Here is a 57671-nt window from a genome sequence, read left to right on the forward strand (position 1 = left end):
GTATCGTCAACTAAATAAAGCTTGACTTTATTTAACGTTATGAAATATGATGAGTACAGGTTAAACAACCCGTTCCAACTAAAACTACATATTCCTGTTAAAGGGGAGTAGCTTTTACAGTAAAGTCGTCAATTCGGGATCATATCCCCGGCTTTATTGGCAGCAATTTTGTTGTTAGCGAGACCTTTACCAAGTTTTCATGCTCGGTAAAGGTCTCTTTTTGTGGATATAAAAGGACCTTACCAGTGATGGTAAAGGTCCTTTTTTTTGTACATCATAAGAATATTAAGGAGGAGTCAATTTTGGATGTTTCATTATTATTAGAATATGGGTGGGTGCTTGCTGTCTTAGTAGTCCTTGAAGGATTACTCGCAGCAGATAATGCATTGGTACTCGCAATCATGGTTAAACACTTGCCTGAAGATAAGCGCAAAAAAGCGTTGTTCTATGGTCTGATGGGTGCATTTGTTTTCCGTTTAGGTTCATTGTTCCTGATCTCTTTCCTCGTCGATGTATGGCAAGTACAAGCGATCGGTGCCCTGTATCTCCTGTATATTTCGATTAACCACATCGTTAAAAAGATACTGGGTAGTCGCAATAAAACAGATGAAGCAGCTGATTCAACCCCTAAGAAACCGAAAAAACAATCCGGTTTCTGGATGACCGTTTTCAAGGTCGAAGTAGCGGATATCGCATTTGCAGTTGATTCCATTCTGGCTGCTGTTGCTTTGGCCGTGGCGTTGCCACCAAGTGGATTGCCTCCAATTGGCGGACTCGACGGTGGACAGTTTATCGTTATCTTCCTCGGTGGATTCATCGGGCTTGTGATCATGCGTTTTGCAGCCTCATACTTTGTGAAATTGCTTCATTCCCGTCCAGGACTTGAAGTTGCAGCCTTTGTCATCGTAGGTTGGGTAGGGGTTAAGCTGGCGGTTATTACACTCGCTCACCCTTCATTGGGTGTTCTGGATGAGCATTTCCCGGAAAATAAAATTTGGAAATTCGGATTCTATATTGTACTGATCACCATTGCGGTATGTGGTTGGTTCCTGTCTTCCAAAGTTCCTGAAAAAGAAGACGAAAATCCGGTTGAAGAGTTGGAAAAACAAGCAGGACTGTAATAATCATGTTACGCTAACAACATCATTATTATTTGGGAAACAGGAGATTGTCCTAGGACAATCTCCTGTTTTTGTTTACATATGCAATCTACACCATGGACCAATTTCCAAGAAAAGGGTTGACACATGAATTCTAGTCCCCTTAATATAAGACTAACATTAACGAAGGGAGGCCGAGAGACATGATGCTTGGTTATGATTTGATTCAAACAGGGCGCAACGTAGACACAATAGCATATCCGGCTCATCGTTTCATTGGCCTCATACGGTCGACATAGGGGATAGGCATATCGTTTAGCAGGTTTTATAATCGATATGCGTTCTTCGCTTATATTATAGCGATGGATGACAGACACACAGCATGTTTATGCTGTTCTGTTCTCCGTTATTGTCATTCAGTAGAAGTCATGGGCGACTAGCCTATGGCTTTTTTTAATATTTATTTTACAGATGAATCAGCAAACCGAATTTGCTGAACGTACAGGAAGGAATAATACACTTTTATGAATACAGAATTTAATTTATTTACTAATCCAAACGAATTAACAGGTGCCTACCGGCATGAAGTAAAATTGCCTGCAGGTGATCTAACCGTATATGCGGCGCAACAACTCTTCTCCTCGCTCGATTACAAGGTGTTTGAGATGGCAAACAATAATCTGCAGATTCCTGGAATTTCTTATATGAGTTACACGCCAGACGTACACGTCGGTGTAGGTACGTGCATCGGAACGACAGCCGTGTGGGATGCGCAGAGCGGATACGTTTCTCCCTCCATCGTGGGCAGTGACATCGGCTGTGGCATGCGAGTGCATATGACAAACTTGCACAAGGACGAATTGAAAGACATCAAGCTCCGCCGCAAACTCGTCAAGGCCATTGAGAAAGTATTGCCGATGGAGGCGAACCAGCGAGGTCATTACTCGGATATCAGACTGGAGCATATTGTTCGTAAAGGCCTGCATGGTTTACCCAAAAAGTATATTCCAGACAGCTATACACCGAAAAAATCAACCGCGATGACACATGTGGAAAGCAGCAAGTTCAGTTACGATGAGGATGTGTTAAACCACGTTCCTGATATGACATGGCACCGTTCGCATCGTCAGCTCGGAACACTGGGTGGGGGGAATCATTTTGCCGAGATCCAGGCGATTGAGATCGCTGAAGAGAATCGTGAAATCGCCGAAGCTTGGGGATTGTATGATGGACAGGTCGTGGTCATGATTCATTCCGGCTTTCGTGCATGGGGTGGGTATGTAAGCCAGACGAGTTCGTCAGCGATTGCCAAAGTCATGCAGCGGCTTAACCTGGGTACATCCGATCCGAGACTGGTATTTGCTCCACTTGAGCATGCGGAAGGTCGTCATTATGTGAACATGATGTATTCTGCATTGAATTACGCTGTTGTCAATCGTCACCTGATTGCGTATGCTATTCGCGAAGCATTCCGGGATGTGTTTGGCTCCAAATGTGAATTTCGTACGTTATACGATCTGATGCACAACTATGCCTGGGAGGAATCTCACGCAGACCAAGGTTCCGTTTTTGTGCATCGCAAAGGGGCGACACGTGCGTTGCCAGCAGGTCACCCGGACAATCCAAAGCCTTATCTGGCAACTGGACATCCGGCACTTATTCCGGGTTCCATGGGAACTGCTTCATATATCATGGTAGGTCAGCCTCAGGGTGCTGATAATTATTATTCAATATGTCACGGTGCGGGTCGAATCCGTTCACGGACGGCAACAAAACGATTGATTAGCGTGGAGGATTTTGCTACGGCACTGGGTGTGGGTACAGAAGATGAGATCGTGGTAAATCAACGCTCACTTGAATCCATTATTGATGAATCACCTCAGGCTTATAAAAATGTAGATGAAATTATAGACAGTGTTACCGGCGCAGGCCTGGCTCAAGTTGTAGCCAAATGCAAACCGCTTGTAGCGGTAAAGGGAGCGAAATAATGACAATAAACGAAAAACAAACAGATCCAACCCAGGCGATCTATACTTATGACGAACAACATGATACCCGAATTCGAGTGGAGGGGTACGCCATCTATTCAAGGCTGATTCGTGGAATCAGTGAGGCACTTCATCAGCGCTATGGAGTTGAGTACAAGCTGTATGCCAGTTCCGACCCGAACAATGAATACTGGGAGTTACTCCGGGAAGACCTGCAAAATGGCAGTGACGAAGTGGAATTGGTCGCCCGTATATTCGAAGATCTGGAGCTTCAGACCTTGCATTACGACGATGATGGAGATGTGCCTACTTATGGTGTGCATTACTCCATTCGCAACAACGTATTTGCTTATCCGAAATGGGGCGTAGCACTTGTGCGGGTTCCATTTTTCAGAGAGAACGGGATCTACAGTGAAGACTTTGTCTTTGCCATCGGTGATGAGGAGATGAAGCAATTTCTGGGAAGTGTCCGGGAACGGGAACGTCAGCAAAATATGAAAAAAGTAACGGTCTACACCGATGCCCGTAATGGCAGCGATCGTCACGTCGAATCCATCACTCGCTCCGTGGGAAGAGAGGATGTTGTTCTCTCGGCACAGATCAAGCAGGATATTTTCCGCTCGCTGGATCAGTTCTTCGAAGCGGATCGTTCTTTTTACAGAGATTATGATATCCCGTACAAACGGGGCATTCTATTGTATGGGCATCCGGGAAACGGCAAGACCACGTTGGTAAAATCCATTGCTGGAAGTATTCCGGGACCGGCTGCGTATTGGCAGATTACGGAGTATACCAACAGTGAATCGGTGCGTGAAGTGTTCGAGGCTGCCAAGCGGTTGGCACCGATGGTACTGATCATTGAGGACATCGATTCGATGCCGGATGAAGTCCGTTCCTTTTTCCTGAATACACTGGATGGAGCTACGTCAAAAGAAGGCATTTTCCTGATCGGGACAACGAATTATCCGGAGAAAATAGATCCTGGCCTCATGAACCGTGCTGGGCGGTTTGACCGGGCTTACGAAATTCCGTTGCCAGATGAAGCGCTGCGCTTGCAATACTTGCGTCAACGAGGCTTCACTGTATTTGCGGGTGAAGAAGGCGCGGTAGAAGCAGCTCGTCTGACCGACACGTTCTCTCTTGCACAGCTAGGTGAGTTATATGTGAGCGCTGCGCTGGAATGGCATCAGAATGGACAGACAGACATTGTGAAAGTCATTCAGTCGATGCGTGGCGAGCTGGACAAGAGCCATAAACATACTTGGCTGGCGCAGCCAGGTAAGGGCCGTGCAGGCTTTTATTGATCAGACCTGACCCATCCATCCTATAATATGACGCAATTTTATAAATAATCCTACCTCAATTGGTGATACTAACCTTGTCTGCTCTAACATACAATGACTTTCGGGAGGTACATAACGCAGCCCTGAGCTGGTGAGATGCCGGAAAGTAACGCGATCTGTTCCATACCTGACTAAGGCTTGTTTTGCAGAGGAAGATGCATGGGGACAAAAGGTAATATGCAAAAATTTTTATGCCAATTGTTTAAATGCTTCTGTAGCGGTTAATAGTAGACAGACAACAACAAAAACTTTAATTAGAGGTGAATGATATGGGTTGGTTATGGTCATTAATTATCGGTGGTATCATTGGATGGTTGGCAGGTTTGATCGTTGGTCGTGACATTCCAGGTGGTGTTATTGGTAACATCATTGCTGGTTTTATCGGTGGATGGTTAGGTGGAGTAATCTTGGGCGATATGGGTCCTGAGATGGGCGGATTCCACATTGTACCTGCATTGATCGGTGCGATCGTTCTTGTAGCCATCGTAAGCTTGATCTTCCGTTCGATGGGACGTAGTCGCGGGTAACTTAATCAAGATAATTTCTTGAATTAGTTGTCAGCCAAATGTTTTACCAATGAAGAGGTTGATTGAGAGCCATAACCATGGCTTTCAATCAACCTCTTGTTGTTTTAAAATATATAAAGATAAGCGTATTAAGCTATCTATATAAATTGGACTAAACATTTACACGAGAACGTAGAGGACAGAAATAACCTGAAGAAGCGGAGCTAAAAGCTTTCTGTAAGAAAGCTGCTTCGAAAGCATACACTCGCCTTTATCACCAGATTTTCTCCTTGTAAAGCCAAATGTAAAAAATCTGGGGATGACAGCGATCAGAAGGTTGTTCTGTCATCGGAGTGGTAAGTGTAAAAGGTAGTTTAGATAAGAGGGGATGAACGGAATGGAAAAAGCTACATTCGCCGGCGGATGTTTCTGGTGTATGGTTACACCGTTTGAAGAACAACCGGGCATTCATGGCATTATATCGGGTTATGCCGGCGGTCACGTCGAGAATCCAACATATGAGCAGGTCAAAACCGGGGAGACTGGTCATGTCGAAGTGGTTGAAATTACATTTGATCCAGATGTATTCCCTTATGAACGACTGCTGGAGCTATACTGGCCGCAGATTGATCCGACGGATGACGGAGGTCAGTTCCAGGATCGGGGGACACAGTATCGTACGGCGATCTTTGTGCATAATGAACGTCAACGTGAGTTTGCTGAACAGTCCAAACAGGAACTTGCTGCCAGCGGACGATTCAATCAACCCATTGTTACGGAAATTCGGGATGCAGCTGTATTCAATCCGGCTGAAGACTATCATCAGGATTACCACAAGAAAAACGAGAAACATTATAAGGAAGACCGTGCGTTATCCGGACGGGACGAATTTATAGACGAGAATTGGAAATAATGCATCAGATCACATGAAAAGCCGGGAAAGTTCCAGTTGGAACTCGCCCGGCTTTTTGGCTGTATGGCGGCTGAAATCAGCCATAATGGTTATCTGATTGTTCCTACCAGTATTTCTACGTCAATGGTAATCTTCGACAAGGAAGCTTGAATGCTCACCAGGGATGATCCCGACTGATGCCAGGAAAGTGGTGTCATATGAACGAGTGAATCCAGCATGTTTTCGGTGACGGGCAGCGTGTAGGTCAGCGGAATGCTGGCGATGAGATGATGATGTTTGCGGAATCGGTCCAGCGTAAGTTCCCGGCCGTCTGCTCGATCAGGTCGATTCAGGAACAGCATTTCTCTCAGTTCAATTAAATATCGTTCACGGGGGATGACTTTGATGATCCATCCCCCATCCTTCAGAATTCGTCCAAACTCTTCATAGTTGGAAGGAGAAAATATATTCAGGATGATGTCCAGCTGACCTTCTGCAAACGGACTGCATGCCAGATCGCCGACAAACCAGATTTGCTGGTTGTAGGCAGAGGAAGCCATGGCAATGCCTTCTTTGGCAATATCGATGCCCCAGCCAACGGCTGGAGTATTCTGCGTAATCTGCTGCAGAAATGTTCCCTCTCCTGTGCCTGCATCCAGAATATGCACGGGATAGTTGATGTCAACGGAATAACGTGTGATCCACCTGCGTAGTACTTCGGTCAAAGGAGCATAAATACCGGTTCCCGATAAGATATTCCTTTTGGCTGTAAATAAACGTTTGTCATAGTTGCCCTTGAAAAAACGTGTCATGAAATTGATATAGCCTTGTTTTGCAAAATCAAAGCTATGCCTGGACACACATTGAATGCTCCCTGAGTTAATGGTTGCCATAGGGCTATGACAGATGGGACAGTTCAACATATGGATGTATGGATTAATAAGCGCAGCGCTGCGTTCTCTGCGATGGACTGACATGGAATAACACCCCATTCATTCAGATTTGGATAACTGAAGAAAAGGGCATAACAAATAAACCTCTGCACGAAATTCAAAAAAAGAGGTTTATGGCTATGCCCCAAGTTATCTGTATCGAATGAACTGAATAATCATAGGAAGGTTAAGCTCCTTTTGCCTATCAAGATTAGGGTGAAGCAAGAGAACGTTACCAGTATAACAGGATGAGAAGAAATGACAAGTAAGGGGAGCCAGGCGAATGTGAAATAAAAGAGCGCCCTGTCAACCGTTTAGACGGTCATACAGAAGCGCTCCGTTCATTATTTTGCAGTAGCCTTTAATACATATTTGGACAATGTCTCATCGTTCATGGAATAGATGACATCATCCACATAAGTTGAAACACCTTCTAATGAAGGAACCGAGGCACTGGTCGTGTAGATATGCACGTCTTCCAGCGTCTGTGGATCAAGAATGTATCCTGTTTTGGCAAAATCAAGCTGATACTGACCATCCTGTGTCTGGTCAACACGCATAAGTGCAGGCTGTGCGTCCTTGAATGTACGCTCAGTCACTTTGCCTTTCATCGTGTACAGTTCCAGCTTCTGCCCTGTAAAGACTGTATAACCGTTGCCAGCCGTCTGAATGTAGGCATCACCAGCAATGGCACGTCCCCAAGCAAGCTTGCCATCGATGCCAAAGCCCATCAGTCTGTTACCGGTGTTCTCAAAATTGGCGCGCATAATGATGGAACCATCGTCGAGAATGGCCAGCGATTCACCGCCGCCATCTCCTAATGTATTTGCATTGGCAGGGAATTGGTAGAAGGACAGACGATTCAACGTACGATCATAGATCTCTACTTTGGGATTAGCTGCTTGCTGCCAGAAGTTTCCTACCTTCGTTTGTTTACTGGCATCCACTACAATTCGACCATGATCAGCTTTAAGCACGTTACCGTTGATGGTCTTTTCAGTAATCAGCTTGCCCTTTTTGTCATATAACGAGATGGCGGAGCGAACCGAACCATTCGATTGCACGCCCTGACTTGAAGCAACCATCAGCGTATCGTTATCCAATAGGGATATGCTTGCAGGTGAATTCACCGTTTTGACCCAGTTGGTTTTACCGGATGTATTGAATGAGTACAATTTTTTGGTTTTGTCTGAATATTCCATATACACATAAGCTGTACCGTTGCTGGCATATACCGAATCGGAGTAGGTGGTATAAGGACCACTTTTCTCATGGAATATCGTATTCCACTTCAATTGTCCAGTTGTAACATCGAATGCTTGGAGAGAGTCCAGTTGCCAGTCGAGTGTTGTTTTGCTACTTGTTTTGGTCACGGGTTGGGAGGCATGTACATATACAAGATTTTTGGATGGCACGGCATGAATTCCCTTGATCAGGACATCTTTCTCTGTATTAGCCTCAGATAACATCAGGGACGATGACGTCCACGCCGGTTTGGGCATGGATTCGGTTGAAGCAGCGGCGTAACCTGTTGTATTCATGGTGAAGAGGAGCATGCCGCTGAGAATGAGGGCAGCCCATGTTTTGGACTTGTGTTTGGTCAATGTATGCAAGTGATAAACCACCTTTCTTCTTCGGTTCAAAATAGAACCGATTGTTGAATTTTACCATTAAAGTCAAGCTGAATTCAACCGAACGCACTGTAACCTTTTATCATTGGTTTGTCGAAATAACTATGTTTGGAGAAGTGTAACGGTTACAGGGAATTCATCTTCTTTCGATGAAGGTGGAAGTCTGATATATTTAGTGCGGTGACAGCCGTATCTGCGTAAGACGTTGGATAGAACATAGGAAATGAAACAAGGAGAATAGCTATGAACTGGAGCGAAAATGTGACCCTATGGGTCATTGGATGTATCATCATATTGTTGCTGCTGGCCTGGATTATTCGGCGTGTTATCGGGCGCGGGCAGCGGATCCGAAGTGAAGCCAATCCTCGTAAGATCACAATAAAGGACATCGACAAGATGGAGGATGGTTCGGAATTTGAATTATATCTCTATCATTTATTCGAAGAGCTCGGGTACGATGAGGTGCATAAGACAACGAGTAGCCGGGATTTTGGGGCAGATCTGGTGTTTGTTGATAGACTCGGCAGACGAAGTGTGATACAAGCGAAGCGATATGGTGCGAACCATCCCGTAGGGTTGAGTGCTGTGCAGGAGATATATACATCGATGCGTTATTATGAAGCCGACCGGTCGATTGTATTAACGTCCGCCCGTTACACCGAGGCCTGTCGGACGCTTGCAGCGGTTAATGGAGTGAAGCTGCTGGACCGGGAAGACCTGATAGAATTAATTCTGTTATTCAAAGCCAGAAGAGTGGAAGAAGCACTGGAACTGATCGAAGAAGATGACCACGAACCAATCGAGACGTGGCAGTCCCGACGAAAGCGGCAATCCCGCTAGGTTGCATTGTGTTACTGTGCTAGATTTTTTAAATATAATCGAAAGTAGTAATGTAGTCAGGATTAACGTTTTAAAAACAATTATAACCAATCGCTAGGTAAATATAGGCGACTGGTTATTTTTCTGGATAGATATTTAGAGCTGGTTTGTTCATCTGTTGGTTGTAGCATTCCGAATATTTGATTCAACCCCCCGGTTATCGACAATGTTCACCTCAAGGCCGTGACATTTAAAATTGTGGTTAGGATTTTTCCTAACCTCATCTTTTTGAAGTTCATACATAGCTAATTTATAATTTATTTCTTCCATATGTTTCAAACTCTCTTCGATTTTCTGCTGTAATTCAATTTTATGTTTCTTTAACATTTCCTCTCTTTCTAAATAGGTGGAGTTCCCCATCTCATAAGATTCCTTGTAGTCTTTAATTTTAGAAAGTGGCATTCCTGTTTCTTTGAGACAAAGAATAAAAGAAATCCAATCGATTTGTTGTTCGGTATAAACTCTATTCCCTTTTTCGTCGCGTGAAATATTCGGTAATATCCCTTGCTCTTCATAAAATCGAAGTGTCTTTGCAGTTATATTATAATTCTCCACCACATATTTCATTGAAAAAAACATCTGATCGCCTCCACAGTTACAGTTACTGTAACTGTTATTTTATCACAATAGAAAATTATTAAAAGTAAATCGTCCGAAATTACGTGTCAAATTCCTGCTTTACTTCCCCTTAGGTTAACCTGATATTCTTGAGTAGAACTTGTGTTTGGGATGAATGAGCGTAGGGTTACCTTCATCTGTTCCATAAATAAGCACTTAGAAATCAAAATACAAAGGAGAACGTACAATGAGTAAATTTAATAACTTGTTTGAACCTTTTACATTCAATAAAGGGATTACCTTAAAGAATAGAGTGGTTATGTCTCCGATGACGACATGGTCAAGTAATGATGATTACACGATTTCCGATGAGGAAGTTGCATATTATAAAAAAAGAGTGAATGGTGTAGGTTTAGTTATCACGGGCTGTACTCATGTCCTACCCAATGGGATTGGATTTACACATGAATTCGCCGCATATAATGATTCATTTATCCCTAGTCTAAAAAAATTGGCTGATGCTGCTAAGAGTGGAGGAGCTCCAGCAATTCTTCAATTGTTCCATGCTGGAGATAAAGCGATTGCTGAATTAGTTCCTAATGGCGACGTGGTAAGTCCAAGCGGTGTTGCTCTGACTGAAGCAGTGTCCCCTAGAGAGCTTACCCATGAAGAAATTCTGGAAATTATTCATGCGTTCGGTGAAACTACAAGACGTGCAATTGAAGCTGGTTTTGACGGTGTTGAACTCCATGGAGCCCACGGTTTTTTACTTCAAAGCTTTTTATCTCCATTCTTCAACAAACGTCAAGACCAATGGGGTGGATCACTGGAAAAACGTCTGAGTTTTCCAATAGCTGTTATTCGAGAGGTGAAAAAAGCTATTGAGAGATATTCGACAAAACCATTTATTTTAGGTTACCGCATTTCCCCAGAGGAACATCAACAAGATGCCCTTAGAATGAAAGATACTTACGCACTGATTGATAAACTGATTGAAGAAAATGTTGATTATGTTCATGGTTCCTTGGTACAAGCCCTTACGTCAAAACCAAAATATAACCAAGATAACAAAAAAACGTATCTTGAGCTGATTGTTGAACATGCAAACAATCGGATTTTTGTAATTGCAGCGGGTGCCTTGGAAAGCCCAGAGGATGTCTCTGAAAGTATGGAGAGAGGACTCTCTTTAGCGGTAATTGGACGTGTATTAATCTCCGATCCAGCGTGGGTTGAAAAAGTTCAACAAGGAAGGGAGGCGGAAATTCAAAACGTGATTAAATCATCTAACGTTAGAGATCTTGTGTTGCCAGCGAAACTATGGGGTGTCATACAAAATGCAGGTCCATGGTTTAAAGTTGAACAATAAAGAAGATGAAATATCAAAAAAGGACGCTAATAATAGCGGCCTTTTTTGATTTCAAGAACTTTTATATTAATTTATATATTGCAACAGGTTTTATTCACTCTTCTTGAGGAAAAAGGGCAATTTACGTTGCAGTTTCCCTTTGCCATAGCTTAAATAATTATAATTTGGATGACATAGTTTATTTATCCGCTTCAACAAAAAAGCTTCACCTTCACTTGCGTAGCTGCACATGATATATTGAGTGTATATCAACCAAAGGAGTGTGTGATCCATTATGGCACGTACACAAACACAAAAAGCATTACGTAAAGCAGAGCGGTCAGGTCAATGGTGCTCAGAACAGAGCCGAAGAGTTAACGGGGATTATAGCGCGTTATCCCAGCATGTACGACTCATGCCTACCAAGCAGGAAAAATTGCAAAAGGTCAAACACAAGAAGCAGATCATCCAGGATGGTGGTGCTTCTTTTTATTTTTTCTATGAGGCGCCGATTGCTGGATAAGTAAGACGATAGAATTTTGTACACTAAATGAAGGGAAGAACCTATACATATGACAACAGCGCTGCACTTGAATAAAAAAATCGTTCGGCGTTTTTTGCTGCAAACGCAAGCTTTACTTGGACGTTGGCCCGCAGTTTCCTTACCTTCGGGACCTGACCAAGTTTTGAGTTTAATTCGTTCCCTTGGTTGCGTACAGATCGATCCTGTGGCTGCTGTAACTGGAAACCAGCATTTGGTGCTGGGGGCTCGTGACCCTGGTTATACTGCTGACAGCTTAAATACGCTGCTGAGTGATCACAAGGTGTTTGAATATTTTGCAAATGCTGCTTGTGTCATTCCAATGGAAGACTATGCTCTCTTTGAACCTGTGCGTGCTCGATTAAGGGAGCGTCTGGCTCCGTCCTTGCAAGGTCTGGAGAAAACAGTGCAGCATGTGTTACAGCGTTTGAAGGAAGAAGGACCTTTACCTTCACGAGCTTTTCGTGCTGTTGAAAGGGTAAGTGGTTATTGGGACAGTGCGGATGTGCCAAAGACAAAGGATACAACACTTGCTCTGAATTTACTGTTGGACTCCGCTGTCATTCGTGTGGTGGCGAGGCAGGGGAATGAACGTTATTTTCATATTACCGAATCCGAATTGCAACAACAGGGACTTCCGATGAAAGATGACATCGATGTGTTGGCCCAGAGACAGGCTCTGCTGGATAAATACATTCATGCGTATCGTGTCGTAGATGCCCGTGATCCCCGTCTGGGTTGGTTAAAATCTACAGCGGCTGAACGACGCGCCGATATTGCTGCCCGTGTGTCAGATGGGCGAATGATCCCGCTTAAGGTGGAGGACGTGGACACGCCTTATTATATTCGTGCTGAAGATGAGGATTTGCTGCTACGCATGGAAAGGGAAGAGCCACACTATGATCCTTCTGGCCCGGTACGTTTCCTGCCGCCGCTGGACAACCTGTTATGGAGAAGAGAACGTATTGTTGATTTATTTGATTTTCATTATAAATGGGAGATTTATACGCCAGAGGTGAAAAGAACCTACGGTTATTATGCCATGCCTATTCTTCACGGTGATCGGTTGATTGGACGTATGGACCCACGACTTGATCGCAAAACTGGAGTACTTACCGTTCGTTTGTTATCGATGGAAGAGACTGCTCCACCTGTGGAGGAATGGATTACGGATTTTCGGGAGGGGCTTCAATTCTTTGCGTCCATGCATGGAGCACGTTCCATTACTATCGAGAAGACGGTACCAAAAGAGTTGAAAAAGCAGCTTAAATCGATTTGATTAGGGGATACATGAAAGAGTGTATGGACACGGAAATTGGAATTGTTGAGGGGGTAAAGGATCTAAAAGGACAAAGAAGGAGGAGCCAGAGGACCCCTCCTTCTTCATTTGATTTTAATATCATATCTCTAGCATTACATTAGAAGTGCTAACGAAAACAAAAACCTAGGTTCACGTCCACGCCAAAACTTCTTTAGTTCACCAGATGAGGCATTTCAACGTTGGGATCAACATCTGCTTCATAATCCACACCATCGGTTTCAAAACCAAACAGCTGGAAGAATTCGCGACGGTAACCTTCCAGATCGGACAGATCGTAGATGTTCTCTGTGGTCAACTCATTCCAGAGCTTCGCCACTTCTTCCTGAACGTCAGCTCTCATCTCCCAATCGTCAATGCGAATACGGCCTTCGGCATCGGTTGGAACTTCTCCTCCCGCATACAAGCGATCAGCGAACAGACGTTGCAATTGCTCGATGCATCCTTCATGCAAGCCTTTTTCTTTCATGACTTTGTACAATGCTGAGATGTACAGCGGCACGACTGGAATCGCAGAACTGGATTGAGTCACCAGCGCCTTGGCTACAGTTAAGTACGCACGTCCACCTTTGGCACTTAGGCGATCATTCAGCTTGTGTGCAGTCGCTTCCAGATGATTCTTGGCTTGACCGATGGAACCATCACGATAAATGGCATGCGTAAGTTCAGGACCGATATAAGAGAAAGCGATGGTTGTTGCATCATCGGCAAGCACGCCGCCTTGTTGCAGGGCATCCATCCACAGTTCCCAATCATCTCCACCCATTACGGTTACCGTCTGACGAATTTCCTCTTCGTTTGCCGGTTCAAGGGTAACGGAGCTGATTTCGCCTGTGTGGAAGTTTACCGTTTTGTTCGTGTAGGATTGTCCGATAGGCTTCAGCACAGAGTTAAATACTTCACCCGTGTTCGGATCGGTACGGCGTGCCGAGGCTACGCTGTATACAACCAGATCGACTTGACCGAGTTCACTGCGAATCAGTTCAACGGCTTTGTCTCGTGTTTCGTTTGCGAATGCATCACCTGTAACGCTGTACGATTTCAGGCCTGCTTCCTCAGCGGCTTTTTCGAATGCAGCGGAGTTGTACCAGCCTGCGGAAGCCGTACGTTTCTCTGTGGAACTGCTTGGACGATAAATGCCGACTGTATTCGCTCTAGCTCCAAAGGCAGAAACAACGCGTGACGCCAGACCGTATCCGGTGGAAGCACCGATCACGAGTACATTACGCGGTCCTTTCAGCTCAGGCTGGGATTTCACATAATCAATCTGTTCCTGCACTTGCGCAGCGCAACCTACAGGATGGGAAGTGGTACAAATAAAACCACGTGTTCTTGGTTTAATAATCATTTATTTGCATCCTTTCATATTCAGCTCATGTTTCAGCATTTCAATAAAATGCTCGTACACATACCTCCTTATTGTAAAACAATTACCTTGGAAACGGAAACCGTTTCGTTGATTTCGCCGGAAGGGTGGCGTTATATCTCTAATTTTGCGATGATGTGAATAGAATGTACTCGCTTGTTAGGATAGAAAGGACAGGGATACCATGCTGAAGGAACGCATTGAACTGCTAAGCAAAAGAAAACAAATTTCCCGTAAAGACCTTGTGGAAGGTCTGGTCACGCAGGCCCACTTTGCCAATATCCTGGCGGATCGTTATCCTCTCCCTGAGGACTTGGCAGAAGCCATCGCCGGGCGTCTTGGGGTATCCCCTTCCTATATTCTAAAGGCTGCGGCTCAGGACGAGGAAACACTTGAACGGGCAGAGGTTATTTTCGAACAAATGTCTGTTCCAGCGTCGGCGATATCCGAAGATACGGTGCATGCACTGGCAGATCGGGATGACACGATGACCGTAGAGTTGACAACGGCCTTGATGAAGGCGGTCTATTATCAGCAATTAAACGATGCAACGGCTCATGAGTATATACATACGTCCTACCTCAATTTTTACCTGGAGAAATACGGTCGTCCAGACGATATTGATCTGCCACGTCCGTTAGTCAAGGCACTTTTATTCTATAAAATACAATATTATCGTTCCAAAATGGCTTTTGTGGATGTATTAACTCATGCAACTAGGCTCAGTGAGCTGGCGCTTCCTGGCAGTGAATTCTGGTTGTCTGTGCAAAATATCAAGATGGAAGCCTACATCCAGGTCAAACAGTACGAAGAGGCAAAACAGGTATTTGAGCTTACAATGCGTCATGTCTATGATCAGCGGATGTTCCATCGGTTGTCCGGGTTATATGTAGCATATAGTGGGTATTGCTTCGCAATGGGGCTGGTTCAGGAGGCACTCTCGGCATTAACGATGGCGGAGGCAAACCTCGTGTATGCGGGCAACCAGGGAGATCTGGTAACGGCGATTGCCAACAATCGCATTGTCATGTTAACAATGACAGGTGAACTGGATCAGGCACAGACGGAGATTGAACGATTTGAATCACTATTGCAGCAGGAAACGGAAGAAACACAGCAGGCCATGCAGCCGCTCGTCAGTGTGTATCGATGCGAAGTGGCTCTGGCACGGAAGAACTGGGGCGTGCTCGCGCAGAGTGTAGATCAACTTTTGAAATGTGCAACAACACAGGACCAGCAGATGAGCGCAACCTTCTACCAGAGCCATCTGGCTCTTGCACATGGAGATCGCGAAGTTTTCATGGAGCGGGCGCTTACGTGTCTGCCCTATTTTGAATCCGCGCAGCATGTCATGCGGCTTGAACCGTTATATGAGGGGATGGCCGTAGTATCGGAGGATCAGCGGAAATACAAAGAAGCAACGATGTATTATCGGAAGCTGGTCTATCTGTTACGCAAAAAATAGAGTGAGAATCGGCTTGCAATAGCCTGATTATGGCATGATTTTGTGCATTGCCAAAGCTCTTGGCACAAAATATGGCCGCCAATCGTGAAATGAAGATTGGATTAGCAGATCTTTTTTTGTGGAATTAGCATCATTCCTTACCCAAGAAACGATTATCCCGTAATTCAATTGCCGGATTTTTCGTTTTTTTTGTATGCCGCCAGAAGGGTATTCAAGGACAAGCCGCGGTGTTTATAATTTAACTATAAATACGTGTTCAAAAAGTCTGGTTTTCAGTACCGAGAAGATGGAATGAAGCTAGAAATGGAGTAGCGGAGCGTAGGAGACCTACGTGAGCAACGGACATTTCGGCTGAATTTCATATTCGATGCTGATGATGCCGCTAGGCATGATTCGTAATCAAAAGTGGACTTTTTGAACAACTTCTAAAAACAAATAAAACAAATGAGGTGCTGGATATGGGATGGTTCGGTAAAAAGAACAAACAGGAAGATACGATTGCTAAAGCGGATAAAATGATGAATAAAGGACTCACTGGCATGATGATGAAAGGTTTTGTATCAAAGGAACATCGTGAGGCCATCAACCAAAGTCTGGATTCGGCAAAGCAGGCACAGTTGGCGGCGAGTGGTTCTCTGCCTTTAACAGCTACGGCTACGGTGGTGACAATCACCGATACAGGCAAACTGATCAACTTTGATCCGATTGTTGTGCTTGTGTTGGATGTGACAGAAACGAATGGCAACCAGTATCAGCGAACATTAGAGACACTGGTGTCCAAAATGCAGATTCCACGAGTAGGCGATCGAGTGGGACTGGGCCAGAATCCAGCGAATCCCTCCGAACTGATCTACATGGGGCTAATGTCCATCTAGAAGGTATTTGGTTATAAGACAATCATAATCTATTTATATAATGCTTATAACAACGCTAAATAGATATATTGATAGAGATATTAAGAGAAGGATTAAGAAAGGGTGGATCATATGATAGGTTTCCTGAGATTCATTGGCGTATTAACGGTATTCGGGGTGGGGTTCTCCCCATTTCTGGCACAGCAGCTGTGGAATGATCCGTTTATGATTATGCAGGCATGGTGGTACACTCCGGCGATCTTTGCCGGGTTTGCACTGATCTTTGTTCCTGCGATTTTGAGCAATATTTTTGGCGTAGGTCGAGTGAAGACAGGTTTACCAGCAGTTGGGGTCATTAAGACTATACAACAGACGGGGACGTATATTAATGAACAGCCTGAGGTTCGATTGGGTCTGACGGTGTCGCGTAAGGGGCGCGAGAAATACGATACCGAGATGAAAGCCGTCATTCCGCTGACCTCCATGGCACAGTTTCAGCCGGGCAGTTTCATTCCGTTAGTAGTCTCCGTAAAGGATGAGCGCAAGGTAGGGTTTGATATGAAGGGGCAATTATCACAGGAAGATATGCAGCAATTGCTGGATGAAAAGATGGTACAGCAAGGGGTATCACCTGAAATGATGGATATTGCAAGAACAGGGGAAAAAGCAATGGCCAAGATCCTTGATGTCACTCCACTTGGAAGTGGTGGCAATAACAAGATCAAGCTTCAGCTCAAACTCAGCATAACGAAAACGAACGGTGAAACCTTCAATGTGACAACGCAAAAAGAAATTTTGTCATCTGCCCTGCCGCAGGTGCAGCAAGGTCATATCATTAATATCATCTATTCAAGACAAGACCCAACAAAATTGGTGTTGGCATTGAATGTACAGGAGCGACAATTAAGTGACTTATTCTCTTCCTGAGGATGTAGACAAAAGGAAGTCCTACAGATCATGTTTATGAAGTGTAGGACCTCCTTTTTCATTTTGGTATGTATGAGAGATACAAGCAACGGACGGTTTTCAAACAATACCAAGGCGCATGCGATAAGAAAAAAGTACTTTTCTGGATTCTCCATCAAATACACGATTAGCCAGCGCTCTGAACTCGTCAGCAGCTGTTAATAGATCATCCGCTCTCAGCTTCAACGCCGTTTGCAGGCCGCCTTGGCTCAGGGCGAGATTGACATATCGATCGGCTGTGAATGTCTCGTGGTGATGAAATACGATTTCCCGAACATATCGGAACAGCCCGGACTGCTGAATCTGCTGCAAATGCCCATCCTTGCTCCATTTGTGTGCCTGACTATCCTGGGGAGCCAGACTGGCTGCTCGTTGATCTGCTTCCTTATTCAGCTGCAGATAGGCTTGTTCTAACTGCCAGTCTAACATTGGCGGCCAGTCGCAATCGTAGGCTGCAAATATGCCCCCTGTACGAAGTACACGTGCAAACTCGCGTAGTGTGGGTTGCGGCTCCATCCAGTGAAACGATTGCGAGCAGGTCAGCACATCCACACTGCCATCTGGTAGTCCGAGGTCGTGAGACAAGCCGGACACAAACCGCAGGTTATCCGGCTTCCCGGCAGATTCCCACTTGGATTCTGCTACAGACCTCATGTCATCGCTGGGTTCAAAGCCGATGATACGTTCAGCTTCATTAAGCCAGATCCAGGAGGATAAGCCGGTGCCACAACCAATATCTGCGACCATACGCGGTGTGCTGCCAAGATATGTCGTTAGAATATCCACCACTTCAGTGGGAGCAGCTGGTCGGTTCTGATCGTATAACGTACCAAAACCTTTGAAACGTTCCACATTGTTGCGTCTAATGTCTTGCATGGATAAACCTCCTTCGGGCAGATGGATGACGGAGAGTCAGCTGTGATCAAAAGTTGTATAGGCCTATATTATATCATTCATTGTTGGGAAGTTTGTTCATGACGTTCTGCAAATGTTCAACGGCTTTGATATGACGTCTGAGCAATTCCTGTCCAACATGAACAGGCTCGATTACGGTCAGCTCGGAACCAAACGACAGCAGGAAGGAGTAGAGCCATTCCCCTACATTCAGTTCGAGAGACACACGGAGCCTGCCATCAGGCTCTTTTTTAATGAGGGTGGGTTCGAAAAAATCATACACTCGGTATGCAATATTGCTGGAGAACGAGAGTGTAAGAGGAATCAGGACAGGAGCTGCCTCTGATTCAAGATCGTTTGATCCGGCAGTAACAGAGTGATCGTGTTTTCTCGCCAGAAAAGTCAACTGGGTGATCCGTTTCATCTTAAATGTCTCGAATTCTTTCCGATCAGGGTCATCATGGATATATCCTTTGAAGTACCACGTACTGTTTTTGAATATAAGTTTCTGTGGCTCCACGGTCGGAATGCTCTTCTCACCATCCGAATTAACATAATGAAACGTAATCAGTTGATTCGTTAATATAGCCTGCTTCACCTGATTGAACAGTTCTCTCTCCTGCAGAGGGATGCTGCCCCATGGTGAGAAATTGAATTCGATCCAATCCAGTTTGTGATCAAAAAGGGCGGTTAACCGTTGCAGCATATGGGCACTGTTAAGATGGGGGATCGCACTGATGCTGTATAGTCCCATCAAAATTTCATTCTGGTCTTCTTCAGACAATAGGGACTTGTCCATGACATAGTTGTCCATAAGATGAATACCGCCATGCTTGCCGGTCGTTGTATAGACGGGAATGCCCGCAGCACTCAACCGATCGATATCGCGGTACACCGTACGTACAGAAATCTCGAACATACGGGCGAGTTCTGGTGCAGTGGCTTTCTTTTTCTCCAATAACAAAAGCAACATTCGAAATAGTCGGTTATTTTCCATGCTCTGATTATACCATGACAACAGGTGTCAGGGTATGGGTGGTACACTGGTGTAAAAGTCTTACCAAGACATTTTGACTCAGATTTATAATTTGTTCTTCATTTATTGGGGAGTAGTGAAGGGGACGATATCGATTCTGAAGAAACGAAGTGTTCGCTAAAAGCTTTCTGTAAGAAAGCTACTTCGGAAGCAAACGCTATCATGGGATTTTTCCATTTAGAAATGGGAATAAAAGAAATCCGAGGATAACAGCGATCAGAAGAACGATTCGTGACCGGAACGGCTACTCGCATAATATCAAGCACTTTATACCGAAATGAGTTAATTATGAAGGAGGAACTGGTCATGACAATGAAAGAAGGATTTTACTGGGGTGGCGCTACGGCTGCCAATCAATTCGAGGGTGGATGGAACCAGGGTGGCAAGGGGCCAAGCACGTCTGACATGATGACAGGGGGAACCCACACGATTCCACGCCGGATTACGCCTGTACTGGAAGAGGGCACGTATTATCCGAGCCATGAAGCGGTTGATTTTTACGGACATTACAAAGAAGATATTGCCATGATGGCAGAGATGGGCTTCAAAATGTTTCGCATGTCCATCAACTGGTCCCGGATCTATCCAAACGGTTATGATCTGGAGCCAAACGAAGAGGGATTGCAGTTCTACGACAATGTTTTTGCCGAGTTGAAAAAGTACAATATTGAGCCGCTCGTAACGATCTCCCATTATGAAACGCCATTCGGTCTGACACAGAAGTATAACGGCTGGGCTTCCCGTGAAGTCATCGACTGTTATATCCGTTATTGTACAACCCTCTTCAACCGTTACAAGGATCAGGTCAAATACTGGCTGACATTCAACGAGATCAACTGTCTGACGATGCCGATGGGTGCATATATGGCTGCAGGTATTCTGTTTGAAGGCAAAGAGACACTGGTCGACGGAGTGGATGATCCACAGACTCGTTTCCAGGCATTACATCACCAATTCGTTGCGAGTGCAAAAGCAGTGAAGCTGGGACATGAGATTAACCCTGATTTCCAGATCGGCTGTATGGTCGCTTTCATGACCACTTATCCCAACACATGTAACCCGGACGATATGTTGCTTGCACAGAAGAAAGACCAAATCTCTAATATGATCTGCGGTGATGTACAGGTTCGTGGAGCGTATCCTGGATTCGCCAAACGTTTCTTCGCCGAAGAAGGTATCCAGATCGAGATGCAACCGGGAGACGAGCAGACTTTGCGTGAAGGTTGCGTAGACTTCTATTCCTTCAGTTATTATATGTCTTTGGTTGAAAGTGCGGATGAGTCCCTCGAGAGAGCAGAAGGTAATCTGCTGGGCGGTATCAAAAATCCATATCTCGAAGCTTCTGACTGGGGCTGGCAGATCGATCCCAAAGGATTGCGTTACACACTGAATCATCTGTATGATCGTTATCAGATTCCACTGATGGTGGTTGAGAATGGCTTGGGTGCTGTCGATGTGGTCCAGGAAGACGGCTCCATTCAGGATGACTATCGCATTGATTATCTGAAAGGTCACATCGAACAGATGAAAGAAGCGGTAGCTGACGGCGTAGATCTGATTGCCTACACCATGTGGGGATGTATCGACCTGGTTAGTGCATCCACTGGAGAGATGAAGAAGCGTTATGGCTTCATTCATGTCAACAAGGACAACGACGGTAACGGAGACTTGAGCAGAACACCGAAGAAGAGTTTCCACTGGTACAAAAAAGTCATTGAATCCAATGGTGAAGAGTTATAAATTGGCTTAAAAATAACCAGACCCGCCTGTTCCCTTAAATGGGACAAGCGGTCCATGTGGTCCTGAACGAGTTCAGGACTACTACATATGAATATAAAAAATACCCGGTTATCCTTCAGTTAAGGAAAGCCGGGTATTTCTTTGTGTAGTTCAATAGCGGGCAGCCTAGGCCAGCCTTCTGCTTTGCAGTTGGGACATGCGCTCCAAATGCCGCCGATAAAACCATATACATGTGGAGAGCCAGCAACCACTTAAGAAGTATCCGCCTACGATATCACTTGGATAATGCACTCCCAAGTAGATACGACTTATACCAATGGTCAGTATAAATAGAGCGCTGGCAACAATCATCAGCACACGTCCGGTGACGGTGGGTACATGTTTCCAGATTAGAAAGGCCAGTCCACCGTACAGGCTAAATGCTGCCATAGAATGCCCACTGGGGAAGCTGTAACCACTCACTTCAATGATCCGGTTAATGGTAGGTCTGGCACGCTGGAATACCAGCTTGAGCAATGCATTTAACAGGGTTGAACCTGCGAGCACACAAGCCAGGAAGAGCAGTTCGCGTTTGTGTCGCAGGAAAATGTATAACACAATCATGGCGATGATGGTAATGAAGACCACTGGCATTTCGCTGCCGATCCAGGTGAAAAGGTGCATGAATTGTGTCATACCAGGGGATTCCAACCCCTGAATCCATCCGATTAAGGTATCATCAAATCGATGAATCTGGTTGTCGCTGATGGACAGGGCGATGCTTATAAAGGCGATCATGCATAACGCTGCAACGAGCAGCGGGAAGGAGATATTCTTTTTCCAGTTGTGCATCAAATGTTGAGTTCCTCCGTGATGGTTGATTTCGTATGTTGTGTCCTTGCGTATGTCGGACATAACGATATTTATATTGTGCTATAATTTTACAATAAATATAGCAACAATAAAAATATGTAACCTTAACAACGCTTATTCAAGCAGAGAATGTAGGAGGGGAGCGGTCGGAATGAAACGACGTTTGGTGATGTGCATGTTGATCTTACTGTTGGTTACGTCTGGGTTAGCTCTATTTCCCGGAGAGAGAGTGTATGCTTGCAGTTGTGTCGAGAGTGATGTTCAAGAGAGATTGAAGACAAACACAACTGTATTTACAGGAGAAGTGGTGAAGAAGGGACGTTCTCAACAGTCGAAGCATGATGGCTTATTAAGAGAGTATACCTTTGATGTAGATACTGCATGGAAGGGGGTTAATGCCAAAAAGATGAAAATTCTCGCGAGTGACGGTGGTTCTGAGTCCTGTGGCATTCAATTTGAAAAGAATCAGTCCTACCTGATCTATGCTTATCAATATGAAGTGGATCATAAGCTTCATACGAATCTGTGCAGTCGCAATGTTCCAATTGAACAAGCCGGAGACGATCTGAAATTGCTGGGTGCGGGAAAGGTTGTAAGTAAAGAAGATTTTGGAGAAACCAAGGATGGTGGTGGGCGAACTGGGCCTTTCTATCTTATTTTATACAGCGCAGTCATTTTATTGGCAGCATTGGCAGTACTGTGGGTCTGGAACCGAAAGAAAAGAATCTGATTGCAGGTCTAATGTAAATTGATAGTTGGATTGTATTACATAAGGTTTGTATGACGGAAAAAGAAACTAATCCCCATACAGAACGTTAAGAAACATTGACGTTCTATACGGGGATTTTCAGGATTGTTGCAGCTAGTTTAACTGCAACATGTATTCATAAGCTGTGACACCAAATACCCGTTTGAAATGTCGGTTCAGATGGGTCAGATCAACAAATCCGCAATCGGCAACAGCAGCATAGACGTCCTTCTGCTTTTCGATGGATTGACGGGCACGCTCCACCTTGCAGTTTAAGAAAAACTGGTAGGGGGATATGCCTGCATGTGCCTTGAATTCACGGATAAATTGAAACTTGGACATGCCAAATTCGGAGCTCAGGTTGTCCAACTTGAGCACATCTTCGGTGCTGCAAAACATGATTTCCTTGGCTTTACGGACCAAGTTGTCCTGAGGCAACCAGAGCTTGGTATCCATTTCCTTCTGAGCCAGCAGGTGAACCAGATCGAAGACCCGTTCGCTGCACTCGGCTTCGTCCTGTCTGAGTTGAACGGCGTCGTTCAGCATCAGGATCTTACGTGCAAGCTCGGGATCATAGACGATGGGACTTCCAAAACGCAATTCCTTTTTGCCTATAATCTCCTCTACCAATTCAGGCTTTAAATACAGCATCACATAGTCAATGCCAGCCTTATCATAGGAGCTTCCATCATGGGACTGTTCACGGTTAAACAACATGACACCATTTTGGTGAGACGCCTGATATTGTCCGTCCAGGTTGTATTGTTGAATGCCACGCAGGGTTACGCCGACCGCATACTCTTCATGGCAATGTTTTTTGTATGCAAAATCAGTAAAGCTGGCGGATAGTGCCAGCACGTCTTGCGACTTTTTATAGTTAAACCGTTCCATGCAGCACACCTCCCAAGCTTTAGATCAATCCGGATACTATAATGGCTGAGTATAACAAAAAAAGTGCCATGAGAATACTCAGTAATTTTTGGTGGCGATTCAGCAACGTTTTGAAAACCGTGCCAAAAACAACCCAACTGGAATAGGCCAGAAAACCAATGAATGTAATGAGCAGCACGAACAGGAACGAAGAAAATGAACTTTGATAAAAGGGCAATACATAACTTGGAATGACAGTGAAAGTAAACAAGACGACCTTTGGATTCACAAATTGCATGATGAAACCGTTCCCAAATCCGGTAACTTGTTTTGGTGTATCCTCGGTGGTACCCATCTTGTAGATCTGGTACGCCAGATACACCATGTACAGGCCGCCGACAATCTGCATCACCTTCAGAATTCCAGGCAACACTCCCGCAAGAAGATGATTAAGAAAAGCTGAAGCGGTAAGCAGCAGACCAAATGCCAACGTAGCTCCCCAGACATAGCGCATTGTTTTTCGTGCGCCAACTATCTGTGTAGAAGAAAGAATTACGATATTGCTGGGGCCGGGGGTAAATGTTACGACGATGCAGTAGATTAAAAAAGATGCAAGATTCATAAGGATGATGCTCTCCTCTGGTTGTAGTTTAGTTCCATGATCATACGTCCAGAGGGAGAAACCATATAGTACATTATTGCAGCGGGTGCATCGTTAGCAACAGGAGCTTGCTTTTAAAAGATACGGGGGGAGTTTTCTTTTTGAATGATTGCGTTTACAATTTAGACGATGTACAAGGTGATCAGACGACTTGAGGAAGTGAACGGAATGAAAAAAATGCTACTTGTTTACATTTTGCTAATCTCAGCATTTGCGTTGTATGTATTGAGGTTTGAATACACCAGTCAGGTAAACAGTTCTTGGGAGGACCGGGGGCTGCGCGGTGATATCGGAGAGACGTATATCATGATTACATTCCAGTCCGGGCTGGAGTATTGGAAGAGCCCGCTCAAAGGTTTCGAGGATGCCGCGGATGCGCTTGGCGTGACCGTAGAATATCGCGGGGCTACCCGGTATGATGCGAAGGAGCAGACCATGGTAATCGAGCAGGCTATCGCTCGCAAGCCCGCAGGCATTGCTATATCTGCAATCGATCCTCAATCGTTAGTTCCAGCGATTAACAAGGCAATCGACGCAGATATCCCTGTTGTATTATTTGACGCGGATGCACCCGATAGCCAGGCCTATTCTTTTCTTGGGACAGATAATTACAAGTCGGGTGTAATGGCTGCCGATAAAATGGCTGAACTGCTGGGTCGTGAGGGAGAGGTCGCGGTATTAACCTTGCCCGGACAACAAAATCATGAAGAGCGCACGAAGGGTTTCCGCGATACGATCAAGGCGAGATACCCTTCCATGCAGATTGTTGAAGTTGCAGACGGACACGGTGATGCGATGGTATCCAGAGACGAAACAATCAGAATGATGAAGGAACATCCCGAGCTGGCAGGAATTTTTGTGACTGAAGCTACCGGAGGGGCAGGAGCGGGGGAAGCCGTTCAAACTCTCGGGGACAGACATCCATTGCAGATTATTTCGTTTGATACAAATAAGACTACATTGGATATGATCAAGAACGGTACGATCTCAGCTACAATTGCACAGGGAACCTGGAATATGGGATATTGGTCACTCCAATATCTGTTCCATCTGCATCACCAGTTAACGGTTCCTGCCCCATCCTCATCCGGTGAAAATGCACCGCTTCCCGTGATGGTGGACACAGGGATCTCTGTGGTGACACGCTCGGATGTGGATGATTACTATGCCAAATAACAAGAAATATTTCAAGAGTCCAATGCCTTGGAGTAGGAGAGCAATTCTCTCCACTTTCAGGAACGGGATTCGGCGTTTACGCTTGCGTAATATGCCCCTTAGGTACCAGCTGATGCTGCTTTTTCTGTTATTCGCCATTGTGCCTTCCGTAGGGCTTGGGTTGCTTGTGAACTGGACGGTGGAGCGGGTTGTTGAACGACAGGTTGAAGGGCATACCATGCAACTGATTGGCAAAGTGAATGAAGCTCTGAACAGCAAAATGGAGAATTTGCAAAACATGACCTATCTGATTGCATTTGACCCGGAGATTGATGCTTTTATGAACGACAAAATGCCACTGAATGATGATGCAGGTATCGAACCGATGAACATGGACACCAATGCCGAAACGGAGCAAAATCGGTTATATGGCATCAAACAGACCTTGCAGGGATTCACAACGTTGTATCCTGAAATCGCCGGGATTGTTCTTGTCAATGCAAGTGGTGACTATATTAGCAACGAGATGTATCCCCGAGTGGAACAGAGCCTGATTCAGGAAAATTGGTATCAAAAAGCTTCGGCCAATCCGGGCATCTTCACGGTGTTGGGTCAGCCGAAAGAGCGTAATCTCACGACACATGTACGGTACAAGGATGATGAGATTGTATCGGTTGCGCGTTCCATAACGGATGAAGCGTCAGGACGTGTGCGGGGCGTTATTATGATTGATCTTAAACTTAGGTCCGTCTCTCAGGCTGCCCGTAATGTAACCTTGGGGAAATCCGGTTATGTGATGGTGACGGATGCAGAAGGTCAAAGTGTATACAAACCTGAGCATCCGCTAATAGAACACATTCCCACAGACTGGTTCCCCTCTGGTGAGAGTGGAACATTTACCGCCGAAACAGAAGGTGGAACGTTATTATTCATGTATCAGTCGTCTACCTTTACAGGTTGGAGAACGGTAGGGGTATTTCCCACAAGAGACTCGATATCCGAAGTACGCCAAATCCAGTTTTACGTGGTTAGCTTTGTATTTGTGGTGTGTTTGTTTGGCCTGAGCGCCTCTTTATGGTTCTCCCGTTCCATCGCTCAGCCCATTTTCCGGCTCATGTCCTATATGCGCAGGGCGGAGACCGGCAATCTCAGACCAGGCCGCTGGAGCGATCGCGCTGATGAGATTGGCATGCTTGGCAACAGTTATAACCGCATGCTGGCACAGATTAGACAACTGATATCACTAAATGAATTGCGGGAGCGGCAGAAGCGCGACGCTGAAATGCGAAGTTTGCAGGAGCATATCAAACCACACTTTTTGTACAATACCTTGGATACGATTCATTGGATGGCACGCAAAGAGGGTGCAGAAGATGTGTCCGTCATGGTTGGCGCGTTATCTCGATTATTTCGCATAGGGCTTAGTAAAGGACAGGATTACATTCCGCTGCATTCGGAGATTGAGCATATGACCAGCTATCTGCAAATTCAGCAGACACGATACCGCGATCGTCTTCAGTATACATTGAATATTCCAGAGGAAATGCGGGACCTTTTTGTGTTAAAGCTGCTGCTTCAGCCGCTAATAGAGAATGCAATCTATCATGGAATCAAGGGCAGGCGTGGGCCGGGACACATTAGGGTGGAGGCCAGATTGGAACATAACAGACTGCTACTGACCGTTCAGGATAATGGAGCAGGCATGTCCAACGAACGGCTTGCCGAGATGCAGCATCTGCTCGAAGCTCCTTTGGCAAGTTTGGAAGCGTCTTCGCCGGGGATAACAGGTAAAAGTTATGGAATGTTGAACGTGCAAGCCCGTCTTCGGCTGTCCTTTGGCGATGAGTACGGAATTGAACTGGATAGCCAGGAAGGGGAAGGAACGAGTGTGACCATCATTCATCCGTTGATGCGAGAGCTCCCACCAACCAAGCAAATCAATAACGAAGAGAGGCAGGAGAGTGAATGGGGAAATTCATGAAATCGACCGTGACAACTTCCACTGAAACAGATGAGACATCCACATTGACTACAGTAATGGAGATTACGCCGGATAGCCATGTGGCGAAGAAATTCCGCGTGCTCATCGCTGATGATGAACCGATCATTCGTGAGGGGATTCGAGATGCCATTGACTGGACAACTCTCGGGATGGAGGTTGTAGGTGAAGCCGAAGATGGCGAGGAAGCGCTGGAACGCGCGGCTGATCTGGGTGTGGATATTGTTCTCGTCGATATGAATATGCCATTCCTGAACGGAATCGAACTAATCCGTGCCCTTCAGCAGAAGTGCCCGGGCTGTCGTTACCTGATCATCTCGGGACATGATGAATTTGCATATGCGCAGGAGGCGGTTCGTCTTGGCGTAGAGGATTACATCTTAAAACCTGTGCAAGCAGAACAATTATATGCTGCACTTGAGCGATTGCATCAGCGACTTACTGAAGAGCACCAGAGGACGGCATATGTACAACAGGCAGCTCATCAGATTGAACGTAATATCCCGTTGCTTCGCCAGCGATTTATGCTGGAGTGGCTGGAGGGGCAGGCTGAAGGGAGGGATCTGACGGAGCAACTTGTGTTTTTGCGGCTGCCCGCCGTCCCACCTGTGCAGATCGGGGTCGTACGCTGGCCTGCCGCTGAAGCTCGTCAGACGATACTGAGAGAGAATGATCGTCAGTTGTTTCTGTTTGCAGTGGAAAATATAATTAGTGAACTGCTGGGGGACGTGCCACATGTCCTGTTTCGGGACATAAGCGGGTTGATCGGCATGTGTCTGTGGCAGGAAGCCCCTGAAGAAATAGAGTCCCTTCTGGAACAGCAGATTAGTTCTTGCCTGAATATTGCCATTCATGCTCATGTGGAGACACATGCAGGGACACTGGAAGAAACGCCGGATACGTACCGTCATTGCCGTGAAAGGGTATTCGGGGAAGTGGAGTTGTCGCCTCTAGTTCGTCGGGCAAGACAACTTATTCACGAAGAATATGCCGAGCGTGAACTGACCCTGGAATCGCTCGCTTCCCGTCTACAAGTATCTGCCGTATATCTTAGTCGTGTGCTGAAGAAAGAGCTGAATGATTCCTTTGTCACGCTTGTCACGCATGCTCGCATTCGTAAGGCTATACAGTTATTAGATTCAACAACACTGCCGATCCACACCATAGCTGAGCGTGTAGGTTATGACACACAACATTATTTCAGCACTGCATTTAAGAAAACAATGGGCATTTCGCCTGTGCAGTATCGAAAGAACGGGGGGACAGCCTATCATCCTTCTGCGAATTAAATATCGTATTACAGTTGTTCACTTAGACATGTGATAAATGAGATGGATGTGTTCTACTTCGTGTGAAGCGAAGTGGAGCATGTCCTTTTTTTTGACTCTGGAATGGTATCTCGTGGATCAAACTTGTACTTTAAGCGTTTCCATCAAAAGTTAAATTTTTATAAAAAAGGTTCAAAACGTGCAAAGACCTTGCGGCATCTCCAATGCTACGATTGGTCTCAGATAGGAACAGCAAGCAACAGGATGCACTACATGTATTGTAAGCGTTATCTTATAACTCATTCAGAACCGTATGACGTGAGGAAAGGGGAACTTCATATGAAAAAAGGAGCAATGCTCATCTGGCTTCTGGTGATGACCTTGATGCTCTCGGCCTGCAATCTGGCAGAGAGTGGCCCAGGCAGCAAAGAAAAGGGATATGTCGGTATATCGATGCCAACCAAATCATCAGAACGATGGGTGGGAGACGGGGAGAACATGGTCCGTCTGTTTCAGGAGCAGGGGTACAAAACCGATCTTCAGTATGCTGAGGATGTGGTCGAGAATCAGATTTCACAGATTGAAAACATGATCACCAAAGGTGTGGATGTGATGGTCATCGCGTCCGTGGATGGCAACACATTAACGGATGTAATCAAGAAAGCGCATGACGAAGGGATACAAGTGATCTCGTATGATCGGCTCATTCGCAATACGCCATACTTAACCTATTACGCCACGTTCGACAATTTTAAGGTGGGTGTGCTTCAAGCCTCCTACATCGAACAAAAGCTTGGGCTCAAGGATGGAAAAGGACCGTATAACATTGAGCTGTTTGGTGGCTCTCCTGATGATAATAACGCCTATTTCTTCTTCGACGGTGCGATGTCTGTGCTGAAGCCGTACATCGATTCCGGCAAACTGGTGGTACGCAGCAAGCAGATGACGATGGCCCAGATTGCGACCTTACGCTGGGACGGGGCACTGGCCCAGTCACGGATGGATAACCTGCTGAGTGCTTATTACTCGGGTGATAATCTGGATGCAGTATTATCTCCTTATGATGGAATCAGTATTGGTATCATCTCATCCTTGAAAGGGATTGGTTATGGTACTTCGAACAAACCGTTGCCCGTTATTACAGGACAGGATGCCGAACTTGCCTCGATCAAGTCGATTGTGGCCGGGGAACAGACGCAGACGGTGTTCAAGGATACACGGAAGCTAGCGGAGAAGACGGTAGAGATGGCCAATAGTATTTTGCAAGGAAAACAGGCGGAAGTTAATGACAAAAAATCATATAACAACGGAATTGAGGTTGTTCCGGCGTATCTCTTGGATCCCATCTCGGTGGACCGTACAAATGTGGAGCAGGATATCGTTGGTACACAGTATTACACGAAGGAAGAAATCGGACTGAAATAATAAATGAAAGGAGCACATCCCATGGCCGGAATCATTCTGGAAATGAAAAACATCACCAAAACCTTTCCTGGCGTCAAAGCGCTGGAAAATGTCAATCTGAAAGTCCGTGAAGGCGAAATTCATTCCATATGTGGTGAAAATGGCGCAGGTAAATCTACGTTGATGAAGGTACTGAGTGGTGTATATCCACATGGCACGTATGAAGGCGACATTTTATTTCAGGGCAAAAATTGTGAGTTCAAGGATATTAAGCAGAGCGAGGATCTGGGAATCGTCATTATCCATCAGGAGTTGGCCCTTATTCCCTACCTTTCAATCGCGGAAAATATATATCTGGGCAACGAGCGTGCGAGCAGAGGAATTGTCAACTGGAAGGAAACTTTTGTAGGTACACGAGAACTGCTCTCGAAGGTGGGACTGAGCGAAAATCCAAACACGCTGGTATCCAGCATCGGGGTAGGCAAGCAGCAACTGGTCGAAATTGCGAAAGCGCTCTCCAAAAAGGTGCGGCTGCTTATTCTGGATGAGCCAACCGCTGCACTGAACGAGGACGACAGTGAAAATCTGCTGCAGTTGATGCTGGAATTCAAGAAACAGGGTATCGCCTGTATCCTGATCTCACACAAGCTGAATGAGGTATCCAAGGTATCCGATTCGGTGACTATTTTACGGGATGGCAAGACAATTGAGACGTTGGATATGAAGAAGGAAAAAGTGACGGAGGACCGGATTATTAGCGGAATGGTAGGACGTGATCTCACTAGCCGTTATCCGGAGCGTCATGCGACCATTGGTGAAGTTATCCTTGAGGTAAAGGACTGGACGGTATATCACGAACATCATGCCGAGCGGAAGGTACTGGATCAGATCCATATGAATATCAGACGTGGTGAGATTGTAGGTATTGCCGGGCTGATGGGCGCTGGGCGTACCGAACTTGCCATGAGTATATTTGGCAAATCCTATGGCCGGAATATTTCGGGTCAACTCATTAAGAATGGTAAACCGATCCACAACAATACCGTCACAGAGGCTATTCAGAATGGGTTTGCTTATGTGACAGAAGACCGCAAGGAATACGGACTCATTCTGATGGATGACATCAAGCGCAATATTTCCTTAACGGGTCTGAGCAAGCTGACGCGAAACGCAGTAGTGAACGAGCGTGAAGAAGTACTGGTGGCGGAAAAGATGAAGAAAAGCATGAACATCAAAGCACCAAGTATTTTGCAGAAGACCGGTAATCTGAGTGGAGGCAACCAGCAAAAAGTGGTGCTCAGCAAATGGATTTTTGCCGGACCAGATATTCTTATCCTGGATGAACCTACCCGCGGTATCGATGTGGGAGCGAAATTCGAAATCTATACGATCATTCATCGGCTTGCTGCTGAAGGCAAGGGCGTACTGGTAATCTCATCCGAGCTTCCGGAGGTTCTTGGCCTGTGTGACCGGATCTATGTGATGAATGCCGGGCGAATCACCGGTGAAGTCAGCCGGGAGCAAGCATCACAGGAAACGTTGATGAGATATATGACCAAGTCTGGAGGCGGCAAGCATGGAAATGATAACAAAACTGTTCAAAAATAATATCCGTCAATACGGTATGATTATTGCCTTGGTAGTGATTATGCTTTTGTTCGAGGTACTTACAAGCGGGCTGTTGCTCAAGCCGATTAATATTACAAATTTGATTTTGCAGAACAGTTACATTTTGGTGCTGGCGATCGGAATGGTGCTGGTCATCATTACCGGGCATATTGACCTGTCTGTTGGTTCCATTGCAGCTTTTGTTGGTGCCGTTGCCGCAATTATGATGGTTGATTGGCAGCTTCCGGCTTGGCTTGCAGTCATCGCTTCCTTGCTGGTTGGTGCTTTGATCGGTGCATGGCAAGGCTTCTGGATCGCCTATGTGCGAATTCCGGCATTTATCGTGACGCTGGCAGGTATGCTGCTGTTCCGTGGCTTGACGATGATCGTGCTGGAGGGGCAATCGATCTCTCCTTTCCCGGGTGGTTTCCAGAAAATAAGCTCTGGCTTCTTGGCGGACATTCAATTCTCAGGTTTCGGTCTGGTGTCTATCATTGTGGGTCTTGTGCTCACCGTTTGGTACATTGTCAATGAACTGCGGGAACGCCGTTCCCAGCGAAAATATGGATTCGAGGTCGTGTCAAAGGGACTATTTTTGCTCAAGTTGATTGTGGTGGCTGTTGTGACAAATCTGTTTACGTTTGTACTCGCAAGTTATGCAGGTATTCCAAATATCCTGGTCCTGCTGTTTGTCCTGATCGTTGTGTACTCCTTCGTTATGAATCGTACTGTCATGGGACGGCATGTGTATGCGCTTGGAGGTAATGAGAAGGCCGCAGGTCTGTCTGGAGTCAAAACAAAAAAGGTAACCTTCTGGGTTTTCGTGAACATGGGTACACTTGCCGCGGTATCCGGGTTGATCTTCGCCGCACGTCTGAATGCAGCTACGCCAAGAGCGGGTACCAACTTCGAGTTGGATGCCATTGCGGCCTGCTTCATCGGTGGTGCTTCCGCTTCAGGGGGCATAGGTACGGTATTTGGTGCCATCATCGGTGGTTTAGTTATGGGTGTGCTGAATAACGGGATGTCCCTGATTGGTCTCGGTATTGACTGGCAACAGGGGATTAAGGGATTGGTACTACTGCTCGCTGTAGCGTTTGATATCTATAATAAAAATAAAAGATCAGCGTAACACTTGGTAAAATGAAAAAACAGACCTTGATCTCAGAATCAGGTCTGTTTTGCTGTATGCACAACTTAGTTACATTAAGGCATCGAGGAAACGTGTGGCGATGCCAAAATAGATAAACAGGGACAAGATATCATTCAATGTGGTGATTAACGGGCCAGAGGCAACAGCCGGGTCGACTTTGAAACGACTAAGCAGAAGCGGGATGCATGTACCGGTCAGTGTACCAATGACCAGAGTGAGGAACAGAGATACCCCAATAATGGCGCCCAGTAGCCAGTCCCCTTGCCAGAAATAAGCGATGACGGTGATCAGCAATCCACATACCAAGCCGATCATTATGCCTACCTTGATCTCCCGACCAATCAGTGCGAGTACGGTGGCTTTGTCGAGCTTGCGTCCGATCAGTCCGCGTACCACAACAGCCAGAGACTGCGTTCCTGTGTTACCGGTCATACCTGCGATCATCGGCATGAAAAATGCCAATGCCACAACCTGATTGAGTGTATCCTCAAAGAAATCCACAATACTTCCCGAGATTAGACCAATCAATAGAAGCAAGATGAGCCAGGGAAGCCTGCGTCTGACGGCCACGAGTGGTTTAGTATCAAAGTCGATATCCTTGCTGCCGCCCCCCATCTTGGCCAAATCTTCACTGGCTTCATCCATAATAATATCGATGACATCATCCATCTGAATGATACCGCATAACCTGTGATTTTCATCCACCACCGGAAGTGCAATAAACTCATAACGCTGTAGAAGCTGTGCTGCTTCTTCCTGGTCCATATCTACCGTTGCATGGATCACCCGCCGGGTCATCAGTTCTTCAACCTGGGTCTTATCGTCAGCCAGGGCAAGGGATCGATAACTCACGACACCGACCAGTTTACCTTCATTATCGGTTACATAGAGATAACTGGAGGCTGAGATATGCATGGTACCTTGCGATTGTCGTAAGGCTTCCTTGGCTGTCTCATGAGCGAGCAGGGTCCGATATTGATCTGTCATGATCCGTCCAGCCGTCTCCGGCGGGTAATTAAGCACGGATCGGATAATGGCAGAGTGGTCCAGATTCATGTTGGACAGCAATTCTTCTCTGCGTTTGGCAGGTAAATCGTGCATGAACCGAATCAGATCACTTTTGTCCATCTGCTGCATGACTTCAAGTGTTCGTTCCGGCCCAAGTCGTTCAAACAGTTGAATCTGTTCGTGCAGCTTCAAGGTCTCGGCGAGATCCGCCAGAGCATCGGGTTTGAATAGGAGCAGAAACCGATTGGTTTCTTCTTCAGGGAACTTTTTATATACGAGTGAGAGGTCGTAGGGATGTAGTTCTTTCACCAATTTATAGAAATCGGGAAGGTTCCGGGATTGTACATGTTGCACGAGTTGTTCGGTGATCTCCTCCACGGAGAAATCTTTCTTGGTATGAGGTCTGTTCATATCGACACTCCTTTCTGAATGATCAACTTCATATTTTTAAACGGAATGGGTTGAAAGTCAAACAACGAAGGGAAAAAGGGAGCGCCAAAAATAATATTGTAATCTTGCTCACCTATTCGATATGGGCTTACAAACAGCCGCTTCAAGGATATACTTGTTGTACAGAAACAGACGAGGAGGACATGCGCTAGTGGAAGTAGATATCAGAACACAATTGCTCAGCATGGTTGAGCCGGAGTATCAAAAATTCTCGGCCGCACTTATTCCCAACATCACGAATGTACTTGGTGTAAGGTTGCCAGCCTTACGAAAAATTGCCAAGCAGCTTGCCGCCGGGGACTGGCGCACGTATTTGGAAACGGCAGAGGATGAATATTTTGAAGAAGTGATGTTGCAAGCGATGGTCATTGGACATGTACAGGCTGATCTGGACGAGCTGTTAAAGGCTATTGAAACATTTGTACCGAAGATTGACAACTGGTCGGTGTGTGACAGCTTCTGTGCGGGACTGAAATATACGAAGGTCCATTCGGAGTCCATGTGGGCGTTCTTGCAGCCGTATCTGAGATCAGATCAGGAATATGAAATCCGGTTTGGTGTGGTAATGCTGTTGAATTTTTATCTGAATGAGCGATATATCGATCAGGTTCTATCTGCATTGGATCAGATTAGGCACGAGGCGTATTATGTGAAAATGGCAGTGGCTTGGGCCATCTCAATGGCTTATGTGAAACAACCTGAGGTGACTATGCGTTATTTGAACCGTAATACCCTGGATGATTTTACGTATAATAAGGCACTTCAGAAAATCACGGAATCTTATCGCGTTGATCCAGAGAGCAAGCAAATGATCCGCAGTATGAAACGTAAGGTGAAGAAGCAGGTTACCTCCTAGTTCTAGCATTAAGCATTCCACCAGGGAGAGGGCGGTAAACGAATGAGAAAAAAGTTGATGTACACCACGATGCAGTTGGACGGTCGTCCATGGGTACTGCTCGCTACGGAACAGGGATTGTGCCGAGTGGTCATGCCCAACGAAACATTGGAAGATTGGAATGGCTGGATACAGAAAGTTGCACCTGGCGTGGAACTGGAAGAGAACGAGGATGCTCTGAAACAAACAGGTATGATGGATTGGTTGCAGTCCTATTTTGCAGGGGAACCCATGGCTTATACAGATGCGATCCCACTGGACTTGATCGGAACGAACTTCCAGCAGGAGGTATGGAGAGAGCTAGGGCGTGTGCCTTATGGTGAAATTCGGACCTATGGTGACATTGCCGCTGCAATTGGAAGACCTTCAGCTGTGCGAGCAGTTGGTGCTGCCAATGGGGCCAATCCAATTCCGGTTCTGCTACCATGCCACCGCATTATTGGGGCTAATCGCAAGCTGACCGGGTTCCGTGGTGGTTTGGAAATGAAACGCAGACTGCTGGATATCGAACAGATTGAAGGCGTGACCGATGGAGGGCATGCGCGGTTTCATTTTTAATAGACTCGACGTAACCAAGAAGATTAAGGTGATTGGACGGGGCAGGCACGTATTGTGCCTGTTTTTTTGCATGTATTAAGTAGAGTAATACAAACGTTCCGCATATGGAACACCAACGTTTTACGTATTTTTGCCCTGTGAAACCGTATGGTACCATGGATCATAGATCAATCGGTATCCGGGGGACGTAATGCCGGGTAAGAAAAGAGGGATGACATGATGAAGCAGGCTTATTGGTTAACAAACGTGACTATGGAGCGGGGTTATGCTCTGGAGGGAGAACATGTGACGGGGACACGGACAAGCCCCGCTCATCTGCGGATTAAAGATGGAGTGATCGCAGAGATTGTGGAAGGAAACAACCCGTTGTCTAGCGATCTACCACAAGTAGATGGCAAGGGACTTCTGCTGTTGCCTTCGTTCGAGGAGGCACATATTCATCTTGATAAAACCTACTACGATGGGCCGTGGACAGCCGTTAAGCGCATCTCCAGTATTTTCGAACGTATTGAAGAAGAGAAGGTTCTGTTGCCCAAACTGCTGCCAGATGCCAAGCGTCAAGCGGAGAGTATTCTGACATTGATCCAGGGGTACGGCTCCACTCATGTACGTAGTCATTGCAATATTGAACCCGTCAGTGGCTTGAAAAGACTGGAAGCGACGCGGCAGGCTCTGGAATCATTTTCGGGCAAAATCTCTTCGGAGATCGTGGCTTTCCCGCAGCATGGACTGCTTCGCTCCCATTCAGTGGAGCTTATGGGCCAAGCGATGAAGGAAGGTGCAACGCATGTAGGCGGACTTGATCCTCATACGGTGGACGAACAGATCGAGAAATCACTGAACGCCATGGTTGAACTGGCTGTTCAGCACCAGGCGGGCATCGATATTCATCTGCATGATGGTGGGCAGGCCGGCAAACAAACGCTGTTGGAACTCGCAAATCTGACCGAAGCAGCAGGACTTCAGGGTAAAGTTACGGTCAGTCATGCGTTCTGGTTCGCCCGCGCAGAGCAGCAGGAAGCAGAAGATATGGCGCAGCGAATGGCCTCGCTTGGGATGAGCATTGCTTCCACGGTGCCCATTGGCAGAACGATGATGCCTCTTCCCATGCTCCACCGTATGGGTGTAAACGTGAAGCTGGCCACAGACAGCCTGACGGATCATTGGTCTCCTTTTGGCAATGGGGATATGCTTGAGAAAGCGGGACGATTCGCAGAACTGTACGGATATAGCGACGAACTGTCCTTGTCTCAATCTTTGGCATGGGTAACAGGCGGGATTACACCGCTGGATTCACAAGGGGAACAAGTCTGGCCGAAGGTAGGCGACACCGCGAGTTTTGTATTGGTGCATGCGAGTTGTTCGGCGGAAGCCGTTGCGCGGCGATCTGCGCGGCAGGCCGTATGGTACAAGGGGCAATTGGTCAGTGGATCAACAGCGGATTGAGGGAAATAGAGCGGGTGCAGCCACGGGAAACCGTGGTTTTTTGGCATGGGAGAAAAAGAGGAAAGAACTGTTCGCATATACCACATTTTGGGTTATGATGGACGTAGTTAATGAAGGGAGTATTACAAATGAAGATTGAGTATGCAGCGGAAGCTGACTACGACTACATCATTGAAAGAGATCGGCATATCCATCAGCCACTTGTGAAAACGAAGATTAGTGAGAAAGAAATATTCATCCTATGGGACGAGGACGAGGGATCAAGAGTTGGATGGATGAGGTACGGGTACTTTTGGGATAACCTTCCCTTCATGAATATGATCTGGATTGATGAACCCTATCGAAACGGCGGATATGGAAAAAAAGTGGTACATCACTGGGAAAATCTAATGAAGCAACAAGGCTTTGATACGGTGATGACTTCAACGCAATCAGACGAACATGCGCAACATTTCTATCGAAAGCTGGGGTATGTTGATGCAGGGGCTCTATTGCTGGATACACAACCTTTGGAGATTATATTGATCAAGAAAATCTAGTAAATAAGCTGCAAGGAGAGATGATTGTGGATGTGAAAAAGGTAAGCCTACAACCCATAACCAAAGAAAATGAACTCGAGTGCATCCACCTTAAACCACGGGAAGATCAGCTAGATTTGGTAGCTAGCAATGCGGATTCATTGATGCATGCGACGAAGGAAATTACGTCCAAGCCGTACGGCATTTTGGCAGAGGATCAGATGGTAGGTTTTATTTTATTTGATAACGAGATCTACAATGACGGGTATTACTGGATTCTGCGCTTCATGATTGATGAGAAGTACCAGGGGAAGGGTTACGGCAAACTTGCTATTCAAGAAGTGGTTCGTATGTTGCAAGAGAGAAGTGACTGCCAGCAAATCAGGGTATCCCATGTTCCACATAACATTGCGGCAAATGCGCTGTACAAACGTTGCGGGTTTCAAGAAACGGGAGAGTTTGAAGACAACGGTGATATCATTTTAAGTTATCAAGTGAGGTAACAGGGAGGGGAAGCTTGATGATAAGAGAGGCAGAAGCTAGGGATGCAGTGGTTATTGAAAGACTGTATAAAGAATTATTGCCAAACAACTTAAACACGAAGGTACTGGCGGAACGGATTGAAGAGGTTCGGAATAACCCAAACAGTTTCTTGTTTGTGTATGAACTGGGTGATCAGGTGATCGGCACGGCTCATTTACATATTTGTCTGGATGCTTTGGTGGAAAATAGACCATTCGGCGTAGTTGAGCGGGTTATCATTACGGAACATGTGCAGAGCAAGGGATATGGATCTGAATTGATGAAACATATAGAGCATGTATGTGTGCAGAAAAATTGTGTGAAGGTGTTTCTTACGAGCGGATCATCCAGAAACGAAGCACATCACTTTTATACGAAATTGGGGTACAACGGAGAATCCAGCAAGGCATTTAAAAAGTATTTATAACTTATAACATTCATCAAGGAAAAGGAAGTAGAAGCAAAGAAATGAAAGATAACAAACATCCGGTTCAAGATCTCCGACTCATCGTTACCTTGCTCGTGGCTACTTTATGTTGTCTAGGTGTTGTGATGTATTTACGTGCCCAAACAGATAGGAATATGTATCAATTTTTAAGTTGGGACATGTTCCTGGCATGGGTACCATTCGTCATCTCATCCTGCATTAGATACATATTTAATAAGAAATTAACCACAACGAGCATGATATGTATGGGGCTGATGTGTGGAGTATGGCTCTTTTTTCTGCCCAATGCGGCCTACCTTTTTACGGAGATTCTGCATTCATTCAGATATTTTGATGCTCAAGAGGAGATTAGATTTTGGGTTAATATTGATTTTTGGTATGGACTTACTCTGACGTTTGCCGTAGCGATCATCGGATTGCTACTCTCGACTTGTTCGATCATTCAAATCCATGGCATGTTAAACAAATTAATAAATAAGTACATTAGTATGATGGTTGTCGGTGTTATTTTGCTATTGAGCAGTATAGGGGTTTACATTGGGAGATTTAATCGGTGGAATTCATGGGATATATTATCCCGACCTGGGAAGATCTTCGTGGATCTTGTGAATGATTTTAATGCAGCGAACAGCATAATGGTTGAGTTTGTCGCCATTGTATTTACGGTTCAACTTTTTGGATACGTTATTTTATCTTGCCTAACCGCAAGGTCGGGCAACTAATTATTCCATTTGAAAGGGTAAAGGAGGCAATATCACACGATGGGTAATCTTAATTTTATCGATAAACTTCCTCACATTAGTGAATGCAAACAGATTCTAAAGGCAGCAGCTATGCTGGATGCCATTTTGATGCCGGAATGGGAGTACAGGTATTACTCGTATAATTCCCAGTGGGACAAGAATGAGCAAATGGCATCCATGAGAGATGGGCAAGGAGATCATTATTTTGCTGTATTCAGTCCGAATGGGCTGATTATTAAAGGCTTTGCTAAAGAGTATGCACTTCAGCATAAGGTTGATAGGAGTGAGGTGGTAAAAAGCGTTCCAGAAGCATTTAATACTTTTGTGGTAGAGCCGGCATTTGTAATGGATCAGACGACGTTCTGTATCTGGAGTGTGGCGGATCAGGAAGGGTGGTCTGCGGGCACGGAGCTTGGGGATCATGAATACGAACTGTTAGAGATTTTGATAGGCGGCGCGAAATATTATCATGCTTGGGCACAGGATTACTACGAGATAGCGTTGGATATCAAACTGGTTGAACAGGTATTTGATATGAAGCCGATCGATGAGGTCTTACTACAGCAATTAAATGATGAACTGAAATTAAGTGATATCGAAGGTGAAATTGCAGAAATTGGATACCCGGATAAGGATATGAAGGTATGAAGGCGATAACCCAGGAAATCACGGAAGAATTATTGACTGTGATGGATATGTACCAAAGAATCGCGCGGCAATTGATCGACCAACTGATATTGGAAACCGATCAGCCTGATCGGGCGGAAATTCTCGTAGGTGCGTACCATTTGCTGACCAATGCGGATGTAATCCACGGAGAAGAAGAATTAACGGGAAATTGGTATTTTGAAGTTCACGGCGAGCATTGTATGTTCAAGAATACAGAAACAGGGCAGACATTAGAGGTTTATCCTTGGTAGTCTTCGTATTTCGAGAATCCGTTTAAGGACATGTTGGATTTCTTCGAACGTATGGAGACACAGCATGTGTTAATTCATATTCACGGGGTGGCGTATAGAAAAATGATTTGATTGCTTGCCATTTAATTAAAACTGAGGAGGAATTACATATGGGTTTAACCGAGTGGTCTACAGATATTCTTCAATATGATCTGTCGGATGAATATTCGATTCGCAAAGCTGATTTTGCTGAATGGGGATTATATTGCACGGTTTATTATGATATGCGTTATGTAGGATTTTTCAGAGAAGAAGAGTTTAGTTCTTCCAAGATCAGTGCGTACTGGATTTACAAGGGGGAAAGCAAAATAGGTGGCGTGAGAATGGAGCCTAACCGGATGTATCATTTGTTTTTTGTCCCGCCATTCCAGCAGTGCTTTGAGGTATTGAAACTTCTGAAGCATAAATTATTACAGTGGTCGGATCGCAGCAAACGCATTCTGACCTTTGAGATTCTTCCAGACCAAGTTGATCTATATGCAAGAGCTGGATTCTGGCCAGTGGAGTTTAGATGTCGCTGGATGCAGCGGCCTACAGAGCATTTTGAAATCGAATGGGACAGCAGAGTAACCGTGAAGAGTCCAGAGATTATTGAAAGTGAAACCGGCACCAAAAAATATGTGAATGAAGATGAAATTGCTCAATGTGACCTGGAGAGTTTTGCAGGAAGTCTTGAAGCTACACGAAGAAAACATACCACGCTTGCAGATTTTATACCAAGTGATGACCCTAATTATACCAATGAAATTCTGACCCAAGCGTCCACGCTTGTATATGACAAGGAAACGGGACAGCTTATTGCAAATTGTCGCTTGTGCTTGCAAGATAGCCAGGCTGCTGTGTATAGCATAGGTGTTCGTCCGGCATATAGAGGAAGAGGGCTTGCTACACTGATGTTACAGAGAGCTTTGAATGCGCTTAAGGGTCAATATCCCGTGCTGCGATTGTATGTGATGCAAGGAAATGATGCGGAGTCCGTGTATCTGAATCTGGGCTTTATTCCGGGTGTGCAGGAGATTCAGACGATGTATATTCCTGAGGAGGAATCACAATGAAGGTTGCCATTTATTTTGAAGGCATTCCATGGAAATCAGTTGGAGAGAGAGGACATAGGGGACAGTGAACGTCCGTAGAACGTGTTCTGATTTGGAAAGGAGAGATGTACATGGGAATGATCATTATGTTGGTGGTGTATCTGTTCCTCGGTATTTATGTTGTGAAAGTTGGAATAGATAACTCCAAAAATAGCCAGCACACCAAAGAAATATTATCAGAGTTAAGGGAAATTAAGGAACTGTTAAAAGAACGAGGGTAAAGAGGAGGGATGTACTTGTGTCTCGAGCACCATTTCAAATATTAGTTTTTCCTTATATCAGGTTGAAAGATTCAAATGATTATGCATACGCTATCTTTCGAAGATCAAGAGAAGGTTACTGGCAGGGCATAGCTGGGGGAGGGGAAGATGAAGAAAAACCATTAGAAGCAGCTATGAGAGAAGCATTTGAAGAGGCGGGAATCCCTTTAAATAGTCAATACAGGAGTCTTAATTCAAGATCGACTCACTCCGTGGTAGATGTGGTTGGTTATTTTATGTGGGGACCTGATACATTAGTTATTCCTGAGTATTGCTTTGGAGTAGAACTAGATGAAATGGATCTGTCTTTATCCAATGAGCACTCAGAATATAAATGGGTGGCTTATGAAGAAGCTCGTGAAATACTTAAATGGGATAGTAATAGAGTAGCAATCTGGGAATTGAATCAAAGACTGATCAGAGAGTCATGGAAATAGACATGTATTCAAGCGAGGAAGGATGCTATGATTTACGATCTACAAGGTGAAGCCATTATGGAACCTATTGTTGGAATGTTATTTTCTGCAGTAAGAGAGAATAGTGAGCGACTTAAATCGATTACTGAGGGGATGTCGCAAGAAGAGGTAGATTACAAAGGGGAAAAGAACCAGTTTAATAGTACAGCTCAATTAATACGACATATTACGTTTGTTGATATGAATTGGGTTTATAGAATAAAGGGAGTTGTCCTTCCGCAGTCATTAATAGAGCAATATGGTCCCATGACTGATGAAAATAATAGACTTCCGCTGGTTCAAGATGTGTCACGTGACACACTTATCTCTCAATATGAGGGTGTATTAACCCTTCTGAAAGAAACATGCACACAAGTAGCAGATGGTGACCTAGATCGAGTAGTTACTTTTGGACATCAGAACGAAAAACAAGCTACGGTACGTTGGGGATTATGGCATATGGCTGACCATAACCGTTATCATCAAGCTCATATTAATCAGCTAAGAAAGTGGTTCCAAACACAGAATGATTGCTAACACATAGACAGGTTATTTTTCTAAATGCCAGATCTGATGATATCACCACCTCCCCTCAGCGGTTACTTCAGATCTGAAGTACACGTATAACAATATCCTGATCATGGTTACCAAAACCGGCACCATAGATCGTTAATCCCCCTACGTTGGGGCTTTCTTCGTCAACCGTGAAACGTAGCGTCCAGAACGGTTCGCCTAGTTTGACATCTTTGAGAGTAATGTCTGACATCCGCTCACCATCCATATAGGTACCGGAACCATCAATACGAATGGTCTTTAATAATCCATACTGATTCACATTACGATGCCACCATTCTGGTGTATATTTGCCGCGTGCTGCTCTGCCAAAGTCGGCAGGGCTTGTCCACGTTCCGAGAGAAACGCCATTGAAGGTGAAACGAATATCCGAAGGCCAATGATCTCGCAATCCCGGAGCTTCAGAGGCTAGTTCCATCGAAATTTCAATAGCATCGGTGGTCTGATCCGGTAGTACAAAGTTAGGTGTTTTATATTCAACATAGCCCTTCCCAAACCACAAGATAGCGGCGTGAACACGCTCGGGATCAAGGAAGTAACGCGGATCATCCCATACGCCGATCTCTTTCTCAAGTGTTCCTAGCCCACAGGTAGGGTGGATATCAAAAGCAGTGTAGTGTCCCACGGCTATCGTCTGTTCTCTGGTTCGTGAAGTTTGGCTTGCGGACGGCAGCTCGATCTCAATCTGATTTTGTTTGAGGTAACATAATTTGTGCGTCCCTCCGTTGATCCGAACTCTTCTGCTACCAATTAGACCCGCATCCTCTAGTTTGCGAATATGCATCGTGACAATGGAGGGGCTAAGCTCTAATACTGCCGCAATATCCTTCACATTCATTTCGCGATCTGCAATCATATCCATGATTCTCCATCTGACTTCACTTGCCAGCGCCTCATATAAAGGAAGGAACTGGGGCTCCCCATTTGCTTTGATCATCTGTACAACTCCCTATCCTCAATCTTCTAAAATCACATATATATTAATTTAATAAAATTAACTCCAAGATGCAATTCAGATTCATTGCAAGTTTACACCCGATGGTGTTTAATTTTTGTAGTTGTTACGAAGTTGAATTCTTATATTTGTGAATTTTATAATAAGAGATGGAGTGGAGTAATGAAATACAATAACCCTGTTGTGAAAGGTTTTTATCCAGACCCTAGTGTGATTAAGGTGCACGATACATACTATATGGTGTGCAGTTCTTTTCAATATTTTCCGTGCGTACCGCTCTTTGAAAGCAAGGATCTGCTGAATTGGAAACAGATTGGTCACTGCCTGACTCGTAAAAGCCAGATTCAGCTAGAGACGGTGAACAGCTCCGGGGGTGTATTTGCCCCAACCATCAGGCACAATAACGGGCGTTTTTATATGGTCACAACCAACGATACGACGCATCAGAATTTCTATGTCTGGACGGATAATATCTACGGAGAATGGTCTGAGCCTATCTATGTGGATCAAGGCGGAATTGATCCCGATTTGTATTTTGAAGATGGAAAAACATTGTTTATGAGTAATGGCGTGGATGATGAAGGCGTTGGCGGAATTGTCCAGTGTGAGCTTGAGATTGAAACTGGCCGCAAACTGACCCCGAGTCGTTCGATATGGAACGGAACGGGTGGACGATATCTGGAAAGTCCGCATCTCTATAAAATGAACGGTTATTATTACCTGCTTGCAGCTGAAGGCGGCACCGAGTATGGTCACATGGTTACGTATGCTCGGGGAACTTCTTCTTCAGGACCGTTCGAAGCCTATGCGCACAATCCAGTTCTAACCAATCGCAATCTGGGCGGGTATGAGGTCCAGGGTGTGGGGCATGGTGATATAGTTCAGGATGATCTGGGGAACTGGTGGCTCTTTCACTTGGGATTTCGACAGATCGGCAGATGGGCTACGTACCATCATTTGGGTCGAGAAGTATTTCTGACTCCAATTACGTTTGGCGAAGACGGATGGTTTACAGCCGGGCATGAAGGAACAACGCTGACGAGTTTTGAGACCAATCGTATCCCGGATACGGTGATCCAGCAGGATAAGAAGAATTATACGTTTGCAAATACAGACTGGAACCTCGACTGGTGTTACCTTCGTCATCCAAATACAGAGCATTATCAGCTTGAATCAGATAAGCTTACGCTAACAGGAACCGATGTAACGCTGGACGTTCCGGCATCCCCAACGTTCATTGGGTTACGTCAAAAAGACTTTAATGCTACGATTTCTGTCGATGTTAGTCTGACGAGGGGAGAAGCCGGTATCACGATCTACATGGATGAGAATCATCATTATGAAGTGGCTATTCGTGGGCAGCAGGACGGTTATAAGGTGATCGAGCGTTTAAATATCGGTGATATCAAATCGAGAGAACATGAAGTGGATCTGGGAAATAAACAGCATGCAACGCTGGTGATCCGCTCAAGTCAGGAACGCTACAGCTTCCTGTTTCAAGCAGATGGTGAAGAGATTCTGCTAGGCACGGCACAGACGAGATACCTATCCTCGGAGGTGGCAGGAGGTTTTACAGGCGTACTTATTGGGTTATACGCGAGTGGGCAAGATACTTCAGCTGAGTTTACAAATTTCAAGTGTGATTATCATTAAGAAGTTAAGGGGAGGGCCTAAGGGTCCTTCTCTTTTTTTTAATTTGTGTCAAAATATAGATATATTATTAAATGCCAATAGAAGAGAGGGATTTAAACTTGCAAGTACATTATAAAATGCCAGAATCCTTAGTAGACATCGTTCGAATAGATAAGAAATTACGTGAACAACATGTTGGAACCATCGACGATTATATGGGTTTTTATATTAGTTTTAACAATGATGATGATAGATACTACTGTACGCCAGATGATGCCATCGTATTTGGAAGAACAGGGGCAGATGGTGACCATTTTGCTTTTTTCACGTTTAACAGATCCATTAGTGATTTAGAAGAAGCGCCTATTATCTTTATTCAACCTACGGCGTTTGGTAATCAAGTAACTTTAGTGGCCAGAAACTTTAAGGATTTTATAGCATTATTTATTAATCTTAAGGAAGTATATGTTTTGGAGAGATTTCGATTTTATAAGAACAAATTAGATTTTATGAACGACTATAACGATAATTATATGGAAGATATAAAGATGCGAGAGAGTGATAATCAATTAATTATTGAACTGTTAAAAGAGAATATTAAAGGGATAACAGGAATTGATGATGTGTACGAATACATGATTGAATCCAAAAAACAAATAGAACTAGGGATAAACAATGATAATTTTGCATGATCTCTATATGGCATCACTAAATAATCTACATGTAACAAAAGGTTAAAAGAACGTGTTATTTAAATATATAGCTTGATTGGATAACCAAGGAGGAGTTGTATGGAGGATCAATGGAGAATTGCAAAGTATGATCCGGCATGGCGTGATTTGTTTCTCGAAACGGGTTCGAAATTAAGAGAAGCGTTAGGAGAAAAGGCCGTGCGGATTGACCATGTTGGGTCCACTTCAATTGTTGGAATAGATGCCAAACCCATCATAGATATACAAATATCTGTTTCCCAGTATGAAAATTTGTTGGACTACAAACATGAGATTGAAACAGTCGGATTTGTATTCAGAGCAGAAAATCCAGATAAGACTAAACGTTACTTTCGTGAAGAACCCGGAAACAGAAGGATACATATACACGTTAGACAAGTAGGCAGTTTCTCCGAGCAGATGACCTTGCTGTTCAGAGACTATTTAAGGGAGCATCCAGAAGATTGTTTGAACTATGCGGAAGAAAAGCACAGACTCATGTCATTGTATAAAGATCAGCGTCCCAAATATGTTGAAGGAAAAGGGCCAGTGGTGTGGAGCATATTACAGAGAGCACATCGTTGGTCTCAAGAAATCGGATGGCAACCGGAAAAATCTGACGCATGAGCACATCCAATGATAGAGATAACTGTATTGGAGTGATGAGATGAACATGGGAAGAAAGCTGATAACAACCGTTCTAACCATCATTTGTTTTACTTTGGCTGCAAGTCTCATATCGATGAATGAATCCTACAGTTTTGATTTTTACATTCTTATTTATCCGATATACGCGACTCCCTTGATCCTGTTGATCGGGCTACCTTTATCGATATTGCTAGACTATCTGCTCAGCCGAATACAATTCCCTAATCATGTGTTGTATCTAAGTACGAGGATATTAGGCTATGCATGTGCTGGAGTTCTAGGTATGAATATTTATTATGTGGTCATGGGCGCAGGAGAAGCAATCTTGGATTTCAAAGAGTTAGTTCTGACCTTATTTGGCGTTCTAGCTGCTATTCTATTTGTATTGATTGATATGGGATTGGAAGTTTTGTTAAAAAAGCAAAGAAGAAAGAGTTGAATTAAATTGATTTGTTAGGAGGAAAGCAAAATGACAACGCATTGTGCACTTCTAATCATTGACGTACAGGTAGCGATGTTTGATGAAGCAGATCCCGTATATCAAGGGGAACGATTGCTTCAAAAGATCCAGATGTTAATGGCCAAGGCCCGTGAAGCAGGGCATTCCATCATATATATCCAGCACTGCGAAGGGGCAGGGAGTCCACTGGAACGAGGAACTCCGGGGTGGGCCATTCATCCGTCCATTGCACCTATAGCTGGTGATCTCGTTATTGAAAAGGAGACACCGGATTCGTTTCACAAAACCGATCTTCATCTGAAATTGCAAGATAATGGCGTGAAGGAGTTAGTCCTTACGGGAATGCAGACCGAGGTATGTGTAGACACGACATGCCGCAGAGCGTACAGTCTGGGATACACGGTCAATCTGGTTCAAGATGCGCACAGCACATGGAATTCAAAGACACTTCAAGCGGAGCAGATTATTGAACATCACAATACGGTACTGAGACTGTTTGCCAACGTGGTGGATACGGAGAATGCGCTGTAATGCTAGGAAAACGTAGGCGATTCTGGTTTTTCATAGGTGCGGCAATCATGTTTTTGTATTTTCTAATCACGAGTAATCCAGATCCAAATAAGCCGATTTCAAGAAATCAAGTGATAAGCACAGAGATGAGTATAGTCGTGTACACCAGGACAGGTGACGGTGGAGCACACGTTAGCATTGACAATGTTACGTTAAGTAAAGAAGACATTAGCCGTATAGTCGGCTGGCTGAATGCAGCCCCGGAATCAGCCAAAATACCAGTAGATGATGTCACAGGAAGCATTAGTGCGGGAATTGCTTTGAAATTAAAACATAACGCTAAAGTTACGATTCAATACAATCGGAAACAGATTATTGTATCCACAAAAAGCAGATTTAATAGAGATTCGAAATATATACTTGATCAAAAGGACTTAAGAGACTTTTTGGATCAAAAGTTGGAAGGGACGTATTTTGGTGAAGATACCGTTAGTGTTGAATAAGGGGGAGATGTATTGACGATTAACAAAAAAATAATGAATCTATCAGCCTGGCTTGCTGTATTAGCCATCCTATGTATTCCTGGAACTTTACATACTGAAGATGGACCGCTCCGAACAGAGTATGGTTTCCCGCTCCGATTTTTTACGGATTATCATTATGCTAATTCTGAGGGAACTATCTGGTTTATATCTGGCATCTATTTAAATGTACTTCTATATTTGTTCAATGTTCTGTTTATTTATGCAGGAATTCATGTAATCTTGTATATAAAAAAGAAAATAACTAAATAAATTGAACTGAATATTTACACGAAACGGAGAGGACAGAAAAAACCTGAAGAAGCGAAGTGTTCGCCTAAAAGCTTTCTGAAAGAAAGCTGCATCGGAAGCATAGGCTTATCCCCGGAGTTTCCCATTATAAAATGAATCAAAAAAATCTGGGGATAACAGCGATCGGAAGGTTGTTCTGTCATCGGAGTGGTAAGTGTGAACATTCAATAGTTTAATTTATTTAGAATATCAAGATGGAGTGATAACGATGAAACAACTTCCAGTAGAATGGAAGTCAGACCGACTTATTATCTCGAATGTGGAAGAATCCGATATTCCTGAACTTGAGTCCTTATATGAAACCAGTCGGTACTTGCATCAATGGGATGGACAAGAGCATGATCGGAACTATGTGAAAGAATGTTTTGAAGAAGGCCACCTTCCGCCGGGAGGCAGGCTGGAGAATTATCGAATTCAATCCATTCGCACGAATGAGGATGACCGCTATATTGGTTTGTTAAGTGTGTACCATGGGTATCCCTCCGAGGATTCAATCTATCTCGAATTTTTATATATCCAGAGCGAGATCCAGAAGCAGGGATATGGACAAGAATTAATTCAGGCACTGACTCTTCACATCTCCGAGCTTGGTTACAAGGAAATTCGAATCAACGTAGCGCTCAAAAATTGGACTGCATTACGCTTCTGGATCAAATCCGGATTCAATCAGATTAGTAGAATTTATGGTGATCTTGAACATTCGGAGGATACCTTTGCCCATACAGAATTGATCAAATCTCTATGAAAAACATCGATAAAGGGGAATATACCAATGGAAACATTCTTTCGTTATAACTGGATGGTGCGTGAGCAATGGTATGTGTGGTGTGAAGATGTACCGCTTGAAGAATTGCTTCGGCCTCGCACGGGCGGAGTAGGCAACATATTACAAACATTATTTCATATCATTGATGTAGAGTGGAGCTGGCTTCAGTTGCTTCAGGGCAAACCGGATGATGCAGAAGATTTTGCAAACTACCAGAATCTTGAGGCGGTAAGGCGACTCGATCGCAAGTTACGTCCTGATGTGGAGGCATTGGTTACAGCATGGGATTCGAGTATGGAACAAAGAGCTTTTATTGATTATCGCTCAGCTGGCAAGACGAGTACATATTCATGGGGAGAAGTTATGCGACATGTGATCGCCCATGAGATTCACCATATGGGACAGCTGTCGGTATGGGCCAGAGAATTGGGCAAACAGCCAGTATCCGCCAATGTCATTGGCAAAGGCCTGATTATACCTGATTAACAGGGAGAGAGCGGCATGACATGAATGAACGGAGGAGAAGTGATGATTCATTGCAGGAGAGCTACGATTCAGGATGGCGAAGTGATGAGTCAATTATCCCATCAACTGGGTTATGTCAGCACAACTGAAGAAATCAAGGAGAGACTAACTCTTCTCTCTTCCTTACCAGACCATTATGTATGTGTGGCTGAGATTGATTCGAGGGTCGTAGGCTGGGGCCATGTACAGGGAAGACATTCCATTGAGAGTCCATCTTTTGCCGAGATTGGTGGACTAGTTGTGGATGGGATTCATCAAGGGATGGGGATTGGTAAGATAATCATGAGCGAATGCGAGGAATGGGCTCGGGTTAACGGCTTTGATAACATTCGGGTGCGTTGTAACGGAAAAAGGGAATCTGCACATCGGTTTTATATAGCTATCGGATATGAAGAGAAGAAATGGCAGAAGGTATTTGATAAACGATTATAATCTAATCTTGTGTATCATGGAAGGAGGAGAACGATGACGATTCAACTTAGCCAAGTGAATTGGGTAGAACTGGATGAACGTATTCAGCAGGTGATTAAACAGGAGTATCAGATCATTCCCTTGCCACCCGGACTGGAAGCGAGTGTGATGAGAATTGAAATGGAAGATCAGTGGTACGTATTGAAAGTCTGGGACAAGGATTCCAAACCGGATATCGCCAAACAATATCGATTATTGTCCAAGCTTTATCAAAGTGGAATTCGTGTTTCCAAACCCTACGGTTGGGGATTAGACGAGCAAGGGAATCAAGTGCTGTTAACGAGCTATGATGGAAAGCCGATTACCCAATTAACACCAACCAAAATGACACATTTGGCTGAGCGATTAATGGAGGTCCATCGTTATCCGGTGAATGAAGTGGGTACTGGAGAAGATGAAGAATACATATTCAGGTACGATTTTGTTCAATACTTTTTTCCTCAAATTGAGTTACATGACGATATAAATGATCTTCTGGCAAACTTGATCCAGCAGGTCCAGATCAGACAGGATCGCTTGATTCATGGCGATTATAATCTGGGAAACATTCTTGAGATGGACGACCATTACACCATCATCGATTGGACTAATGGGCAATATGGTGATCCAAGGTACGATATGGCATGGTCTGTTTTTCTGATCACGATCTATAATGGGGAAAGTTATGGCGAGATGTATCACGCTCAATTTGCACGTTCTGCAAGTTATACGTACACGCTGGAAGAGGAGCAGGTTTTTGAAGCTGTAGCTTGTCTTCGCTGGATTCTGTTAAAGCGCGTTGGGGATGTCCCCATGGGGCCAGATGTAATGGAAAAGGTTCACAGCATGGCTGTCCATAATCCGTATTTGAATGAACATCTGCTGTAATCGTAATACGAGGATATACAATGACGACAGTATACGACTAAGTAATAGAAAGACCACTTTTTTTAAATAAAATAAACAGCCAGTCCTAAACTAGCGATCCTCGCATACCTATGATAGTAGAGGAGCGTGATCGATATGGAGCAGAAAGTGCAAACTTACTTCGAACTGAAACAGCAGCAAAAAGATATTGAGCAGCAGTTGTCTGTACTACGAGATGAGATTGTCGCGTATTGTGCAGAACAAGGGGTGTATGAGACGCAGGTTGGTGGTTACACCGTGAAAACAGTGCTTCAGAACCGGAAGGAATACGATGATCAGAAGCTGTATGCTTCTCTTCCAGACCCGGACATCTGGCGATTGTTATCCAAGGTAGACAGCCATAAGCTGAAAAGCCTCATCAAGCTGAACATTCTGTCCGAGGAACAAATTAACCCGGCATGCACAGTGAAACAGGTGACCTTGTTACAGGTGGACAAGCTGTAAGGCTTCATATCCTCTTTGTATATGAGTTGAATTTAATTGAACAGCCCGATCACAAAACACCTTCCGAGAAATGTTCTGTTTAGATGAGCAGTCGGACATACGTGGAGGTGTTTTTGTTGTGCAAACAGGGCCGAGGATCATAAATAGTTAAATATGAGGGGGAAGAAGTATAATTTGTTCATTGTAAGCGTATTCAACAAACGATATGATGGATAAAAACTGGCAGGGAGGAATTGTAAATGCAAACTGAAATTCCATCATTACATGCTGCGTACGCTAATACGTTCAAAATAGGTGCTGCTGTACATACCAGAATGTTGCAGTCCGAAGCGGATTTCATCGCCAAACACTTCAATAGTATCACGGCTGAAAATCAGATGAAATTTGAAGAAATTCACCCGGAAGAGGATCGTTATTCATTTGAGGCGGCGGATAAAATTGTTGATTTTGCTGTTGCCCAAGGGATTGGGGTTCGCGGACATACTTTGGTCTGGCATAATCAAACATCGAAATGGGTCTTTGAGGATACCTCAGGTGCTCCCGCTTCCAGAGAGCTGTTATTATCTCGCTTGAAGCAACATATTGATACGGTAGTAGGTCGGTATAAGGGGCAAATATATGCGTGGGATGTCGTCAATGAAGCTGTTGAAGATAAGACCGACCTGTTCATGCGGGACACGAAGTGGTTAGAGCTGGTGGGGGAAGATTATTTGCTGCAAGCGTTCAGTATGGCTCATGAAGCTGATCCAAATGCGCTTCTTTTCTATAATGACTACAATGAGACGGATCCGGTCAAGCGGGAGAAGATCTACAATCTGGTTCGGTCTTTGCTGGACAAGGGAGCGCCTGTACACGGGATTGGGTTGCAGGGGCATTGGAATATTCATGGTCCTTCAATTGAGGAGATCCGAATGGCTATTGAGCGTTATGCTTCACTGGATGTGCAGTTGCATGTTACGGAGCTGGATATGTCCGTGTTTCGTCATGAGGATCGTCGAACGGACCTCACCGCGCCAACTTCAGAGATGGCTGAGCTACAGGAGCGTCGATATGAGGAAATCTTCAATTTGTTCCGTGAGTATAAATCATCCATTACCTCTGTGACGTTCTGGGGAGTAGCGGACAATTATACCTGGTTAGACCATTTCCCAGTACGCGGACGCAAAAATTGGCCCTTTGTTTTTGATCAGCAGTTGCAGCCTAAGGAATCATTTTGGCGTATCATTAACCCTATGTCCTGAACATCAGGGAAGTGGAGAGAATCGGTCACGATGTGGCCGATTTTTTGCTGTACTTAATATAGATTGTACAGTGCGGTTATCTCGTTCGTGATTGAGGCGTTGATTTGTGTGGATGATAAAATATGGTACTAAATGGAATTTTGTGATAGGGTTGAAGAAATGGCGAACCAAATTCTTTCCTGAAAAGAGATGAGAAGATGGATTACATCCGAAACTATTTAATTACTTTTGCCGGAAATTTTATATTTAGTTATTATTTTTTTGAAGAAGGTACTTTTGCCAAACCGCTGATGTTTGCTACATTGATGCTGTTACTGATCATGACAATCGATTACATGAAAAGTAGAAACAAATATACATTGGATTAGGGTATGTCCATGTTTTTAAACGATTCTGGAGCATAGGGTCGTTTTTTTATTGTATATAGAACAGCTTCCATTTACATCATGACCATTGTTCATTACACTTGATGAGTAGCACCTCATTAACTCAGTTTTCGTTAACTCAATTCAGATCATCAGGAGGATATCATTATGCATCAATCCGCACATATTCAGGAAGCAAGAGATTACATATTAAACCGAATCCATACCAAACCTGCCGTAGGCATGATTCTGGGTTCTGGACTGGGAGCGCTCGCGGACGAGATTGAAAATGCGACCGTTATTCCGTATACAGATATTCCGTATACAGATATTCCGTATTTCGCCCAATCGGAGGCTATCGGTCATGCCAATGAATTGGTTATTGGTGAACTGATGGGCAAAACGGTTGTAGCGATGAAAGGCCGCCTTCATTATTATGAAGGTTTTACATTGGACGAAGTGACTTTCCCCGTTCGGATCATGAAGGCGCTGGGTGTCGAGCAATTGCTTATCACCAATGCCTGCGGAGCCATCAACACCAGCTTTGAGCCGGGTCAACTGATGCTCATTACAGATCATATTAACCTGGTAGGCAATAACCCGTTGATGGGACCGAATAATGCTGAACTGGGTGTTCGTTTCCCAGACGTATCACAGGTATACAATCGCGAACTGCGCAGCATTGCTCTTAAGGTTGCAGAAGAGCAGAATGTTGGCCTGCAGCAAGGAGTCTATGCATGGTGGAGTGGCCCGGCATACGAGACACCAGCGGAGATTCGCATGATTCGTACGATGGGTGCGGATGCAGTGGGTATGTCCACAGTACCTGAAGCCATTGTTGCCATTCATGGCGGTATGCAGGTACTAGGCATTTCCTGTCTGACCAACATGGCATGTGGTATTCTGGATCAGCCGTTAAGTCATGATGAAGTTATTGAAGTGGCTGCGCAAGTGAAAACAACCTTTATCGGACTTGTAAAAGGCATTTTGAAAGAGATCTAATCGTGAGATGATTTTTTATCTAGGCCACGATGGATAGGATAGAGTTTTCATCCAACCCAATCGAAACCACAAAAAAACGCATGTTTCACGAGTTGTTACTCGTGAGACATACGTTTTTTTATTTTGCAGAACTATGAACCATCTGAGAATGATCGGCCATGATTGCTGGTGTGGACTCCCTGATGATGGGTTTGGTCACAATGTGGGAGACCTGATACGGCTGTGTTGGGCTATTAATCCGGGATAACAGCATCTCCGCAGTTTTAATGCCCATCTCATTGCTATAAATATGAACCGTCGTTAATGCTGGCTCAATAATTCGAGATTGGGGTGCATTATCGAATCCGCATATCGCAATATCCTGTGGCACAGCGACATTTCTGTCTTTTAACGCTCTAATCAGATCAACTGCTATAAAGTCATTAGCGCATACGTAAGCGGAAGGTAGGGAGGCCAGCTCTGCCACTCGCTGGTTCAACCATCCTGGCTTGGAGAAACACAGGCGATCATTATCTACGATGCAATGGGACAGGTCCACCTGCAACCCCGCCTCCAGCATAGCACGCTGATATCCAACCCATCGTTCATTAAAGCTCTTGCAGTGATTGTAATCTCCGACGAATCCAATACTTGTGTAGCCGCTCTCAATTAATTTTGTGGTTAACTGATAGATGCTATGTTCATTCTCCATGAGTAGCAGATCTGCTTTGAATTCGGGATAACATATGTTGGAAGCGCAATCGATAAAGATGGTGGGAATGCCCAGATCGGTAATCAGCTGTGTATATTCCAGATCAAATAATTCAATGCAAATGATGCCGTCCACTTTGGCTATATCAAAATTGTTGGGAAGTGTAAGTGTATCTTGATCGTCTTCACGCACGATATGAATCGAGAGATTGTATCCCTCCGCACTGATTCTTTTCTCCAGACCGCTGATTAACAACGAACCAAAGTGAGATGTATTAGGCAGGTTTTCAGTTAACAGGGCGATATTGCCCGGAGCCTTGGTTAGAACATGCTCATTGTCCATATAGGCAAACTGTTTATATTTAAGTTCAATTGCTTTTTTAATTACACGATTTCGGGTTTCATCCGGGATGTTTCCGCTATCATTTAATGCTTTGGAAGCCGTATTCCTGGAGATCCCCAAAGCATCAGCGATGTCTTGTATCGTGACTTTTTCCTTTGCCATCTAATGCTTCACCTCTAATCCTCAATAGTCATCCATATTCTTCTCTAAGTCAAATGTATAATAGAACGGGACAAATAGCAATCTCTGTTTTACAAATGCACAATTGTATTTACATTTAGATAGTCGAATTCTATTTTCATAATTGTTCCAGAAGTTTTGTTAATTAGTGTAACAATGATAATCTATTACAGTCATGATATAGAAATATCTATGCGGGTATTAACGATTCAGTGCTGTATATATGCAAATTTAATCCTCTTTAGTTACATTAATGCAAAGATGAAATGATCAAATGCACAAATATTTTTTTACAAAACGTATTGACTAAATCCGTTGAAACCTGATAAATTGTAAATTATCAAATAGGCAATTGTAAATATTGAAAGCCCTTACTGAAAACAATTGTCAACTTCTAGAATGAACGGGGGTATCGTGTTGGATAACATAGCCGACAGCAAAAAGGGCGAAGGAAGGGTACTGAAAGTGAGGACGACAAGCGGTCATAGGTTACAGCAGCTCAAAAAAAATTACTTTTTATATATGTTGCTTGCACCAGCCTTAATTTTGACTCTTATCTTCAAGTACATTCCGATGTACGGAGCCATCATTGCGTTTAAGGATTTCAGTCCGATCAAAGGCATCATGGGTAGTGATTGGGTAGGACTGAAGCATTTCGAGAAATTTATAGCTTCACCCAATTTCGATATCATTTTAATGAATACGCTTAAACTCAGCTTTTTGGGATTGATATTCAGTTTCCCGGTGCCCATTTTACTGGCACTCATGCTGAATCAGGTACGCAAAGCTGGCATCAAGAAAAATATTCAATTGTTTCTGTACGCACCCAATTTCATCTCGGTTGTTGTGGTTGTGGGTATGCTGTTCATCTTCCTCTCACCGACAGGGCCAATTAATCAATTAGCCACATGGATTACAGGTCAGCCGATCATGTTCATGTCTGAACCGGAATATTTCCGCTGGATCTACATTTTGTCCGATATCTGGACCGGAGCGGGCTGGGCTTCCATCATATACGTCGCGGCTTTGGCCAATGTTGATCCGGAGCTTCACAATGCGGCTAATCTGGATGGAGCGAATCTCCTTCAGCGTATTCGCCACATTGACCTTCCAACGATTCGTCCGATTATGGCCATCGTCTTTATCCTTGCAGCTGGCGGGATTATGTCCATTGGATTTGAGAAGGCCTATCTGATGCAGACGTCCATGAACCTGCCTTCCTCCGAGATTATTGCCACGTATGTCTACAAGGTGGGACTACAGTCTGGAGATTACGCTTATTCTGCGGCAGTTGGATTGTTCAACTCGGTTATCAATGTGATTTTGCTGGTGACGGTGAACCTGATTGTGAAGAAATTGAATGAAGGCGAAGGCCTCTATTAGGAAAGGAGTATTATCCATGGTTGTTAAACACACGGGAATGGATCGGTTGATCCTCACACTCAATGCCATCTTTCTCACCTGTGCTGTACTGGTTGTGGTTGTTCCCCTGATTTATATTGTTATCGCCTCATTCATGGACCCCACGGTGTTACTGAATCGTGGACTGTCCTTTAATGTATCGGACTGGAGTCTGGACGGATATCAGATGATTTTGTCCAATCCAGCCATGATCCGGGGGTTTGCAAATGCGGTATTGTACTCGGTTTCCTTTGCATTGATCACCGTGACCGTATCCATATTTGCAGGTTATGCATTGTCGGATGATAGGCTCGCGGGACGTGGATTTTTCATGATTATCTTTATCATTACGATGTTCTTCGGCGGGGGATTAATCCCTACTTATCTACTCATACGTAATCTCGGCATGCTGGATACGGTGTGGGCGATCATCATCCCTGGAGCCGTTAACGTCTGGAACATCATTCTCTCCAGAACCTTTTTCAAAGGAGTCCCTCGAGAACTGAAAGAAGCTGCTAACGTGGATGGCGCCTCTGAGATGAAGATTTTCTTCCAGATCGTCATTCCGTTGTCGAAACCGATCATTTT

Annotated in this window: 62 protein-coding genes (2 of these 62 cut by a window edge); 50 read left to right on the plus strand and 12 right to left on the minus strand. The window is 44.6% G+C overall.

Going from position 1 to position 57671, the window contains the following annotated elements; genetic code table 11:
* The 6 genes from MHI01_RS25900 to msrA form a co-directional block, all read left to right on the plus strand.
* Nucleotides 1–25 carry the 3' portion of a DUF3817 domain-containing protein gene (locus MHI01_RS25900; RefSeq protein WP_036617062.1) on the plus strand. 287 nt of this gene lie to the left of the window's left edge, so only the last 25 of its 312 coding nucleotides appear in the window; its start codon lies beyond the left edge, outside the window; the stop codon is at nt 23–25.
* 277 nt (nt 26–302) lie between these two features.
* On the plus strand, nt 303–1121 hold the full coding sequence (locus MHI01_RS25905) for a TerC family protein (RefSeq protein ID WP_036617064.1): 819 nt from the start codon (nt 303–305) through the stop codon (nt 1119–1121).
* Between the two features lie 503 nt (nt 1122–1624).
* Entirely contained in the window at nt 1625–3088 is a 1464-nt protein-coding gene (locus MHI01_RS25910) for an RtcB family protein (protein WP_340984407.1), read from the plus strand.
* The gene (locus tag MHI01_RS25915; protein WP_340387272.1) at nt 3088–4392 is read left to right on the plus strand and encodes an ATP-binding protein; all 1305 of its coding nucleotides are present in this window, start codon (nt 3088–3090) and stop codon (nt 4390–4392) included. The genes MHI01_RS25910 and MHI01_RS25915 overlap by 1 nt, the downstream gene beginning before the upstream one ends.
* A 308-nt stretch (nt 4393–4700) precedes the next feature.
* Nucleotides 4701–4958 carry a GlsB/YeaQ/YmgE family stress response membrane protein gene (locus MHI01_RS25920; protein ID WP_062835823.1) on the plus strand — a complete coding sequence of 86 codons (258 nt, stop codon included), beginning with the start codon at nt 4701–4703 and terminating at the stop codon, nt 4956–4958.
* A 376-nt stretch (nt 4959–5334) separates the two neighbouring features.
* Nucleotides 5335–5850 (plus strand): peptide-methionine (S)-S-oxide reductase MsrA, encoded by a 516-nt coding sequence (msrA, locus tag MHI01_RS25925; RefSeq protein WP_340984408.1) that lies wholly within the window; start codon nt 5335–5337, stop codon nt 5848–5850.
* Nucleotides 5851–5939: 89 nt separating this feature from the next.
* Here the strand turns inward: msrA and MHI01_RS25930 are convergent, their stop codons facing one another.
* Both MHI01_RS25930 and MHI01_RS25935 read right to left on the minus strand, forming a co-directional pair.
* Complete coding sequence (locus MHI01_RS25930; RefSeq protein ID WP_340984409.1) at nt 5940–6821, minus strand: putative RNA methyltransferase; 882 nt, start codon at nt 6819–6821, stop codon at nt 5940–5942.
* A gap of 284 nt (nt 6822–7105) precedes the next feature.
* Nucleotides 7106–8365, minus strand: a complete 1260-nt coding sequence (locus tag MHI01_RS25935; protein ID WP_340984410.1) for a hypothetical protein — start codon at nt 8363–8365, stop codon at nt 7106–7108.
* A gap of 270 nt (nt 8366–8635) precedes the next feature.
* Between MHI01_RS25935 and MHI01_RS25940 the strand changes: the two genes are divergently transcribed.
* On the plus strand, nt 8636–9232 hold the full coding sequence (locus MHI01_RS25940) for a restriction endonuclease (protein WP_340984411.1): 597 nt from the start codon (nt 8636–8638) through the stop codon (nt 9230–9232).
* 150 nt (nt 9233–9382) lie between these two features.
* On the opposite strand, the gene MHI01_RS25945 is transcribed toward MHI01_RS25940, so the two are convergent.
* The gene (locus MHI01_RS25945) at nt 9383–9850 is read right to left on the minus strand and encodes a MerR family transcriptional regulator (RefSeq protein ID WP_340984412.1); all 468 of its coding nucleotides are present in this window, start codon (nt 9848–9850) and stop codon (nt 9383–9385) included.
* A 226-nt stretch (nt 9851–10076) separates the two neighbouring features.
* On the opposite strand from MHI01_RS25945, the gene MHI01_RS25950 reads away from it, so the two are divergent.
* From MHI01_RS25950 to MHI01_RS25960, 3 genes are all read left to right on the plus strand, one after another.
* Nucleotides 10077–11195: an NADH-dependent flavin oxidoreductase gene (locus MHI01_RS25950; protein ID WP_253502728.1), complete on the plus strand. Its 1119-nt coding sequence runs from the start codon at nt 10077–10079 to the stop codon at nt 11193–11195.
* A gap of 274 nt (nt 11196–11469) precedes the next feature.
* On the plus strand, nt 11470–11697 hold the full coding sequence (locus MHI01_RS25955) for a hypothetical protein (protein WP_127551381.1): 228 nt from the start codon (nt 11470–11472) through the stop codon (nt 11695–11697).
* A gap of 67 nt (nt 11698–11764) precedes the next feature.
* Nucleotides 11765–12994 (plus strand): DNA glycosylase AlkZ-like family protein, encoded by a 1230-nt coding sequence (locus tag MHI01_RS25960; protein WP_340984413.1) that lies wholly within the window; start codon nt 11765–11767, stop codon nt 12992–12994.
* 193 nt (nt 12995–13187) lie between these two features.
* Here the strand turns inward: MHI01_RS25960 and fabV are convergent, their stop codons facing one another.
* A complete protein-coding gene (fabV, locus tag MHI01_RS25965) occupies nt 13188–14381 on the minus strand; it encodes an enoyl-ACP reductase FabV (RefSeq protein WP_340984414.1) in 1194 nt (397 codons plus the stop codon).
* A gap of 202 nt (nt 14382–14583) precedes the next feature.
* Between fabV and MHI01_RS25970 the strand changes: the two genes are divergently transcribed.
* The 3 genes from MHI01_RS25970 to MHI01_RS25980 all read left to right on the plus strand — a co-directional run bounded on the left by MHI01_RS25970 (nt 14584) and on the right by MHI01_RS25980 (nt 17645).
* Nucleotides 14584–15864: an XRE family transcriptional regulator gene (locus MHI01_RS25970; protein ID WP_340984415.1), complete on the plus strand. Its 1281-nt coding sequence runs from the start codon at nt 14584–14586 to the stop codon at nt 15862–15864.
* A gap of 458 nt (nt 15865–16322) precedes the next feature.
* Nucleotides 16323–16739 carry a hypothetical protein gene (locus MHI01_RS25975; protein WP_036617087.1) on the plus strand — a complete coding sequence of 139 codons (417 nt, stop codon included), beginning with the start codon at nt 16323–16325 and terminating at the stop codon, nt 16737–16739.
* A 111-nt stretch (nt 16740–16850) separates the two neighbouring features.
* Nucleotides 16851–17645 carry a hypothetical protein gene (locus tag MHI01_RS25980; RefSeq protein ID WP_340984906.1) on the plus strand — a complete coding sequence of 265 codons (795 nt, stop codon included), beginning with the start codon at nt 16851–16853 and terminating at the stop codon, nt 17643–17645.
* A gap of 99 nt (nt 17646–17744) precedes the next feature.
* Here the strand turns inward: MHI01_RS25980 and MHI01_RS25985 are convergent, their stop codons facing one another.
* Both MHI01_RS25985 and MHI01_RS25990 read right to left on the minus strand, forming a co-directional pair.
* Nucleotides 17745–18560: a class I SAM-dependent methyltransferase gene (locus MHI01_RS25985; RefSeq protein WP_340984416.1), complete on the minus strand. Its 816-nt coding sequence runs from the start codon at nt 18558–18560 to the stop codon at nt 17745–17747.
* 73 nt (nt 18561–18633) lie between these two features.
* The gene (locus MHI01_RS25990) at nt 18634–19575 is read right to left on the minus strand and encodes a helix-turn-helix transcriptional regulator (RefSeq protein WP_340984417.1); all 942 of its coding nucleotides are present in this window, start codon (nt 19573–19575) and stop codon (nt 18634–18636) included.
* A gap of 345 nt (nt 19576–19920) precedes the next feature.
* On the opposite strand from MHI01_RS25990, the gene MHI01_RS25995 reads away from it, so the two are divergent.
* Nucleotides 19921–21354 carry a glycoside hydrolase family 1 protein gene (locus MHI01_RS25995; RefSeq protein ID WP_282320468.1) on the plus strand — a complete coding sequence of 478 codons (1434 nt, stop codon included), beginning with the start codon at nt 19921–19923 and terminating at the stop codon, nt 21352–21354.
* A 165-nt stretch (nt 21355–21519) separates the two neighbouring features.
* On the opposite strand, the gene MHI01_RS26000 is transcribed toward MHI01_RS25995, so the two are convergent.
* Complete coding sequence (locus tag MHI01_RS26000) at nt 21520–22185, minus strand: phosphatase PAP2 family protein (protein WP_340984418.1); 666 nt, start codon at nt 22183–22185, stop codon at nt 21520–21522.
* Nucleotides 22186–22357: 172 nt separating this feature from the next.
* On the opposite strand from MHI01_RS26000, the gene MHI01_RS26005 reads away from it, so the two are divergent.
* The gene (locus MHI01_RS26005) at nt 22358–22936 is read left to right on the plus strand and encodes a hypothetical protein (protein ID WP_340984419.1); all 579 of its coding nucleotides are present in this window, start codon (nt 22358–22360) and stop codon (nt 22934–22936) included.
* Nucleotides 22937–23068: 132 nt separating this feature from the next.
* Here the strand turns inward: MHI01_RS26005 and MHI01_RS26010 are convergent, their stop codons facing one another.
* Both MHI01_RS26010 and MHI01_RS26015 read right to left on the minus strand, forming a co-directional pair.
* Nucleotides 23069–23845: an AraC family transcriptional regulator gene (locus tag MHI01_RS26010; RefSeq protein ID WP_340984421.1), complete on the minus strand. Its 777-nt coding sequence runs from the start codon at nt 23843–23845 to the stop codon at nt 23069–23071.
* 19 nt (nt 23846–23864) lie between these two features.
* On the minus strand, nt 23865–24446 hold the full coding sequence (locus MHI01_RS26015; protein ID WP_340984422.1) for a LysE family translocator: 582 nt from the start codon (nt 24444–24446) through the stop codon (nt 23865–23867).
* Nucleotides 24447–24653: 207 nt separating this feature from the next.
* On the opposite strand from MHI01_RS26015, the gene MHI01_RS26020 reads away from it, so the two are divergent.
* The 6 genes from MHI01_RS26020 to mmsB all read left to right on the plus strand — a co-directional run bounded on the left by MHI01_RS26020 (nt 24654) and on the right by mmsB (nt 33051).
* On the plus strand, nt 24654–25661 hold the full coding sequence (locus MHI01_RS26020) for a substrate-binding domain-containing protein (RefSeq protein ID WP_127549846.1): 1008 nt from the start codon (nt 24654–24656) through the stop codon (nt 25659–25661).
* Nucleotides 25662–25752: 91 nt separating this feature from the next.
* On the plus strand, nt 25753–27621 hold the full coding sequence (locus MHI01_RS26025) for a cache domain-containing sensor histidine kinase (RefSeq protein ID WP_445744911.1): 1869 nt from the start codon (nt 25753–25755) through the stop codon (nt 27619–27621).
* 56 nt (nt 27622–27677) lie between these two features.
* A complete protein-coding gene (locus MHI01_RS26030) occupies nt 27678–28928 on the plus strand; it encodes a response regulator (RefSeq protein WP_340984908.1) in 1251 nt (416 codons plus the stop codon).
* A 318-nt stretch (nt 28929–29246) separates the two neighbouring features.
* Entirely contained in the window at nt 29247–30332 is a 1086-nt protein-coding gene (gene chvE, locus MHI01_RS26035) for a multiple monosaccharide ABC transporter substrate-binding protein (protein ID WP_339186070.1), read from the plus strand.
* 21 nt (nt 30333–30353) lie between these two features.
* The gene (gene mmsA, locus MHI01_RS26040; protein ID WP_047844003.1) at nt 30354–31919 is read left to right on the plus strand and encodes a multiple monosaccharide ABC transporter ATP-binding protein; all 1566 of its coding nucleotides are present in this window, start codon (nt 30354–30356) and stop codon (nt 31917–31919) included.
* Complete coding sequence (mmsB, locus tag MHI01_RS26045) at nt 31888–33051, plus strand: multiple monosaccharide ABC transporter permease (RefSeq protein ID WP_340984423.1); 1164 nt, start codon at nt 31888–31890, stop codon at nt 33049–33051. Before mmsA ends, mmsB begins: the two co-directional genes overlap by 32 nt.
* 69 nt (nt 33052–33120) lie before the next feature.
* On the opposite strand, the gene mgtE is transcribed toward mmsB, so the two are convergent.
* A complete protein-coding gene (gene mgtE / locus MHI01_RS26050; protein ID WP_127549853.1) occupies nt 33121–34491 on the minus strand; it encodes a magnesium transporter in 1371 nt (456 codons plus the stop codon).
* A 190-nt stretch (nt 34492–34681) separates the two neighbouring features.
* On the opposite strand from mgtE, the gene MHI01_RS26055 reads away from it, so the two are divergent.
* From MHI01_RS26055 to MHI01_RS26115, 13 genes are all read left to right on the plus strand, one after another.
* Nucleotides 34682–35386 (plus strand): DNA alkylation repair protein, encoded by a 705-nt coding sequence (locus MHI01_RS26055; protein ID WP_340984426.1) that lies wholly within the window; start codon nt 34682–34684, stop codon nt 35384–35386.
* A 42-nt stretch (nt 35387–35428) separates the two neighbouring features.
* Nucleotides 35429–35983 carry a methylated-DNA--[protein]-cysteine S-methyltransferase gene (locus MHI01_RS26060; protein ID WP_036617114.1) on the plus strand — a complete coding sequence of 185 codons (555 nt, stop codon included), beginning with the start codon at nt 35429–35431 and terminating at the stop codon, nt 35981–35983.
* A gap of 219 nt (nt 35984–36202) precedes the next feature.
* Entirely contained in the window at nt 36203–37429 is a 1227-nt protein-coding gene (locus tag MHI01_RS26065; protein ID WP_340984909.1) for an amidohydrolase, read from the plus strand.
* Nucleotides 37430–37557: 128 nt separating this feature from the next.
* The gene (locus MHI01_RS26070) at nt 37558–37968 is read left to right on the plus strand and encodes a GNAT family N-acetyltransferase (RefSeq protein ID WP_340984427.1); all 411 of its coding nucleotides are present in this window, start codon (nt 37558–37560) and stop codon (nt 37966–37968) included.
* A 26-nt stretch (nt 37969–37994) separates the two neighbouring features.
* Nucleotides 37995–38450: a GNAT family N-acetyltransferase gene (locus MHI01_RS26075; protein ID WP_218641007.1), complete on the plus strand. Its 456-nt coding sequence runs from the start codon at nt 37995–37997 to the stop codon at nt 38448–38450.
* Between the two features lie 17 nt (nt 38451–38467).
* Nucleotides 38468–38896: a GNAT family N-acetyltransferase gene (locus MHI01_RS26080; RefSeq protein WP_340984428.1), complete on the plus strand. Its 429-nt coding sequence runs from the start codon at nt 38468–38470 to the stop codon at nt 38894–38896.
* A 41-nt stretch (nt 38897–38937) separates the two neighbouring features.
* A complete protein-coding gene (locus MHI01_RS26085) occupies nt 38938–39639 on the plus strand; it encodes a DUF1361 domain-containing protein (protein WP_340984429.1) in 702 nt (233 codons plus the stop codon).
* 39 nt (nt 39640–39678) lie between these two features.
* Nucleotides 39679–40308, plus strand: coding sequence for a hypothetical protein (locus MHI01_RS26090; protein ID WP_340984430.1), 630 nt, complete (start codon nt 39679–39681; stop codon nt 40306–40308).
* Nucleotides 40305–40580, plus strand: a complete 276-nt coding sequence (locus tag MHI01_RS26095) for a hypothetical protein (RefSeq protein WP_340984431.1) — start codon at nt 40305–40307, stop codon at nt 40578–40580. Before MHI01_RS26090 ends, MHI01_RS26095 begins: the two co-directional genes overlap by 4 nt.
* A 149-nt stretch (nt 40581–40729) precedes the next feature.
* Nucleotides 40730–41674, plus strand: coding sequence for a GNAT family N-acetyltransferase (locus MHI01_RS26100; protein ID WP_340984432.1), 945 nt, complete (start codon nt 40730–40732; stop codon nt 41672–41674).
* A 110-nt stretch (nt 41675–41784) separates the two neighbouring features.
* Nucleotides 41785–41934, plus strand: coding sequence for a hypothetical protein (locus MHI01_RS26105; protein ID WP_164783341.1), 150 nt, complete (start codon nt 41785–41787; stop codon nt 41932–41934).
* 17 nt (nt 41935–41951) lie between these two features.
* On the plus strand, nt 41952–42410 hold the full coding sequence (locus MHI01_RS26110) for an NUDIX hydrolase (protein ID WP_340984433.1): 459 nt from the start codon (nt 41952–41954) through the stop codon (nt 42408–42410).
* Nucleotides 42411–42437: 27 nt separating this feature from the next.
* Entirely contained in the window at nt 42438–42965 is a 528-nt protein-coding gene (locus MHI01_RS26115) for a DinB family protein (RefSeq protein WP_340984434.1), read from the plus strand.
* Between the two features lie 67 nt (nt 42966–43032).
* Here the strand turns inward: MHI01_RS26115 and MHI01_RS26120 are convergent, their stop codons facing one another.
* Nucleotides 43033–43938, minus strand: a complete 906-nt coding sequence (locus tag MHI01_RS26120; protein WP_340984435.1) for an ArsR/SmtB family transcription factor — start codon at nt 43936–43938, stop codon at nt 43033–43035.
* Between the two features lie 180 nt (nt 43939–44118).
* Between MHI01_RS26120 and MHI01_RS26125 the strand changes: the two genes are divergently transcribed.
* The 14 genes from MHI01_RS26125 (at nt 44119) to MHI01_RS26190 (ending at nt 54469) form a co-directional block, all read left to right on the plus strand.
* Nucleotides 44119–45609 carry a glycoside hydrolase family 43 protein gene (locus MHI01_RS26125; RefSeq protein ID WP_340984436.1) on the plus strand — a complete coding sequence of 497 codons (1491 nt, stop codon included), beginning with the start codon at nt 44119–44121 and terminating at the stop codon, nt 45607–45609.
* Nucleotides 45610–45707: 98 nt separating this feature from the next.
* Nucleotides 45708–46280, plus strand: coding sequence for a hypothetical protein (locus MHI01_RS26130; protein ID WP_340984437.1), 573 nt, complete (start codon nt 45708–45710; stop codon nt 46278–46280).
* A 99-nt stretch (nt 46281–46379) separates the two neighbouring features.
* Nucleotides 46380–46925, plus strand: coding sequence for a GrpB family protein (locus MHI01_RS26135; protein WP_340984438.1), 546 nt, complete (start codon nt 46380–46382; stop codon nt 46923–46925).
* 304 nt (nt 46926–47229) lie between these two features.
* Nucleotides 47230–47385, plus strand: a complete 156-nt coding sequence (locus tag MHI01_RS26140; RefSeq protein WP_340984439.1) for a hypothetical protein — start codon at nt 47230–47232, stop codon at nt 47383–47385.
* A gap of 30 nt (nt 47386–47415) precedes the next feature.
* Nucleotides 47416–47937, plus strand: a complete 522-nt coding sequence (locus tag MHI01_RS26145) for a cysteine hydrolase family protein (RefSeq protein WP_340984440.1) — start codon at nt 47416–47418, stop codon at nt 47935–47937.
* The gene (locus MHI01_RS26150; protein ID WP_076212245.1) at nt 47937–48419 is read left to right on the plus strand and encodes a hypothetical protein; all 483 of its coding nucleotides are present in this window, start codon (nt 47937–47939) and stop codon (nt 48417–48419) included. The genes MHI01_RS26145 and MHI01_RS26150 overlap by 1 nt, the downstream gene beginning before the upstream one ends.
* Before the next feature lie 538 nt (nt 48420–48957).
* Nucleotides 48958–49494, plus strand: coding sequence for a GNAT family N-acetyltransferase (locus tag MHI01_RS26155; protein ID WP_340984441.1), 537 nt, complete (start codon nt 48958–48960; stop codon nt 49492–49494).
* Nucleotides 49495–49521: 27 nt separating this feature from the next.
* Complete coding sequence (locus MHI01_RS26160; protein ID WP_340984442.1) at nt 49522–50001, plus strand: DinB family protein; 480 nt, start codon at nt 49522–49524, stop codon at nt 49999–50001.
* A 24-nt stretch (nt 50002–50025) separates the two neighbouring features.
* Nucleotides 50026–50472, plus strand: coding sequence for a GNAT family N-acetyltransferase (locus MHI01_RS26165; protein WP_076329110.1), 447 nt, complete (start codon nt 50026–50028; stop codon nt 50470–50472).
* A gap of 33 nt (nt 50473–50505) precedes the next feature.
* Nucleotides 50506–51378 (plus strand): aminoglycoside phosphotransferase family protein, encoded by an 873-nt coding sequence (locus MHI01_RS26170; RefSeq protein ID WP_340984443.1) that lies wholly within the window; start codon nt 50506–50508, stop codon nt 51376–51378.
* Nucleotides 51379–51513: 135 nt separating this feature from the next.
* Nucleotides 51514–51861 carry a hypothetical protein gene (locus MHI01_RS26175; protein ID WP_081746078.1) on the plus strand — a complete coding sequence of 116 codons (348 nt, stop codon included), beginning with the start codon at nt 51514–51516 and terminating at the stop codon, nt 51859–51861.
* 239 nt (nt 51862–52100) lie between these two features.
* Nucleotides 52101–53102, plus strand: a complete 1002-nt coding sequence (locus MHI01_RS26180; RefSeq protein ID WP_340984444.1) for an endo-1,4-beta-xylanase — start codon at nt 52101–52103, stop codon at nt 53100–53102.
* Between the two features lie 197 nt (nt 53103–53299).
* Nucleotides 53300–53470, plus strand: coding sequence for a hypothetical protein (locus tag MHI01_RS26185; protein ID WP_340984445.1), 171 nt, complete (start codon nt 53300–53302; stop codon nt 53468–53470).
* Nucleotides 53471–53635: 165 nt separating this feature from the next.
* Nucleotides 53636–54469, plus strand: a complete 834-nt coding sequence (locus MHI01_RS26190; protein ID WP_340984446.1) for a purine-nucleoside phosphorylase — start codon at nt 53636–53638, stop codon at nt 54467–54469.
* 118 nt (nt 54470–54587) lie between these two features.
* On the opposite strand, the gene MHI01_RS26195 is transcribed toward MHI01_RS26190, so the two are convergent.
* Nucleotides 54588–55664 (minus strand): LacI family DNA-binding transcriptional regulator, encoded by a 1077-nt coding sequence (locus MHI01_RS26195; protein WP_101314524.1) that lies wholly within the window; start codon nt 55662–55664, stop codon nt 54588–54590.
* Between the two features lie 540 nt (nt 55665–56204).
* Between MHI01_RS26195 and MHI01_RS26200 the strand changes: the two genes are divergently transcribed.
* Nucleotides 56205–57065: an ABC transporter permease gene (locus MHI01_RS26200; protein ID WP_223200008.1), complete on the plus strand. Its 861-nt coding sequence runs from the start codon at nt 56205–56207 to the stop codon at nt 57063–57065.
* A gap of 16 nt (nt 57066–57081) precedes the next feature.
* Nucleotides 57082–57671, plus strand: the 5' portion of a protein-coding gene (locus MHI01_RS26205) for a carbohydrate ABC transporter permease (protein WP_036617174.1). It continues 292 nt past the right edge of the window; the window shows 590 of its 882 coding nt (coding positions 1–590); its start codon is at nt 57082–57084; its stop codon lies off the right edge, out of view.

This window comes from Paenibacillus sp. FSL M7-0656, from assembly GCF_038003225.1.
GTDB classification, from domain to species: Bacteria; Bacillota; Bacilli; order Paenibacillales; family Paenibacillaceae; genus Paenibacillus; species Paenibacillus amylolyticus.

Bases quoted from the DNA above. Each gene is read 5' to 3' on its own strand.
- MHI01_RS25910 (WP_340984407.1), top strand. From the start codon at position 1,625: ATGAATACAGAATTTAATTTATTTACTAATCCAAACGAATTAACAGGT.
- MHI01_RS25915 (WP_340387272.1), top strand. From the start codon at position 3,088: ATGACAATAAACGAAAAACAAACAGATCCAACCCAGGCGATCTATACT.
- MHI01_RS25920 (WP_062835823.1), top strand. From the start codon at position 4,701: ATGGGTTGGTTATGGTCATTAATTATCGGTGGTATCATTGGATGGTTG.
- msrA (WP_340984408.1), top strand. From the start codon at position 5,335: ATGGAAAAAGCTACATTCGCCGGCGGATGTTTCTGGTGTATGGTTACA.
- MHI01_RS25930 (WP_340984409.1), bottom strand. From the start codon at position 6,821: ATGGGGTGTTATTCCATGTCAGTCCATCGCAGAGAACGCAGCGCTGCG.
- MHI01_RS25940 (WP_340984411.1), top strand. From the start codon at position 8,636: ATGAACTGGAGCGAAAATGTGACCCTATGGGTCATTGGATGTATCATC.
- MHI01_RS25945 (WP_340984412.1), bottom strand. From the start codon at position 9,850: ATGTTTTTTTCAATGAAATATGTGGTGGAGAATTATAATATAACTGCA.
- MHI01_RS25950 (WP_253502728.1), top strand. From the start codon at position 10,077: ATGAGTAAATTTAATAACTTGTTTGAACCTTTTACATTCAATAAAGGG.
- MHI01_RS25955 (WP_127551381.1), top strand. From the start codon at position 11,470: ATGGCACGTACACAAACACAAAAAGCATTACGTAAAGCAGAGCGGTCA.
- fabV (WP_340984414.1), bottom strand. From the start codon at position 14,381: ATGATTATTAAACCAAGAACACGTGGTTTTATTTGTACCACTTCCCAT.
- MHI01_RS25970 (WP_340984415.1), top strand. From the start codon at position 14,584: ATGCTGAAGGAACGCATTGAACTGCTAAGCAAAAGAAAACAAATTTCC.
- MHI01_RS25975 (WP_036617087.1), top strand. From the start codon at position 16,323: ATGGGATGGTTCGGTAAAAAGAACAAACAGGAAGATACGATTGCTAAA.
- MHI01_RS25980 (WP_340984906.1), top strand. From the start codon at position 16,851: ATGATAGGTTTCCTGAGATTCATTGGCGTATTAACGGTATTCGGGGTG.
- MHI01_RS25985 (WP_340984416.1), bottom strand. From the start codon at position 18,560: ATGCAAGACATTAGACGCAACAATGTGGAACGTTTCAAAGGTTTTGGT.
- MHI01_RS25990 (WP_340984417.1), bottom strand. From the start codon at position 19,575: ATGGAAAATAACCGACTATTTCGAATGTTGCTTTTGTTATTGGAGAAA.
- MHI01_RS25995 (WP_282320468.1), top strand. From the start codon at position 19,921: ATGACAATGAAAGAAGGATTTTACTGGGGTGGCGCTACGGCTGCCAAT.
- MHI01_RS26000 (WP_340984418.1), bottom strand. From the start codon at position 22,185: ATGCACAACTGGAAAAAGAATATCTCCTTCCCGCTGCTCGTTGCAGCG.
- MHI01_RS26005 (WP_340984419.1), top strand. From the start codon at position 22,358: ATGAAACGACGTTTGGTGATGTGCATGTTGATCTTACTGTTGGTTACG.
- MHI01_RS26010 (WP_340984421.1), bottom strand. From the start codon at position 23,845: ATGGAACGGTTTAACTATAAAAAGTCGCAAGACGTGCTGGCACTATCC.
- MHI01_RS26015 (WP_340984422.1), bottom strand. From the start codon at position 24,446: ATGAATCTTGCATCTTTTTTAATCTACTGCATCGTCGTAACATTTACC.
- MHI01_RS26020 (WP_127549846.1), top strand. From the start codon at position 24,654: ATGAAAAAAATGCTACTTGTTTACATTTTGCTAATCTCAGCATTTGCG.
- MHI01_RS26025 (WP_445744911.1), top strand. From the start codon at position 25,753: ATGCCCCTTAGGTACCAGCTGATGCTGCTTTTTCTGTTATTCGCCATT.
- MHI01_RS26030 (WP_340984908.1), top strand. From the start codon at position 27,678: ATGGAGATTACGCCGGATAGCCATGTGGCGAAGAAATTCCGCGTGCTC.
- chvE (WP_339186070.1), top strand. From the start codon at position 29,247: ATGAAAAAAGGAGCAATGCTCATCTGGCTTCTGGTGATGACCTTGATG.
- mmsA (WP_047844003.1), top strand. From the start codon at position 30,354: ATGGCCGGAATCATTCTGGAAATGAAAAACATCACCAAAACCTTTCCT.
- mmsB (WP_340984423.1), top strand. From the start codon at position 31,888: ATGGAAATGATAACAAAACTGTTCAAAAATAATATCCGTCAATACGGT.
- mgtE (WP_127549853.1), bottom strand. From the start codon at position 34,491: ATGAACAGACCTCATACCAAGAAAGATTTCTCCGTGGAGGAGATCACC.
- MHI01_RS26060 (WP_036617114.1), top strand. From the start codon at position 35,429: ATGAGAAAAAAGTTGATGTACACCACGATGCAGTTGGACGGTCGTCCA.
- MHI01_RS26065 (WP_340984909.1), top strand. From the start codon at position 36,203: ATGAAGCAGGCTTATTGGTTAACAAACGTGACTATGGAGCGGGGTTAT.
- MHI01_RS26070 (WP_340984427.1), top strand. From the start codon at position 37,558: ATGAAGATTGAGTATGCAGCGGAAGCTGACTACGACTACATCATTGAA.
- MHI01_RS26080 (WP_340984428.1), top strand. From the start codon at position 38,468: ATGATAAGAGAGGCAGAAGCTAGGGATGCAGTGGTTATTGAAAGACTG.
- MHI01_RS26085 (WP_340984429.1), top strand. From the start codon at position 38,938: ATGAAAGATAACAAACATCCGGTTCAAGATCTCCGACTCATCGTTACC.
- MHI01_RS26090 (WP_340984430.1), top strand. From the start codon at position 39,679: ATGGGTAATCTTAATTTTATCGATAAACTTCCTCACATTAGTGAATGC.
- MHI01_RS26095 (WP_340984431.1), top strand. From the start codon at position 40,305: ATGAAGGCGATAACCCAGGAAATCACGGAAGAATTATTGACTGTGATG.
- MHI01_RS26100 (WP_340984432.1), top strand. From the start codon at position 40,730: ATGGGTTTAACCGAGTGGTCTACAGATATTCTTCAATATGATCTGTCG.
- MHI01_RS26105 (WP_164783341.1), top strand. From the start codon at position 41,785: ATGGGAATGATCATTATGTTGGTGGTGTATCTGTTCCTCGGTATTTAT.
- MHI01_RS26115 (WP_340984434.1), top strand. From the start codon at position 42,438: ATGATTTACGATCTACAAGGTGAAGCCATTATGGAACCTATTGTTGGA.
- MHI01_RS26120 (WP_340984435.1), bottom strand. From the start codon at position 43,938: ATGATCAAAGCAAATGGGGAGCCCCAGTTCCTTCCTTTATATGAGGCG.
- MHI01_RS26125 (WP_340984436.1), top strand. From the start codon at position 44,119: ATGAAATACAATAACCCTGTTGTGAAAGGTTTTTATCCAGACCCTAGT.
- MHI01_RS26135 (WP_340984438.1), top strand. From the start codon at position 46,380: ATGGAGGATCAATGGAGAATTGCAAAGTATGATCCGGCATGGCGTGAT.
- MHI01_RS26140 (WP_340984439.1), top strand. From the start codon at position 47,230: ATGAATATTTATTATGTGGTCATGGGCGCAGGAGAAGCAATCTTGGAT.
- MHI01_RS26145 (WP_340984440.1), top strand. From the start codon at position 47,416: ATGACAACGCATTGTGCACTTCTAATCATTGACGTACAGGTAGCGATG.
- MHI01_RS26150 (WP_076212245.1), top strand. From the start codon at position 47,937: ATGCTAGGAAAACGTAGGCGATTCTGGTTTTTCATAGGTGCGGCAATC.
- MHI01_RS26155 (WP_340984441.1), top strand. From the start codon at position 48,958: ATGAAACAACTTCCAGTAGAATGGAAGTCAGACCGACTTATTATCTCG.
- MHI01_RS26160 (WP_340984442.1), top strand. From the start codon at position 49,522: ATGGAAACATTCTTTCGTTATAACTGGATGGTGCGTGAGCAATGGTAT.
- MHI01_RS26165 (WP_076329110.1), top strand. From the start codon at position 50,026: ATGAACGGAGGAGAAGTGATGATTCATTGCAGGAGAGCTACGATTCAG.
- MHI01_RS26170 (WP_340984443.1), top strand. From the start codon at position 50,506: ATGACGATTCAACTTAGCCAAGTGAATTGGGTAGAACTGGATGAACGT.
- MHI01_RS26175 (WP_081746078.1), top strand. From the start codon at position 51,514: ATGGAGCAGAAAGTGCAAACTTACTTCGAACTGAAACAGCAGCAAAAA.
- MHI01_RS26180 (WP_340984444.1), top strand. From the start codon at position 52,101: ATGCAAACTGAAATTCCATCATTACATGCTGCGTACGCTAATACGTTC.
- MHI01_RS26185 (WP_340984445.1), top strand. From the start codon at position 53,300: ATGGATTACATCCGAAACTATTTAATTACTTTTGCCGGAAATTTTATA.
- MHI01_RS26190 (WP_340984446.1), top strand. From the start codon at position 53,636: ATGCATCAATCCGCACATATTCAGGAAGCAAGAGATTACATATTAAAC.
- MHI01_RS26195 (WP_101314524.1), bottom strand. From the start codon at position 55,664: ATGGCAAAGGAAAAAGTCACGATACAAGACATCGCTGATGCTTTGGGG.
- MHI01_RS26200 (WP_223200008.1), top strand. From the start codon at position 56,205: ATGTTGCTTGCACCAGCCTTAATTTTGACTCTTATCTTCAAGTACATT.